General features: G+C 72.9%; 55 protein-coding genes (2 of these 55 only partly in view). 32 read left to right on the top strand and 23 right to left on the bottom strand.

What is annotated here, in order from left to right:
• A protein-coding gene (locus ACIBSW_RS10390; RefSeq protein WP_354721459.1) for a family 1 glycosylhydrolase crosses the window boundary here: on the top strand, positions 1 to 534 show its final stretch. It extends 696 nt beyond the left edge of the window; the window shows 534 of its 1,230 coding nt (coding positions 697-1,230); the start codon falls outside the window, past its left edge; its stop codon occupies positions 532 to 534.
• 341 nt (positions 535 to 875) lie between these two features.
• Complete coding sequence (locus tag ACIBSW_RS10385; RefSeq protein ID WP_354721461.1) at positions 876 to 2,000, top strand: hypothetical protein; 1,125 nt, start codon at positions 876 to 878, stop codon at positions 1,998 to 2,000.
• A 47-nt stretch (positions 2,001 to 2,047) separates the two neighbouring features.
• On the opposite strand, the gene ACIBSW_RS10380 is transcribed toward ACIBSW_RS10385, so the two are convergent.
• Positions 2,048 to 2,620 carry a helix-turn-helix domain-containing protein gene (locus ACIBSW_RS10380; protein WP_354721463.1) on the bottom strand — a complete coding sequence of 191 codons (573 nt, stop codon included), beginning with the start codon at positions 2,618 to 2,620 and terminating at the stop codon, positions 2,048 to 2,050.
• A gap of 138 nt (positions 2,621 to 2,758) precedes the next feature.
• Between ACIBSW_RS10380 and ACIBSW_RS10375 the strand changes: the two genes are divergently transcribed.
• The 3 genes from ACIBSW_RS10375 to ACIBSW_RS10365 all read left to right on the top strand — a co-directional run bounded on the left by ACIBSW_RS10375 (position 2,759) and on the right by ACIBSW_RS10365 (position 5,315).
• The gene (locus ACIBSW_RS10375; protein ID WP_354721555.1) at positions 2,759 to 4,300 is read left to right on the top strand and encodes an MDR family MFS transporter; all 1,542 of its coding nucleotides are present in this window, start codon (positions 2,759 to 2,761) and stop codon (positions 4,298 to 4,300) included.
• Positions 4,301 to 4,450: 150 nt separating this feature from the next.
• Positions 4,451 to 4,903, top strand: coding sequence for a hypothetical protein (locus tag ACIBSW_RS10370; RefSeq protein WP_354721465.1), 453 nt, complete (start codon positions 4,451 to 4,453; stop codon positions 4,901 to 4,903).
• A 19-nt stretch (positions 4,904 to 4,922) separates the two neighbouring features.
• Positions 4,923 to 5,315 (top strand): hypothetical protein, encoded by a 393-nt coding sequence (locus ACIBSW_RS10365; RefSeq protein WP_354721467.1) that lies wholly within the window; start codon positions 4,923 to 4,925, stop codon positions 5,313 to 5,315.
• Here the strand turns inward: ACIBSW_RS10365 and ACIBSW_RS10360 are convergent.
• Positions 5,312 to 6,484 (bottom strand): cytochrome P450, encoded by a 1,173-nt coding sequence (locus tag ACIBSW_RS10360; RefSeq protein WP_354721469.1) that lies wholly within the window; start codon positions 6,482 to 6,484, stop codon positions 5,312 to 5,314. The genes ACIBSW_RS10365 and ACIBSW_RS10360 overlap by 4 nt on opposite strands.
• 289 nt (positions 6,485 to 6,773) lie before the next feature.
• Here ACIBSW_RS10360 and ACIBSW_RS10355 point away from each other — a divergent pair, with 289 nt between their 5' ends.
• The 7 genes from ACIBSW_RS10355 to ACIBSW_RS10325 all read left to right on the top strand — a co-directional run bounded on the left by ACIBSW_RS10355 (position 6,774) and on the right by ACIBSW_RS10325 (position 15,716).
• Positions 6,774 to 8,324 carry an ABC transporter ATP-binding protein gene (locus ACIBSW_RS10355; RefSeq protein WP_354721556.1) on the top strand — a complete coding sequence of 517 codons (1,551 nt, stop codon included), beginning with the start codon at positions 6,774 to 6,776 and terminating at the stop codon, positions 8,322 to 8,324.
• Positions 8,321 to 10,033: an ABC transporter ATP-binding protein gene (locus ACIBSW_RS10350; protein ID WP_354721471.1), complete on the top strand. Its 1,713-nt coding sequence runs from the start codon at positions 8,321 to 8,323 to the stop codon at positions 10,031 to 10,033. Before ACIBSW_RS10355 ends, ACIBSW_RS10350 begins: the two co-directional genes overlap by 4 nt.
• Positions 10,034 to 10,088: 55 nt before the next feature.
• Positions 10,089 to 10,406, top strand: a complete 318-nt coding sequence (locus ACIBSW_RS10345) for a hypothetical protein (protein ID WP_354721473.1) — start codon at positions 10,089 to 10,091, stop codon at positions 10,404 to 10,406.
• Positions 10,407 to 10,416: 10 nt separating this feature from the next.
• Positions 10,417 to 11,568 carry a DUF6745 domain-containing protein gene (locus ACIBSW_RS10340; protein ID WP_354721475.1) on the top strand — a complete coding sequence of 384 codons (1,152 nt, stop codon included), beginning with the start codon at positions 10,417 to 10,419 and terminating at the stop codon, positions 11,566 to 11,568.
• A 490-nt stretch (positions 11,569 to 12,058) separates the two neighbouring features.
• Positions 12,059 to 14,437, top strand: a complete 2,379-nt coding sequence (locus ACIBSW_RS10335; RefSeq protein WP_354721477.1) for an NB-ARC domain-containing protein — start codon at positions 12,059 to 12,061, stop codon at positions 14,435 to 14,437.
• Between the two features lie 359 nt (positions 14,438 to 14,796).
• Positions 14,797 to 15,360, top strand: a complete 564-nt coding sequence (locus ACIBSW_RS10330) for an NUDIX hydrolase (protein ID WP_354721478.1) — start codon at positions 14,797 to 14,799, stop codon at positions 15,358 to 15,360.
• Positions 15,303 to 15,716, top strand: a complete 414-nt coding sequence (locus tag ACIBSW_RS10325) for a nitroreductase/quinone reductase family protein (RefSeq protein WP_354721480.1) — start codon at positions 15,303 to 15,305, stop codon at positions 15,714 to 15,716. The genes ACIBSW_RS10330 and ACIBSW_RS10325 overlap by 58 nt, the downstream gene beginning before the upstream one ends.
• A 36-nt stretch (positions 15,717 to 15,752) precedes the next feature.
• Here ACIBSW_RS10325 and ACIBSW_RS10320 read toward each other — a convergent pair whose 3' ends face one another.
• The 6 genes from ACIBSW_RS10320 to ACIBSW_RS10295 form a co-directional block, all read right to left on the bottom strand.
• A complete protein-coding gene (locus ACIBSW_RS10320) occupies positions 15,753 to 16,763 on the bottom strand; it encodes an STM4011 family radical SAM protein (protein WP_354721482.1) in 1,011 nt (336 codons plus the stop codon).
• Complete coding sequence (locus tag ACIBSW_RS10315; RefSeq protein WP_354721484.1) at positions 16,760 to 18,064, bottom strand: STM4012 family radical SAM protein; 1,305 nt, start codon at positions 18,062 to 18,064, stop codon at positions 16,760 to 16,762. Before ACIBSW_RS10315 ends, ACIBSW_RS10320 begins: the two co-directional genes overlap by 4 nt.
• Positions 18,061 to 18,858, bottom strand: coding sequence for an STM4013/SEN3800 family hydrolase (locus tag ACIBSW_RS10310; RefSeq protein WP_354721486.1), 798 nt, complete (start codon positions 18,856 to 18,858; stop codon positions 18,061 to 18,063). The genes ACIBSW_RS10315 and ACIBSW_RS10310 overlap by 4 nt, the downstream gene beginning before the upstream one ends.
• Complete coding sequence (locus ACIBSW_RS10305; protein ID WP_354721488.1) at positions 18,846 to 19,922, bottom strand: STM4014 family protein; 1,077 nt, start codon at positions 19,920 to 19,922, stop codon at positions 18,846 to 18,848. Before ACIBSW_RS10305 ends, ACIBSW_RS10310 begins: the two co-directional genes overlap by 13 nt.
• On the bottom strand, positions 19,922 to 20,842 hold the full coding sequence (locus ACIBSW_RS10300; protein WP_354721490.1) for an STM4015 family protein: 921 nt from the start codon (positions 20,840 to 20,842) through the stop codon (positions 19,922 to 19,924). The genes ACIBSW_RS10305 and ACIBSW_RS10300 overlap by 1 nt, the downstream gene beginning before the upstream one ends.
• An 86-nt stretch (positions 20,843 to 20,928) precedes the next feature.
• On the bottom strand, positions 20,929 to 23,229 hold the full coding sequence (locus tag ACIBSW_RS10295; RefSeq protein ID WP_354721492.1) for an isoamylase: 2,301 nt from the start codon (positions 23,227 to 23,229) through the stop codon (positions 20,929 to 20,931).
• Between the two features lie 225 nt (positions 23,230 to 23,454).
• Between ACIBSW_RS10295 and ACIBSW_RS10290 the strand changes: the two genes are divergently transcribed.
• The 3 genes from ACIBSW_RS10290 to ACIBSW_RS10280 all read left to right on the top strand — a co-directional run bounded on the left by ACIBSW_RS10290 (position 23,455) and on the right by ACIBSW_RS10280 (position 25,982).
• Positions 23,455 to 24,144: a Pr6Pr family membrane protein gene (locus tag ACIBSW_RS10290; protein WP_354721494.1), complete on the top strand. Its 690-nt coding sequence runs from the start codon at positions 23,455 to 23,457 to the stop codon at positions 24,142 to 24,144.
• A gap of 96 nt (positions 24,145 to 24,240) precedes the next feature.
• A complete protein-coding gene (locus ACIBSW_RS10285; RefSeq protein ID WP_354721496.1) occupies positions 24,241 to 24,615 on the top strand; it encodes a PadR family transcriptional regulator in 375 nt (124 codons plus the stop codon).
• Positions 24,612 to 25,982 carry a permease prefix domain 1-containing protein gene (locus ACIBSW_RS10280; protein ID WP_354721498.1) on the top strand — a complete coding sequence of 457 codons (1,371 nt, stop codon included), beginning with the start codon at positions 24,612 to 24,614 and terminating at the stop codon, positions 25,980 to 25,982. The genes ACIBSW_RS10285 and ACIBSW_RS10280 overlap by 4 nt, the downstream gene beginning before the upstream one ends.
• Here ACIBSW_RS10280 and ACIBSW_RS10275 read toward each other — a convergent pair.
• Positions 25,973 to 27,025, bottom strand: a complete 1,053-nt coding sequence (locus tag ACIBSW_RS10275) for a TerC/Alx family metal homeostasis membrane protein (RefSeq protein ID WP_354721500.1) — start codon at positions 27,023 to 27,025, stop codon at positions 25,973 to 25,975. The two genes, ACIBSW_RS10280 and ACIBSW_RS10275, sit on opposite strands and share 10 nt — an antisense overlap.
• 340 nt (positions 27,026 to 27,365) lie before the next feature.
• Here ACIBSW_RS10275 and ACIBSW_RS10270 point away from each other — a divergent pair, with 340 nt between their 5' ends.
• On the top strand, positions 27,366 to 28,061 hold the full coding sequence (locus ACIBSW_RS10270) for a phosphotransferase (RefSeq protein WP_354721502.1): 696 nt from the start codon (positions 27,366 to 27,368) through the stop codon (positions 28,059 to 28,061).
• Between the two features lie 7 nt (positions 28,062 to 28,068).
• On the opposite strand, the gene ACIBSW_RS10265 is transcribed toward ACIBSW_RS10270, so the two are convergent.
• Positions 28,069 to 28,878 (bottom strand): ABC transporter permease, encoded by an 810-nt coding sequence (locus ACIBSW_RS10265; RefSeq protein ID WP_354721504.1) that lies wholly within the window; start codon positions 28,876 to 28,878, stop codon positions 28,069 to 28,071.
• Positions 28,875 to 29,687, bottom strand: a complete 813-nt coding sequence (locus tag ACIBSW_RS10260) for an ATP-binding cassette domain-containing protein (RefSeq protein WP_354721506.1) — start codon at positions 29,685 to 29,687, stop codon at positions 28,875 to 28,877. Before ACIBSW_RS10260 ends, ACIBSW_RS10265 begins: the two co-directional genes overlap by 4 nt.
• 62 nt (positions 29,688 to 29,749) lie before the next feature.
• On the opposite strand from ACIBSW_RS10260, the gene ACIBSW_RS10255 reads away from it, so the two are divergent.
• Positions 29,750 to 30,526 carry a TetR/AcrR family transcriptional regulator gene (locus tag ACIBSW_RS10255; RefSeq protein WP_354721508.1) on the top strand — a complete coding sequence of 259 codons (777 nt, stop codon included), beginning with the start codon at positions 29,750 to 29,752 and terminating at the stop codon, positions 30,524 to 30,526.
• Between the two features lie 3 nt (positions 30,527 to 30,529).
• Here the strand turns inward: ACIBSW_RS10255 and ACIBSW_RS10250 are convergent, their stop codons facing one another.
• A complete protein-coding gene (locus ACIBSW_RS10250) occupies positions 30,530 to 30,964 on the bottom strand; it encodes a DUF6223 family protein (RefSeq protein ID WP_354721510.1) in 435 nt (144 codons plus the stop codon).
• Between the two features lie 193 nt (positions 30,965 to 31,157).
• Between ACIBSW_RS10250 and ACIBSW_RS10245 the strand changes: the two genes are divergently transcribed.
• The 8 genes from ACIBSW_RS10245 to ACIBSW_RS10210 all read left to right on the top strand — a co-directional run bounded on the left by ACIBSW_RS10245 (position 31,158) and on the right by ACIBSW_RS10210 (position 41,233).
• A complete protein-coding gene (locus tag ACIBSW_RS10245; protein ID WP_354721512.1) occupies positions 31,158 to 32,288 on the top strand; it encodes a sensor histidine kinase in 1,131 nt (376 codons plus the stop codon).
• Positions 32,285 to 32,950, top strand: coding sequence for a response regulator transcription factor (locus ACIBSW_RS10240; protein ID WP_354721514.1), 666 nt, complete (start codon positions 32,285 to 32,287; stop codon positions 32,948 to 32,950). Before ACIBSW_RS10245 ends, ACIBSW_RS10240 begins: the two co-directional genes overlap by 4 nt.
• A gap of 126 nt (positions 32,951 to 33,076) precedes the next feature.
• On the top strand, positions 33,077 to 33,541 hold the full coding sequence (locus ACIBSW_RS10235; protein ID WP_354721515.1) for a hypothetical protein: 465 nt from the start codon (positions 33,077 to 33,079) through the stop codon (positions 33,539 to 33,541).
• A 240-nt stretch (positions 33,542 to 33,781) separates the two neighbouring features.
• Positions 33,782 to 35,182 (top strand): cytochrome ubiquinol oxidase subunit I, encoded by a 1,401-nt coding sequence (locus tag ACIBSW_RS10230; RefSeq protein WP_354721517.1) that lies wholly within the window; start codon positions 33,782 to 33,784, stop codon positions 35,180 to 35,182.
• Positions 35,183 to 35,192: 10 nt separating this feature from the next.
• On the top strand, positions 35,193 to 36,215 hold the full coding sequence (cydB, locus tag ACIBSW_RS10225) for a cytochrome d ubiquinol oxidase subunit II (protein WP_354721519.1): 1,023 nt from the start codon (positions 35,193 to 35,195) through the stop codon (positions 36,213 to 36,215).
• A complete protein-coding gene (gene cydD, locus ACIBSW_RS10220) occupies positions 36,212 to 37,819 on the top strand; it encodes a thiol reductant ABC exporter subunit CydD (protein WP_354721521.1) in 1,608 nt (535 codons plus the stop codon). Before cydB ends, cydD begins: the two co-directional genes overlap by 4 nt.
• Positions 37,816 to 39,501 (top strand): thiol reductant ABC exporter subunit CydC, encoded by a 1,686-nt coding sequence (gene cydC / locus ACIBSW_RS10215; protein ID WP_354721523.1) that lies wholly within the window; start codon positions 37,816 to 37,818, stop codon positions 39,499 to 39,501. The genes cydD and cydC overlap by 4 nt, the downstream gene beginning before the upstream one ends.
• A gap of 139 nt (positions 39,502 to 39,640) precedes the next feature.
• Positions 39,641 to 41,233, top strand: a complete 1,593-nt coding sequence (locus ACIBSW_RS10210) for an LPXTG cell wall anchor domain-containing protein (RefSeq protein ID WP_354721525.1) — start codon at positions 39,641 to 39,643, stop codon at positions 41,231 to 41,233.
• Positions 41,234 to 41,298: 65 nt separating this feature from the next.
• Here ACIBSW_RS10210 and ACIBSW_RS10205 read toward each other — a convergent pair whose 3' ends face one another.
• Entirely contained in the window at positions 41,299 to 41,907 is a 609-nt protein-coding gene (locus ACIBSW_RS10205) for an alpha/beta hydrolase (protein WP_354721527.1), read from the bottom strand.
• Between the two features lie 40 nt (positions 41,908 to 41,947).
• On the opposite strand from ACIBSW_RS10205, the gene ACIBSW_RS10200 reads away from it, so the two are divergent.
• A complete protein-coding gene (locus ACIBSW_RS10200; RefSeq protein WP_354721529.1) occupies positions 41,948 to 42,781 on the top strand; it encodes an NAD(P)-dependent oxidoreductase in 834 nt (277 codons plus the stop codon).
• 182 nt (positions 42,782 to 42,963) lie between these two features.
• Complete coding sequence (locus tag ACIBSW_RS10195; RefSeq protein ID WP_354721531.1) at positions 42,964 to 43,980, top strand: nitronate monooxygenase; 1,017 nt, start codon at positions 42,964 to 42,966, stop codon at positions 43,978 to 43,980.
• On the opposite strand, the gene helR is transcribed toward ACIBSW_RS10195, so the two are convergent.
• The 5 genes from helR to ACIBSW_RS10170 all read right to left on the bottom strand — a co-directional run bounded on the left by helR (position 43,961) and on the right by ACIBSW_RS10170 (position 47,955).
• Positions 43,961 to 46,132 carry an RNA polymerase recycling motor ATPase HelR gene (helR, locus tag ACIBSW_RS10190; RefSeq protein WP_354721533.1) on the bottom strand — a complete coding sequence of 724 codons (2,172 nt, stop codon included), beginning with the start codon at positions 46,130 to 46,132 and terminating at the stop codon, positions 43,961 to 43,963. The genes ACIBSW_RS10195 and helR overlap by 20 nt on opposite strands.
• Before the next feature lie 104 nt (positions 46,133 to 46,236).
• Entirely contained in the window at positions 46,237 to 46,719 is a 483-nt protein-coding gene (gene bfr, locus ACIBSW_RS10185; protein ID WP_354721535.1) for a bacterioferritin, read from the bottom strand.
• Between the two features lie 28 nt (positions 46,720 to 46,747).
• Positions 46,748 to 46,939, bottom strand: coding sequence for a (2Fe-2S)-binding protein (locus ACIBSW_RS10180; protein ID WP_354721537.1), 192 nt, complete (start codon positions 46,937 to 46,939; stop codon positions 46,748 to 46,750).
• An 82-nt stretch (positions 46,940 to 47,021) separates the two neighbouring features.
• Entirely contained in the window at positions 47,022 to 47,582 is a 561-nt protein-coding gene (locus tag ACIBSW_RS10175; protein ID WP_354721539.1) for a hypothetical protein, read from the bottom strand.
• Positions 47,583 to 47,661: 79 nt separating this feature from the next.
• A complete protein-coding gene (locus tag ACIBSW_RS10170) occupies positions 47,662 to 47,955 on the bottom strand; it encodes a hypothetical protein (RefSeq protein ID WP_354721557.1) in 294 nt (97 codons plus the stop codon).
• Between the two features lie 182 nt (positions 47,956 to 48,137).
• Here ACIBSW_RS10170 and ACIBSW_RS10165 point away from each other — a divergent pair, with 182 nt between their 5' ends.
• The gene (locus ACIBSW_RS10165) at positions 48,138 to 48,788 is read left to right on the top strand and encodes a polysaccharide deacetylase family protein (RefSeq protein ID WP_354721541.1); all 651 of its coding nucleotides are present in this window, start codon (positions 48,138 to 48,140) and stop codon (positions 48,786 to 48,788) included.
• Here ACIBSW_RS10165 and ACIBSW_RS10160 read toward each other — a convergent pair.
• Complete coding sequence (locus ACIBSW_RS10160; protein ID WP_354721543.1) at positions 48,785 to 49,540, bottom strand: M15 family metallopeptidase; 756 nt, start codon at positions 49,538 to 49,540, stop codon at positions 48,785 to 48,787. The genes ACIBSW_RS10165 and ACIBSW_RS10160 overlap by 4 nt on opposite strands.
• 34 nt (positions 49,541 to 49,574) lie before the next feature.
• The gene (locus ACIBSW_RS10155; protein ID WP_354721545.1) at positions 49,575 to 50,381 is read right to left on the bottom strand and encodes a glycoside hydrolase family 16 protein; all 807 of its coding nucleotides are present in this window, start codon (positions 50,379 to 50,381) and stop codon (positions 49,575 to 49,577) included.
• A 56-nt stretch (positions 50,382 to 50,437) separates the two neighbouring features.
• Here ACIBSW_RS10155 and ACIBSW_RS10150 point away from each other — a divergent pair, with 56 nt between their 5' ends.
• On the top strand, positions 50,438 to 50,737 hold the full coding sequence (locus ACIBSW_RS10150; RefSeq protein ID WP_404799293.1) for a cyclic-phosphate processing receiver domain-containing protein: 300 nt from the start codon (positions 50,438 to 50,440) through the stop codon (positions 50,735 to 50,737).
• Here ACIBSW_RS10150 and ACIBSW_RS10145 read toward each other — a convergent pair.
• Positions 50,725 to 52,035: a cytochrome P450 gene (locus ACIBSW_RS10145; RefSeq protein WP_354721546.1), complete on the bottom strand. Its 1,311-nt coding sequence runs from the start codon at positions 52,033 to 52,035 to the stop codon at positions 50,725 to 50,727. The genes ACIBSW_RS10150 and ACIBSW_RS10145 overlap by 13 nt on opposite strands.
• Before the next feature lie 98 nt (positions 52,036 to 52,133).
• On the opposite strand from ACIBSW_RS10145, the gene ACIBSW_RS10140 reads away from it, so the two are divergent.
• Positions 52,134 to 52,766 (top strand): TetR/AcrR family transcriptional regulator, encoded by a 633-nt coding sequence (locus ACIBSW_RS10140; protein ID WP_354721547.1) that lies wholly within the window; start codon positions 52,134 to 52,136, stop codon positions 52,764 to 52,766.
• 92 nt (positions 52,767 to 52,858) lie between these two features.
• A complete protein-coding gene (locus ACIBSW_RS10135; RefSeq protein ID WP_354721548.1) occupies positions 52,859 to 53,452 on the top strand; it encodes a histidine phosphatase family protein in 594 nt (197 codons plus the stop codon).
• A 65-nt stretch (positions 53,453 to 53,517) separates the two neighbouring features.
• Here the strand turns inward: ACIBSW_RS10135 and ACIBSW_RS10130 are convergent, their stop codons facing one another.
• Positions 53,518 to 54,048, bottom strand: coding sequence for an EXLDI protein (locus tag ACIBSW_RS10130; RefSeq protein ID WP_354721549.1), 531 nt, complete (start codon positions 54,046 to 54,048; stop codon positions 53,518 to 53,520).
• 96 nt (positions 54,049 to 54,144) lie between these two features.
• On the opposite strand from ACIBSW_RS10130, the gene ACIBSW_RS10125 reads away from it, so the two are divergent.
• Positions 54,145 to 55,185, top strand: a complete 1,041-nt coding sequence (locus ACIBSW_RS10125) for a DUF2278 family protein (protein WP_354721550.1) — start codon at positions 54,145 to 54,147, stop codon at positions 55,183 to 55,185.
• A gap of 2 nt (positions 55,186 to 55,187) precedes the next feature.
• On the opposite strand, the gene ACIBSW_RS10120 is transcribed toward ACIBSW_RS10125, so the two are convergent.
• On the bottom strand, positions 55,188 to 55,521 hold the 3' portion of the coding sequence (locus ACIBSW_RS10120; RefSeq protein ID WP_354721551.1) for a helix-turn-helix domain-containing protein. The gene runs 638 nt beyond the window's last position; the window shows 334 of its 972 coding nt (coding positions 639-972); its start codon lies off the right edge, out of view; it ends in the stop codon at positions 55,188 to 55,190.

Genomic DNA, 55,521 nt, shown 5'->3' with positions numbered 1-55,521 from the left:
ACCGTCGCGGTGGTCGACGATCAGGCGGTCGGCGACGCCACGATCCGGGACACCAAGCGGTCCGAGGTGTACGGTCGCTGGCTGCGCCTGGCGCGCGACGACGACTTCGTCGGGGTGCAGAACTACGAGCGCGCCCGCTACGACGCCGACGGCCCGCTGCCGCCGCCGGCCGGCGCGACTCTGAACCAGATGGGCTCCGACATCTACCCGCCGGCGCTGGGCAACGCGGTCCGCTACGTGCACGGCGAGGCCGGCGTCCCGGTCTTCGTCACCGAGCACGGCGTCGCCACCGACGACGACGCGCACCGGGCGGCGTTCCTCGCGCCCGCCCTGTCCGGCCTGCGCGACGCGGTCGAGCAGGGCGTTCCGGTGCTCGGATACCTGCACTGGAGCCTGCTCGACAACTTCGAGTGGGTCTTCGCCTACGACGTGCGGCTGGGCCTGGTCGAGGTGGACCGGGAGACCTTCGCGCGTACGCCGAAGCCGAGCGCCGCCGAGTACGCCCGGATCGTACGGGCCGGCTATCTCAATTAATTGTCGTTGGTCGATGAAAAAGCGTTATATGGCGTCGTTCGACAGATCTGCGGGAAGTGAATCAGTGACGCTCTTGAATGTCCTGAAACATTCTGGCAATCTCCCGAATCAGGCGTCACCGCTGTCGCCGCACCCCTGTGACCCCAGCCCTTTCGGGGCTCGTCACCAAGGAGCGCCCCGACGGCAGGATTCGGTCATCGGCGCGGTCCTCGCCCTCACCGGAACAAGGAGGACACATGAAGCGCCGCTTTACCTTCGGGCGTCTCCGAACTGTCGCATCCCGGGATTCGGCGGCCACCCGCCGTGGTCGCCCGCGAGCGGTCGCGAGAGGCGTCCTCGCCTTGCTGGCGACGGCGGCCGGAATCGCCGCGCCGAGCCTGGCCGGCGTTGCCGGCGCGAGCGTCAACCCGGCCGCGGTCTCCGAGGTGGCCACCGGTTACGGACACACCTGCGCGGTCCGCGCCGACGGCACGTTGTGGTGCTGGGGCAGCAACTACCTCGGTGAGCTCGGCGACGGCACCACCACGGCCCGGACCTCCCCGGTGCGTGTCGGCACGGCCGCCACCTGGGCCGGTATCGACGCCGGCACCAGCTACACCTGTGCGGTCAGGACCGAGGGCACGTTGTGGTGCTGGGGCAACAACTTCCGGGGCCAGCTCGGCGACGGCACCACCACGGGCCGGACCTCCCCGGTACGCGTCGGCGACGCCACCGACTGGGCCAGTGTCAGTGCCGGCGACAGCCACACCTGTGCCACCCGGACCGACGGCACCCTGTGGTGCTGGGGCTTCAACCGCTTCGCGCAGTTGGGAATCGGTTCCGACGTCTACTACGCGACCGCTCCCGTGCGGGTCGGCACGGCCACCACCTGGGCGAGCGTCACGACGGGTTTCGCGCACACCTGCGCCGTCCGCGCCGAGGGCACCCTGTGGTGCTGGGGTGACAGCACGGACGGACAGCTCGGTCTCGGGGACCTGAGCTACCGGGCCGTTCCCGCGCAGGTCGGTACCGCGACCACGTGGACCGGCGTGACGGCCGGCTACGCCTTCACCTGCGCGGTACGCGCCGAGGGGACACTGTGGTGCTGGGGTGAGAACGGGTACGGACAACTGGGAGTCAGCGGAACCCACCGGACCACGCCGGTCCAGGTCGGTGCCGGCACCACCTGGACCGGGGTGAGGGCGAGTTTCGACACGGCATGCGGGGTCCGCACCGACGGCAGCCTGTGGTGCTGGGGCAACAACTCGACGGGGCAGCTCGGCGACGGGACCACGACCCACCGGTTCACGCCCGTCCGGATCGGCACGGCCACCACCTGGACGAGTGACTTCGCGGCCGGTTACCACATCTGCGGCTTCCGTACCGATGGCAGTCTCTGGTGCTGGGGCAACAACGCCAACGGACAGCTGGGCGACAACACCACCATTCAGCGCCCGGCTCCGGGTCAGGTGACCCTTCCCGCCTGACCCACTCATCGTGAATCGGCACGGGTGCATCACGGCCCCGGCCACCCTCAGCCGGGCGGGCGGCCGGCCTCGGCGCTGAGCAGGTGTGCGATCTCGCGGGCGGCGGCCTCGACCTGCTCGTCGGTGGCGTCGAGCCCCTGCGCGGCGAACATGGTCAGGTTGATGCTGAGCAGCGCGACCCGGGTGCGCAGGGCCTCATGCACCGTGGCGTCCGGGTCGGTGATGGCCTCGAACAGGGTGTTCAGCCGCTCGTGCACGTTCTCCTTGCCGGGGTGCAGGTCCCGGACGACGTGCTGGTTGGCGAGGGCGAACTGCATGGCCTGCCGGCCGTGCTCGACGCTCAGGCGCAGCATCCGGTCGATGACCTCGGTGCGCAGCCGAGGGCCGGGTGTCTGTGCCGAGGCCCACGCGATCAACTCGTCCAGGGCGGCCAGGTGGTCGCCGAACAGTGAGCGGACGATGTCTTCCTTGCTGCGGAAGTGGTAATAGAGTGCGGCCTTGGTCACACCGAGGCGCTCGGCTATCTCCCGCAGCGAGGTGGCCTCGTAGCCCTGCTCGGTGAACAACTCCATGGCCACCTGCCGGATCTCGGCCTTGGTGTCGCCTTGCCGTCCTGCCACGCCGGTCATCTCCCCGCGCCTCGTCGTTCTGCTCAGCCTAGCGACCTACTTGCCGACGGGTAAGGTGGTTACTTACCGGTCGACAAGTAGAAGCGAAGGCATCCTGTGACGACGACTGATGTAGCGGACACCACCGAGGTGGCACCACCCAGGTTCACCCACCGCGAGATCCTAGTGACGATGAGTGGCCTGGTCATCGCGATGTTGCTGGCCATGCTCGACAACATGATCGTGGCGCCCGCCCTGCCGACGATCGTGGGTGACCTGGGCGGCCTCAACCACCTGGCCTGGGTGACCACCGGCTACATCCTCGCCTCGACCGTGGCCACCCCGATCTGGGGCAAGCTCGGCGACCTGCTCGGGCGCCGCATCACCTTCATCTCGTCGATCGCGGTCTTCCTGATCGGCTCCGTGCTGTGCGGTCTGTCACAGGACATGGGCCAGCTGATCGGCTTCCGCGCCCTGCAGGGCCTCGGCGCCGGCGGCCTCATGGTCGGCGTCATGGCGGTGCTGGCCGAGATCGTGCCGCCCCGCGACCGGGGCAAATACCAGGGCGTGATGATGACCGTGATGCCGGTCGCCATGATCGGTGGCCCGCTCGTCGGCGGCTTCATCACCGACAACCTCAGCTGGCGCTGGGCCTTCTACGTCAACCTGCCGCTCGGCGTCGTCGCCCTCGCGGTGTGCTGGTTCACCCTGGCCAAGCTGCCCCGCGGCGCCGGCAAGGTCCGCATCGACTGGACCGGCTCGGCCCTGCTCACCACCTGGATCACCGCCCTGGTCCTGATCACCAGCTGGGGTGGCACCGAGTACGACTGGGCCTCCCCGCAGATCATCGGCCTCGCCGTGGTGACCGTGCTGGCCTTCGTGGCGTTCGTGATCGTCGAGCGCCGTGCAGCCGAGCCGATCATGCCGCTCTCGGTCTTCCGCAACCGCAACTTCACCCTCGCCGGCGCGCTCAGCTTCATCGTCGGCTTCGCGATGTTCGGTGGAATGACCTTCCTGCCGCAGTTCCAGCAGTTCGTGCAGGGCGCGTCGGCCACCAACAGCGGGCTGCTGCTGATGCCGATGATGATCTCCATGATGGTGACCTCGCTCGCCGGCGGCGCCCTGATCAGCAAGACCGGCCACTACCGGGCCCTGCCGATCGTCGGCACCGTCCTGATGGCGGCCGGGCTGGCGCTGTTCGCCACCATGGGCACCGACACCTCGAAGACGCTCACGTCCCTCTACATGGTCGTGCTCGGCCTGGGCATGGGCTGCCTCATGCAGACCACCATGCTGATCGCCCAGAACAGCGCGCCGCTGCGCGACGTCGGCGCCGCCACCGGCGCGGCGACCTTCCTGCGCAACATGGGCGGCTCGCTCGGCGTCTCCATCCTCGGCTCGGTGTACGCGAACACCCTCACCGACTCCATCACCGCGGACGGCGGCTCCGGCGCCGCCTCGGGCTCGGCGGCGCGGATGACGCCCGAACTGCTCCGCGGCCTGCCCGACGCCGCCCGGCACCTGTTCCAGCAGGCCGTCACCGACGGCGTCGGCGCCGTCTTCACCTGGGCCGCCGTCATCGCCGCGACGGGCCTGCTGATCGCCCTGGCCATCCGCCACGTGCCGCTGCGCGGCTTCGCCGACGCCAAGGAGCAGCCCGCGGCCGCCGAGGAGGAGCTCGCCGCCGTCTGACGACGAATTTCCCGCGAACCCGGGGCCGGTCCACAAGGACCGGCCCCGGTTCGTGCTCTGGGGCCCACTCGGGTAATCCCGCGTGCCCCTTAGTCCCCGTGGAGTGGCGGCGTGATCCGAAACACAGCCGTTGCTCTAGGTTCTGCAGTGGTGACGGTTGAACACCTCGAGACCCTGGCGGACAAGCTGGAGTTCCTCTTCGACCGGGTACGCCCGGAGGCGGACCGCAGGTACACCACCAAGGAGATCGCCAACAAGATCAATGACCGGGCCCGGCGGGACGGCACCGGGGTCACGATCAGCGCCGCGTACGTCGGCGAGATGCGCCGTGGCATCACCACCGATCCGCGCACCTCGCACGTCAAGGCGCTGGCGCAGGCGTTCGGGGTCGACCCGGCCTTCTTCGTGGACAGTAAGATCACCAGTCGCGTCCAGGAACAGATCGATCTGCTCACCGAACTCCAGCAGATGAAGCTCCAGCAGGTGGCGCTGCGCCGGGTGCTGCGCCAGCAGGGCCTCTCGGCCGACAGCACCCGCCTCATCGAGCAGGTCGTCGACCGCTGCCGGAAGCTGGAAGGACTGGACGAGGACGGCCAGGACTGACGGAGCTGGGGGTGGCAGGGTGAGCGAGGCCCGACGGCACATCGAGGCGCTGGCGGCGGCGCTGCCGGACGCACAGCGCAGCGCGCACGCCTATGCGCGCAGCATCGACCTGTTCTCCGGCGCCGACGACCTGGCGGCGGCGCACCCGGCCGGCCGGGCGTACGTCGCGGCGACCAGGATGGCCCTGCTGCAGAGCGAGGTCAGCGAGGCGCTGCAGGAGATCCGCAGCCGGTCGCTGGATCTCGATCCGGCCGCGCGGCGACCGGACGACGCGCTGAGCCTGGAGCTGGCCGACATCCTGATCCGGACCCTGGAGCTGTCCGAGTACCTGGGTGTCGACCTGGGCGCCGCGCTGGTGGCCAAGACCACCGAGACGCTGGGCGGCTACCGGCACGGCGGGGTCCGCTTCTAGCCCAGTTTCACCGGCAGGGCGACCAGCCCGCGGGTGCGGTACGACGGCCGCCAGCGGACCTCGTCGGCCGGCACGGCCAGCCGCAGCCCGGGGAAGCGGCGCCCCACCGTGCCGATGGCCACCTCCAGCTCGATGCGGGCCAGCGGGGCCGCCAGGCAGTAGTGGACGCCGTGGCCGAACGTGAGGTGCGCGCCCGGGCGGCCCGGCCGCACCTCGCCGGGCGCGGGGAACGCGCCGGGGTCGCGGTTGGCCGCGCCGACGATCAGGAGCACGGTCTCGCCCCGGGGCACCACCACGCCGGCGACCTCGATGTCCTCGGTCGCGAAGCGCCGCAGCGCCACGGGAGCCGGCGCCTCGTGCCGCAGCAGCTCCTCGATGGTCGACTCCAGCCCGGCCGGGTCGGCCGGGAACGCCGACGTGCGCAGCAGCGTGAACAGCGAGGTGCCGATGGCGTGCACGGTGTTCTCGTAGCCGGCGAACAGCAGCAGGAACGCCAGGGACGTCAGCTCGTCCTCGGTGAGGCGGTCACCGTCGTCCCGTGCGGCGATCAACGCGGAGAGCAGGTCGTCGGCCGGCTCGGCGCGCTTGGCCGCGAGCAGCTTCTCGAGGTACGCGTGGATGGCGCCGACGGCCCGCGCCGCCTCGCGCCGGTCCTGCCGCGGCGGGCTGACCATCGCGTCCGTCCAGGACCGGAACTGTTCGCGGTCCGGTACCGGCACGCCCAGCAGGTCGGAGATGACCGCGACGGGCAGCGGGCCGGCGTAGTCGCGGACGAGATCGGCCTCGCCCCGCCCGGCGACCGCGTCCAGCAGGGCGTCGGCGGTCTCCTGGATGCGCGGGCGCAGGTTCTCCACCCGGCGTGGGGTGAACGCCTGCGACACCAGCCGGCGGATCCGGGTGTGGTCGGGCGGATCCATGTTCAGCAGGTTGGCGTCCAGCGCCGGCGGCAGCGAGAAGCCCCGCCAGCTGCCGTCGCCGTTGCTCTTGTCCACCGACAGCCGGGGGTCGGCGAGCAGCGCGCGGACCTCCGCGTAGCGGGTCACCAGCCAGGCCGGCGCCCCGTCGGGCAGCTCCGCGCGGCAGACCGGCGACGCGTCCCGGAGCCGGTCGTAAAACGGATAGGGGTCGTCGAGGAACTCCTCGGTGGTCGGCAGTGACACCGTGGCCATCGCGGGAAACCCTCCGTCCGACTCCCGATCACGAGGAAGGCCGGGCATCCACGGGGGAAGATGCCCGGCCTTCGATCCAGATGCAATCACACCCGGCGCCGGTTCGCCACCCGAGGGGTCCGGATCGGATAGATATTGCGTTTCCGTGCGCGCCGGGCGTCCGGGCAGCATGGTGCCCGTGAATATTCGGGGACCCGCGCGATTTCTCTGGTGGCTTGTCACGATCCTGAAAGGACGGGTCCTGCTCGGCGCGACGTTCGGCACGCTCTGGTTCACCACCCTGGCCCTGATGCCCTACCTGCTGTCACAGGCCATCGACCGCGGCCTGCGCCCGGGGCGGCCGGCGGCGCTGCTCGCCTGGTCGGCCGTGGTGCTGCTGGTCGGCCTGACCAGCGCGGGGCTGGGCATCATGCGGCACCGCTCGATGACCCGGCTGCGGCTGGGCGCCGCGCTGCAGACCGCCGACCTGGTGATGACGCACGCCACCCGGCTCGGCGCCGCCCTGCCCCGCCGGGTCACCTCCGGCGAGGTGGTCACCATCGGCATCGCCGACGTGTGGACCATCGGAAGGGCGATGAACGTCGCCGGCGTCGGGGTGTCCAGCGTGCTCGCGTACGCGGTGATCGCCGTTCTGCTGTTCCGCACCTCGCCGCTGCTGGCCGTGGTGGTGCTGGCCGGCGTTCCGGTCCTCGCGCTGGTGGTCGGCCCGCTGCTGGCCCGCGTGCAGGCCGTCGGCGCCCGGTACCGCCGGCGCCAGGGCGCCCTGGCCGCCGAGCTCGTCGACGTGGTCACCGGCCTGCGCATCCTCAACGGCCTCGGCGGCAAGGACGGCCACCTGGCGCGGTACCGGGCCAGCTCCACCGAGCTGCGCGACCTCGGCTACCGGGTGGGCCGGGTGAGCAGCTGGGTCGGCGCGCTGGGCCGGGGCCTGCCCGGCGTCTTCCTCGCGGTGGTGATCTGGCTGGCGGCACGGGAGGCGGCGGCCGGCGAACTCACGCCCGGCGAGCTGGTCGCCGTGTACGGCTACACGGCCGTGCTGGTCGTCCCGGTCGACGTCATGATCTTCTGTGGCTTCGACATCACCCGCGGCCTGGTCGCCGCCCGGCACGTGATCGCCTTCCTCGGCCTGCCACTCGACGAGACCGCGGGCGCGCCGGCGCCGGCCGGACCCGCCGTCCTGCACGATCCGGCGTCCGGGGTGTCGGCCGAGCCGGGCCGGCTGACCGCGCTCGCCGGCGCCCGGCCCGCGGACGCGGCCGCGGTGCTCGAACGGCTCGGCCGGTACGGCCCGACGGACGCGACCTGGGGCGGCATCCGGCTCGACAGCATCGCCCGCGACGAGGTGCGCGCGCGGATCCTGGTCGCCGAGCACGAGGCCGACCTGTTCGCCGACCCGCTGCGCGAGGTGGTCGCCGGCCGCGACACCCCGCAGGACGAGCGGTACCGCGAGGCGATCGGTTCCGCGGTGGCGCACGACGTCGGCGAGCCGGACCACCCCGTCGAGTGGGGCGGGCGGAACCTCTCCGGCGGGCAGCGCCAGCGGGTCCGGCTGGCCCGGGCGCTCTACCAGCGGCCGGAGATGCTGCTGGCCGCCGAGCCGACCTCGGCGGTGGACGCGCACACCGAGGCGGCGATCGCTGGACGGCTCATGGCGGCCCGGCACGGCCGCGGCACGGTGCTGGCCACCACCTCGCCGGCGCTGCTCGACCGCGCCGACGTCGTGCACTACCTGGTCGACGGGCGGGTCGCGGCCACCGGATCACACCGGGAGCTGCTCGGCACGGTACCGGGCTACGCGGGCCTGGTCGCCCGCGTGTTCGGCGAGGACGAGGACCGGTGAGCGCCGCGCTGCCGATCGCGGATCAGCGACTGGTCGCCCGCGCCGCCCGGCGGCTGCTGGCCGCCGACCGCGGCACCGTCACGCTGATGCTGCTGCTCAACGCCCTGGCCGCGATCGCCGCCCTGGGCGGCCCGTGGCTGCTCGGCCGGATCATCGACGCCGTCACGGACGGGCGCGGCGCCGGCCAGGTGGACCGGCTCGCGGTCGCCGTGCTGGCCTGCGCCGTCGCGCAGACCCTGTTCACCCGGTACGCCCTGATGGTCGGCTTCCGCTTCGGCGAACGCACCGCCGCCCGGGTCCGCGAGGGCTTCCTGCGCGAGTCGCTGTCCCTGCCCGCCGCGGTGGTCGAGCGGGTGCCGACCGGCGACCTGACCGCCCGCGGCACGACCGATGTGGACGCCATCGCGACGACCCTGCGCGACGTGCTGCCGGACCTGCTCATCGCCGCCGTGCAGGTGCTGCTGATCGTGTGCGCGGTGGTGGTGCTGAGCCCTCCGCTCGGCGTGGCGGGCCTACTCGGGTTCACCGGCATCTGGTTCATCACCCGGTGGTACCTGCGCCGGGCCCGGGACGCGTACCTGCGCGAGGGCGCGGCCAACTCGGTGATGGCCGACGAGCTGGCGGCGACGACGGCGGGCGCCCGCACGATCGAGGCCTTCGACCTGCGCGCGCGCCGGCTGGCCAAGGGGCACGCGGCGATCGCGGAGACCCGGCGCACCCGGCTGGCCACGCTCGCCCTGCGCTCGGTCTTCTTCCCGGCGGTGGAGGCCTCGTACGTGCTGCCCGTCGTGCTGGTGCTCCTGATCGGCGGCCTGCTCCACTTCAACGGGTACGTCACGCTCGGCACGGTCGCCGCGGCCGTGCTGTACCTGCGGCAGCTGCTCGGGCCGCTCGACACCATCATGCTCTGGATCGAGCAGCTGCAGAGCAGCGGCGCCTCGTTCGCCCGCGTCGAGGGGCTGGCCTCCATACCGGCGGACCGGGCCGCCGCGACGTCCCCGCCCGACGGCGACCGGATCGAGGTGCGCGGCGTGCGGTACGCGTACGAGTCCGGGCAGGACGTCCTGCACGACGTCCAGCTGACCGTGCGGCCCGGCGAGCGGCTCGCCGTCGTCGGGCTCTCCGGCGCCGGCAAGTCGACCCTCGCCCGGCTGATCGCCGGGGTCGACCGGCCGGACCGCGGATCGGTGACCGTCGGCGGCGTGCCCATCGCCGACCTGCCCCCGCACGAGCTGCGCCGGCAGGTGGTGCTGGTGACGCAGGAACACCACGTCTTCCGCGAGTCGCTGCGGGAGAACCTGATGGTGGCGGCGCCGGACGACGTGCTGCGCCGGGCGCTGAAGACCGTCGGCGCCGACTGGGCCGACGACCTCGACGCGGACCTCGGCGAGAACCCGCTGGACGGCGGCCAGGCGCAGCAGCTCGCCCTGGCGCGGGTGATGCTCGCCGACCCGCACACCGTCATCCTGGACGAGGCCACCGCGCTGCTGGATCCCACGGCCGCCCGCAGCGCGGAACGCGCACTCGCCGCGGTGCTGCACGACCGCACGGTCATCGCGATCGCGCACCGGCTGCAGACCTCGCACGACGCCGACCGGGTCGCGGTCATGGACGGCGGCCGGATCATCGAGCTGGGCAGCCACGACGAGCTGCTCCGCGCGGACGGCCCCTACGCGGCCCTGTGGCGCACCTGGCACGGCGCCGAATAACGTCGTACCCCGCCGATAGCGTGCCCCCACAGCGTTTGAACTCCTGGGAGGTCCGATGTATCGGCAGGGCGACGTGCTGTTCATCCCGGTGGAGCCGGCCGCGGTGCCCGCCTGCGGCCCGGTTCCCCGCGACCGGCGCGGCCGGATGGTCGTGGCGCGCGGCGAGGCGACCGGCCACGCACACGTGGTCGGCGGCCCCGGGCTGCGGCTGCTCGCCGACCTCGACGACCCGGAGCGGATGTTCGTCGAGGTGCCGGCGCACGGCCGGATCACGCATGAGGAGCACGGCCCGATCTCGCTGCCCGCCGGCCACTACCGGGTGGTCCGACAACGGGAATACATCCCGGGCGCGTTCCGGCCGGTCGCGGACTGAGGGGGCGGCGATGAGGCTGACACCCGCCGACGAGGCGATCGCGGCGGCCATCGAGGAGCAGTGGCTGGCCGCCGCCGCACAGACGGGCCCGGCCGCGCGCGCGGCGGCCGAGGCGGGGGTGCGCGAGGCCTACCGCCGGTCCGGCGCCCCCGAGCCCGACCGGATCTACTGGTTCGGCTCCCCGCGCGCCGGCGCGGCGGCCGTCGCGCTGCTCGCCGGCGCGCCGCCCAGCGCCGGCCCGGCCTGGTTCACCGCGGTCCACGCCGGACTGCTCGACCAGGGCTGGACACCGGGGGAGACCGCCGGGGCGTCGCTGCGCCGCCGGGTGCGGACCGAGCCGTGGGCGGCGTCGCGCAAGGCGGCCGTCGCGGCGCTCGGCCCCGACGGCTGGGCGCAGCTCAGCGCCGCGGCCGGGCGCCGCTCCTGGGGCCTGATGATGGACCTGGTGGCGGGCCGGCTGCGGCTGCGCCTGGGCGAGGACCTGGCCGCCGACTTCCCGGGCGACGCCGGCCGGGCGGTGCGGACGCCGGTGCTCGACGCGATCTACGGCCAGCACGACGGCGCCTGGCTGAGCACCTTCGAGGCGGCCGACCGGCTGTGCCCCGACGCACACCTGATGACGGGGCTGACCGGCCTCGCCCAGGTGGCCCGGCACTGCGGCTGGTGGTGGGCCAACGAGCGGGTCGCGGTGCTGACCGAGCGGCCGGCGACGCTGGCCCGGGACAACGTCGGCCGGCTGCACCGCGGCGAGGGCGCCGCCATGGAGTTCCCCGACGGCTACGGGCTGTGGGCCTGGCGCGGCATGCCGATCCCGGCGGACCTGGCGGCCGAGCTGCCGACATTGGACGTGGACCGCATCCGGCGCGAGGAGAACGCGGAGATCCGGCGGGTGATGCTCGAGCACTTCGGCTACGAGCGCTACCTGCGTGAGTCCGGCGCCCGCAGGTCCGGCTCCGACGAGACCGGCACCCTCTGGTACCTCGACCTGCCCGGCGACGAGCCCCTGGTCATGGTCGAGGTGGTCAACTCGACGCCGGAGCCGGACGGCACCAGCCGCGTCTACTGGCTGCGCGTGCCGCCCCGGACCCGGACCGCCCGCGAGGGCGTCGCCTGGACGTTCGGCCTGACCCCGGAGGAGTACCGCCCGCTGCTACAGACCTGACCACGCCACCCCGCGAACGGCCTCGCCCGGGACGCATCGCGCGGGTCCGCCTGCCACCTCGCGGCCGGTCGTGCTCGGTGGGTTGTGCGGGCCGCCTTGAGGTAGGCGAGGTGTACGTCGTAGCGGTCGCCCGCACGCCACGCCGGAGGTCACGTCTCAGGCTGCTGTGCCGTCCACCTCGCCCCAACCTGGCCGCGTGAGCGGATTGCGGCTGCTCGCCGCGACTGGGTGGACGTGACCCCGCCCGGGCGGTCAGCCGCCTGCGCACCGCCCACTCCTGTTCCACGCGCGCGCCTGCCCTGTCCGGTCGCCGGTCGTGAGGTTCTCCGGGTGCCGGAGCGCGTCCGGGTCGCCGACCGCCGGCCAGCCGGTCCTGTTCGGACGCGTCGGGCAGGTCCGCGCGGTCCCGCATGCGCGTCCGCCTTTCGGGGATGGTTCTGTGTCTTGGTGACCGTCCCCGGTCGTGGTCGTCGATCGATAGCGTTGGCGGGTGGGACGTGGGTCGGTGATCACATTGACCGCGGTGGCGTCCGCCCTGCTGTCGGTGCTGCTCGCGGTCGCGGTCAACGTCGCGACCGGTGGCACCCTGCCGGGGTCGCTGAACGCGGTGTCCTGGCTGGCCTGGCCGGCGGTCGGGGTGCTCGCCGTGATCACGATCGGGCTGGCGGTGTGGCAGCAGCGCCTCGCCGAGCCGGAAGGGCGCCGGGCGGACGGGACGCCCCAGCCGGGACCGCCCGCCGAACTGCCCGCCGCGCCGGCCGTCCTCGCCGGGCGGGCCGACGACACGGCCGCCGTCGACCGTCTGCTCGCGGCCGGCGACCGGGTGCTCGTCCTGGTCGGCCCGCCGGGCGTGGGGAAGTCCGCGCTCGCGCTCCGGATCGCGTACGGCCGGCTGGGCGACTACCCCGACGGGCAGCTCTTCGCGGCGCTGCGCGGGGCCGGCTCCGACCCGGTGCCGGTCGAGGCGGTGCTGACCAGGTTCCTCGGCGCCCTCGGCGTGCCCGAGGACGAGCGGCGCGGCGGCGTCGACGACCTCGCGGCCCGGCTGCGGTCCACGCTGGCCGGGCGAAGGGTCCTGATGCTGCTCGACGACGCGCGCGACGCCGGGCAGGTGGCGCCGCTGCTGCCCGCGGATCCGGCCTGCCTGGTCCTGGTCACCAGCCGCTGGATGCTCGCCGACCTGCCCGACGCCGGGCGGCACCAGCTCGGCGGCCTCGCCCCGGACGACGGCCGGGCGCTGCTCGCCGGCGCGATCGGCGAGGACCGGGCCGCGGCCGATCCGGGCGGGACCGCGGCCGTCGTCGAGTCGTGCGGCCGGCTGCCGCTCGCGATCCGCATCGCGGGCGCCCGGCTGCGTGCCCGCCCGGCGTGGACCCCGGCCGGACTCGCCGCGCGGCTGGCCGACGAGCGCCGCCGCCTCGACGAGCTTCAGGTCGGTGACCTGGCGGTCCGGTCGAGCTTCCAGGCGTCCCACCTCGAGCTGTCCCCTGTGGACGCGCACATCTTCCGGCGCGCCGGGTCGCACCCCGGCCAGGTGTTCGGCGTCGGCGCCGCGGCCGCCCTCGCCGACCTCGACGAGCACGTCGTCGCCGCCGGCCTGGAACGGCTGGTCGACGCCCATCTGGTCGAGTCGCCCCTGCCGGACCGGTACCGGCTGCACGATCTGCTGCGCCTGTTCGCCGGTGAGCGGCTCGCCGCGGAGGAGTCACCGGAGGATCGGAACGCGTGCCTGGCCCGGCTGCTCGACTGGCTCACCAGCACCGCGCGTGCCGGCCGGTGGCTGGCGCAGGAACGCGAGAACGCGCTGGCGGCGGTGCGGCGCGGGCTGGCCGAGGGCGCGTACGAACGCACCTGGGCGCTCGTCGGCGCCCTGCACGCGCTGCCGATCGACAACCCGGAGCGTCTGACGCTGTGGCGCGCCGGCGTGGACGCCGCGGCCGCGCTCGGCGACGACCGGCGCCGGGTACACGCGCTCTGCCTGGTCTCCAGCTGCCACCTCAACGCGGGTGACGTGACACGCATGCTGACGACCGCCGAGGAGGCGGTCGCCCTCGCCGAGCGACTCGGCGACCGCGCCGCGCTGGCCGAGGCGCTGCACGCATACGGCGAGGCGTACCGCGACCAGTACCACTTCGCGGCCGCCGAGTTCGGCCTGTCCCGCGCGCTGGAACTCTTCGTCGAGCTCGGCGACGACCACCACGAGCTCGAGCTGCGCATCGCGCTCGCCACGCTCTACAACGCGTTCCGCCGGCCGGACCTGGCCATGCCGATGGCGCAGCTCGCCGTGGCGCTGCTGCCCGCCCGCGAGGGTTACAGCCACGGCTGGGCGCTGCTGCAACTGAGCATCGCGCACAAGCTCGCCGGTCACCCCGACGAGGCGGAGCGGCTCAACACCCGGGTCATCGCCGTCGCCCGCCGCATCGACGACGAGTACGTCCTCGCGTACGCGCTGCGGGAACGCGGCTGGCGGGCACACGAGGAGGGCCACGCCGACCGGGCGGTCGACGACATGCGCCAGATGCTCGCGGTGTGCCGCCGCATCCACCACGGCAGCGGAGTCGGCAGCGCCTACGAGGCGATCGGAGCGATCGCCGCCTCGGACGGCCGCTACGACGAGGCCGTCGCGGCCTTCGACTCGGCCATCGCCCAGTTCGACCGCCTCCACGACCGCGTGCGCGCGGGCCAGAGCCGGCTGCACCGGGCCGACGCGCTCGCCGGAGCCGGCCGCGTCGCCGAGGCCCGCGCGGAGTGGGCGACCGCCGAGGAACTCATCGGCACCCTCAGCCTGCCCGACGCCCCGGGCCTGCGCGAGCGCCTCGGCGAGCGGCTCGGCGACCAACCACGGCAACAGCCCACCGCGGAATACTGACCACCCGATCACGGGAAGGCGCGAGCGGCGGGATCGGTTGCGGGACGACGGCCGAGAAGGTGGGATCCGGCTGGTCGTTGCCGCGGTCGATCAAGGCGAAGGTCCTTGGATCGCCTACAGGCTGGATTCTGTTGGCGCCTCCATCCGCCGTGCAGGCGCTTGTAGTCCAACGCAGGAGGCCTGGAGTGACCCTCCGAACGTGACACCTAGTCGCGGCTTCGTGGTCTGCCTCCTTGGATGGCGGGTTCCACCCTGGTGGACAGTGAGCGATCCTTCGAGTCGGCCGACCGGATGCGCGGCGTTGAGATGATCACTTGATGGAACGAGTCGGCAGTCGCGTGGTGTATTCCAATCCCTGGATGACCGTCAGGGAGGACGAGGTCAGGCGTCCGGACGGTAGTCCCGGCATCTTCGGGGTAGTCGAGAAGCCGGATTTCGCGTTGGTCCTGCCGCGCAGCCGCGAGGGGTTCTGGATGGTGGAGCAGTTCCGCTATCCGGTGGGGCGGCGGGCATGGGAGTTCCCGCAGGGCAGTTGGGGCCGGAACGCCGTCGGCGATCAGACGGCCCTCGCGCGCCGGGAACTGGCCGAGGAGACCGGCCTGCGCGCCGGGTCGATGACGCACCTGGGGCACCTGTTCGAGGCCTACGGCTTCTCGACGCAGGGTTTCGACGTCTACCTCGCCACGGACCTCGAGGAGGGCGCACCCGAGCGGGAGGAGAGCGAGCAGGACATGATTCATCGCGCGTTCAGCGATGCGGAGATCTCCGAGATGATTCGCTCCGGGCAGATCGTGGACGCGCCATCGCTGGCCGCCCTGACTCTCTATCGCCTCGGTGCCGCGACGGCCGTGGTAGAACCGGTGCAATGCGTTCGCGGAAGTACCGGATCGTCACGACGGCCGAGCGGATCAACAACCGCCTGACCCGCTTCGCCCTGCGCAAGGGCATCGCACCCCGCGCGTTCGCCCTGCTCGAGACGACCGGCCGGCGCACCGGACTCCCGCGGCACACACCCGTCGGCAACGGCTGCGTCGGCGACACGTTCTGGCTGGTCGCCGCGCACGGCACCCAGTCGGACTACGTGCGCAACCTGCAGGTCCAGCCGGCGGTCCGGGTGAAGATCGGAAACCGGTGGCGCGCCGGAACGGCCGTGGTGCTCCCCGACGACGACGCGCTCGCCCGCTCGCGGACCCTGCCACACCAGTGGGACGCCGCACTGGGCAGGCTGATGGCGTCGAGCCCTCTGACCATCCGCATCGACCTCGAACCGACCGACTGAGCCGACGATTCCGGGTCGCGGGTCGCGGGTCGCCGATCAGCCGTGCCGAGGCGCGTCGCGTTGGTCTGGGCTTCCGGAATGGGTCGAGTCGCAGTCGGCGGGCACGCCCGACGACTGGGCATCAACCGGGACCGATCGTGAGGTCGGTGTGCCGGTGGTGGCGTGCGGTGTGGGCTCCTCGGGGCGGGTGGGGGTCGGGGGCCAGGCTGCGGGGATGCGTTCGAGGAGGCCGTCCGCGTACACGTCGCGGAGGCGTAGGGGCTTGAGGTGCACGTAGCCGATGTGGCAGTCGCAGAGCGAGTTGGTGCAGGGGCGCGGCCGCAGGCCGGCGCGCCACGTCCCGTCGTAGAGGTTGCCGATCGGCGCCGGGATGAAGTGGCAGCGGCGTACCGTGCCGTCGCCCAGTACCGAGATGGCCGTCTCGCCGGCGTGGCAGGGCGCGCCGAGGGACGCGTGCGGGCGGACGCTGTCGCCGAACCGCGGATCGAGGGCGGTCCACCGGTGTTCCTCCTCGGCGGTGTATGTGTGGCCCTCGGCGGCGTTGACCCACAGGTAGACCGTGGGCGGCAGCGCGGCCCGCAGGGCGACGGCCTCGTCGTGGTGTTCGGGCAGGCCGACGACGCCGACCGAGTAGCGGACGCCGAGGGTGTCGAGTTCCCGGCAGCGGCTCAGGAAGCGGTCCCTGCTCACCTGGCCGGGATGGTAGGTGGTCCACAGTGCCGCGACCTCCGGGTTCGCCGCGGCGAGCCAGCCGGTGCGGGTGGCCAGGTTGGTCTGGATCGCGACGCGGGCCACGTGCGGCAGGTGGGACAGGCGCACGATGGCGTCGCGGTACCAGGAGCGGGTCAGGCCCTCGCCCCACGGGGTGAACAGCACCGACAGCCGCCGGTCGGTGGTCGCCTCCACCCAGCCGGTGAACCGCAGCAGGTCGGCGCGGTCGGCGCGGAGCAGGTCCGGCGGGTCGACCCGCTTGGCGAACGGGCAGTACGGGCAGTCGTAGTTGCAGCTGGCCAGGGGGCCGCGGTAGAGGACGTAGAGGTCGTTCATCGCGGGACGTAGGCCATCATCGCGTCGCGGACCGGGCCGGAGACCAGCCACGGGCCGACGGCGTCGGAGTGTGCCAGCCCTTCCGGGGTCAGGGTGGTCCGCGCCGGGTCCAGCCAGCCGCGGTCGACCAGCTCGCCGAGCTGCGGGAAGTCGGCGTCGTGTGCGGTGCCGAACCGGGCCCGGTATGCGCCCGGGTCGACACCCTCGGCGCGCAGCAGCGACTTGAGCAGCCAGCGGCGCCGCTGCTCGACCGCGTCGAGGCGGAAGCCGATCTCGGCGTAGCGGAAGTCGTCGGCGGGGCGGCTCAGGTAGTCGTCGAGGACCGCGCGGACCTCGGAGACGGCGACCGCGTAGTCGAACGAGTAGTGCAGGTCCGTGGTGTAGGAGCGGGCGCCGCAGCCCAGGCCGACCATGCCGTCGTCCTGGCAGCAGTAGTCCGGCCCGGGCGGCACGGGTGCGTCGGCGCGGCGGAACTGCCGCATCGAGTGCCGCACGTAGCCGGCGCCGGTGAGCACGTCGACGGCCTGCCGGTAGAGCTGTTGGCGCTGCCGGTCCCAGTCGGCGCGGGCGTGCGCGCGCCGGCCCAGGCCGGTCAGCGGCCGCACGTAGAGCGGGTAGAGGTACAGCTCCTCGGGGCGCCAGCGCAGCGCCTCGTCGAGGGAGTGCTGCCAGGTCTGCGCGGTCTGCCCGTCGATGCCGTAGATGAGGTCGACGTTGAGCACCGGGATCCGGGCGTCGCGGATTTCTGCGAGCGCGGCGTGCACCTCGGGCAGGCGCTGCGGGCGGCCAGCGGCCCGCGCCTCGGCGTCCAGGAAGCTCTGCACGCCGATGCTGACCCGGGTGGTGCCGTGCGCGGCGAGCACGGCGAGGCGGTCGGGGGTGGCGGTCGCCGGGGAGGTCTCCACCGACAGCGGGACCGCGGCGGCGCCGAACGCGTCGCCGACGATCGCGAACAGCTCCTCCAGCTCGGGCGCCGTCAGGTAGGTCGGGGTGCCGCCGCCGATCGCGAGCTGGGCGAACGAGGCGCCGGGCGAGAGGCTGTCCCGGACCGCGGCGGCCTGCCGGCGCAGCTGCGCCAGGTACGCGGTGACCTGCTCGGCCGGCGGGTTGGCCCGGGTGAACAGGTTGCAGAAGCCGCACCGCATCTCGCAGAACGGCAGATGCACGTACCCGAAGAGGGCGTCCTGCCGCTCGCCCGCCCACACCTCGCGCAGCGGCGGCCGGGGCTCCAGCCTGGAGTACGCGGTCTTGTGCGGGTACGCGTATAGGTAGCCCTGGTAGGGGGAGTCGTCGAGGGTCACGACGGCTCCAGGACGAAGTCGGCGTAGGGCACGGTCCAGACGGCCTCGTGTGCGAGCCGGTGTCCGACGTGTCCGTCCTCGCCGTACAGCGTGCCGTGGTCCGAGCAGATGATCACCTGGCAGGGGCGTCCCCGGCCGGCGGCCAGGGCGAACAGGCGCCCGAGCCGGCCGTCCACGTATTCCAGGGCGGCGGCGTGTGTCGCGGGGCCGTCCTCGGCGGCGCCCGGGACGTAGTGCCGGTTCGGCTGGTGCAGGGCCGCCACGTTGATGAACGTGAACAGCGGCCGCGCGGGCGGCAGCGCGCCGATCACCGCCTCGAGGCGGTCGAGCTGCGCACCGAAGCAGTCCGGGGCGGTCACCCCGAAGGCCCGCTCCCAGTGCGCCTCGGCGAACATCCCGGGCAGCACCCGGCCCAGGGGAGCGCCCGGGTTGAAGAAGCCGACGCCGCCGAGGCAGAGCGTGTGGTAGCCGGCGGCGGCGAGCCCGGCCGGCAGGTCCGCGGCGTCGAAGACGTAGGTGCCGGGGCCGCTGGACTCGCTGCCGGCGAAGCGGGCCGCGAACAGCCGCTCGTGCGGGCCGGGCGTCACCGGGGTCGGCAGGAACCCGGCGAAGAACGCGTGATGCGCCGCGTAGGTGAAGCTGGCCGGGGTGTGCCGCCGCTCCCAGGCGCCGCCGGGCAGCACCTCGGCCAGCGCCGGGGTGCGCCCGCTCGCCAGGCACTCGACGGCGACGTCGTAGCGCAGCGTGTCGAGGGTGACGAAGAGCAGGTCGTGGCTGCCGATCAGGTCGCGCACGGCACACCCGCCCAGCCGCCCAGGACGGCGGCGACCTGCGCGCCGTAGGTGTCGAGCCGGTCCGCGAGCACGCCCGGCAGCAGGTCGCCGAACGCGTTCACCTCCGCCACCGCGTGATCGCTCCACCGCGCCCGGAACATCAGGTCGACGCCGGCGTGCAGGGTGCCCGGGAAGCACCCGGCCGCGCGCACGCACGTCCGCATCGCGGCCGCCCAGGCCTGTTCGCCGGCCGCGGCCCGCACGGCGGCCACGTCGCCGCGGGCGTTGCCGAGGTGCAGGTTGGTCATCGGCGACCGGCTGGTCCGCACCACCACGTGCCGCGGCCGCCCGGCGATCACGACCACCCGCAGGTCGAGCACCCGGCCGCCGAGGGCGGCCTTCGGATACCACCGCTCGACGTGCAGCCCGTCCGGGGCCAGCCGGTCCACGATCGCCGCGATCGAGGCCTCGTCGTCGTAGCGGCGCACCCGCAGGTTGTTGAAGATCCGTCCCGCGCTCAGCTCGACCGAGGTGACCGCGGTGACGCGGCGCCCGCCGGCGGCCAGCGCCAGCACGCCCGAGGCCGACGAGCCGTACGCGGGCTTCACGAAGACCCGGCTCCAGCCGGCCGCCGCCATCGCCGCGCGCAGCGAGTCGTAGCCGTGCACCGGCGGCAGGGCCGGCGGCACCGCGACGCCGGCCGCGGCCAGCAGGGCGTGGCAGCGCGGCTTCGCCGTCATGGCGAGGAGGTCGGCGGGCCGGTTGAGCAGCTCGCCGCCGCCCGCCGCGACCCGGCCGAGCGCCGCCCGCAGCCCCGCGAACGCCGCCGCGCTACCGAGGATCTCCCCGTGCCCGGCGGCCACGGCGGGCCGCCCGCTGCCCAGCTCGCGGAGCAGTCGGTCCACCTCGGAGTCCTCGCCCGGTGAGTCGATGCGCACGAGCTCGCCCGGCCCCGGCACCCGCCCGGCGAGCAACACGTCGCGCCACGGGTAGACGCGGGGCGCGGGCAGCCCGGCCCGCGCCACGGCCGCGGCGAACAGGGCGACCCGGCGGTTGCCCGGGTTACCGACGACGGCGAGCCGCACTATTCGGCCACCGCCGTGAACCGGCCCCACCGCTCCTCCGACTGCCGGTCCGAGACGTCGACCGCGACGCCCGGCAGCTCGTCGACCAGCCGCTGGGCGATCTCCGGCGACATGAAGTGGTGGCTCAGGTCGAGCGACTTGAGGTGGGTGAGCGGCTGGCCGGTCAGCAGCGACTCGGCGCCGGCGTCGCCGAGCACGCCGAGCGACAGGTCCAGGCCGGTGAGCCGGGCGACCACCGGCGCGGCGGCGACGGCCGCGGCGACCTCGTCGGCGATCTCCGCGTTGCGCAGGCCGAGGTGGGTGAGCGCGGGCAGCGACCGTCCGGCCAGGATCGCCGCGAGGTCGTCGCCGCGCGCGTCGCCGCCGTACTGCTCGACGCCGAGCCACAGCTCCAGGTGGGTCAGGTTCGGCAGGTCGCAGGCGCCGACGGCGCGGACCACCGTGGCCGGCAGGCCGCCGGACTGCAACACCAGCTCGCGCAGGCCCGCGTGCCGCATCGGCGTCAGCTCGAGCCCCTCCGCGCCGCGCACCCACAGGTGCTCCAGCGCCGGAAACGCCTCCAGCAGCGGGGTGATGTCACCCTGCTGGATCCACGAGACCTCGCACTGCTCGGAGCTCATCTCGCCGATGAACAGCGCCCGCAGCGCGCCGAGCCGCGCGGCGTTGCGGACCAGCAGGTCGACCGGGAAGGCCCGCTCGTAGGCCGAACCCCACTCACCGATGATCAGCGCCGTCGGCCCGGCCGGCGCGGTGCGCTCCAGCAACCGCTCGAACTCCGCCTCGAACTCGGCCGGGTCGGCCTCGAAGTCCTCCATCTCCAGCCGCCAGGCCACGGCGGCCGGGTCGGCCGGGCTCTGCTCCTCCTGTGCTCCGAGGACCGGCAGGCCCGCGAACGTCGTCAGGTAGTGGTTGATGGTCACGGGACTCCCTCGGCCGATGTCACACCTTCCGGAACAGTGCCGAGACGGTAGCAAGCCGCCCCGACACTTCCGCGGCCGTCGGGTACCTATTTGGCGATCAGCAGGAGCAGGCCGCGGGCGCGCAGCGCGTACGCGGTGGAGGCGCCGCCGATGAGCGTCTCGCCGCCCGGCACGGCGACCTGGTTCGGTCCCTCGGCCCAGGTGGAGGTGTCGGTCACCCGGTACCACTGCCGGCCGGACGGCGGCGCGGGCAGGGTGAAGGTGACGTCCCCGGACCAGCCGTTGTACGCGACGTAGATCGCCGGCGCGGAGTCACCGAACTCGCTGCCGTCGATGCGCCAGGCCAGCGCGTGGTTGTTCGCGTCGCCCCAGTACGCGGCGTCCGGCGTGGTGCCCGCCGGGGTGAACCAGGTCAACTGGCCGAGGCCGTTGGAGTTGGTGTCCGAGGCGGTGTAGAAGTTCGCCGGTCGCAGCGCGGGGTGCGCCTTGCGGAACGCGAGCAGCCGGCCGGTGAAGGTGGCGAAGTTCGACTGGTTGGTGTCCGGCGCCCAGCCGAGCCAGTTCGCGCTGGAGTCGACGTTGTACGGGTTGTTGTTGCAGTTGACGCCGCGCAGGTACTCGTCGCCGCCGGTCATCATCGGCGTGCCGGCCGAGAGGGTGAGCAGCGCCTGGCCGTTGCGGGCGGCCTTGCGCTGGTCGGCGGCGACCCCGCCCTGGTTCCAGGAGATGTTGTCGTCCGAGCCGCCGTCGGACGGCCCGTACGGCCAGGGCTGGTCGTTGTTCTTGGCCGCGCAGGAGTAGAGGTCCTTGAGGGTGAAGCCGTCGTGCGCGACGACGAAGTTGACCGAGTTCCACGGGCGGCGGCCGTCGTCGCCGTACAGGTCGGACGAGCCGGCGAAGCGGTTGGCGAGGTCGCCCGGGGTGACCGCGTCGACGCCCAGCTTGTTCTGGTCGCGGCGCACGGTGTCGCGGTAGATGCCGTTCCACTCCGACCAGCCGGCCGGGAAGTTGCCGACCTGGTAGCTGTTGCCGCCGATGGCCCACGGCTCGGCGATCCAGTCGACGCCGGCGCCGCCGCCGGCCGGCCGGGCCGGCATCTCGGCGACGAGGCGGTTGAGCGCGGTGCCGGTCGCGGTGCGGTTGTAGTTGAAGCAGCCGTGCTGGCAGGTGTTGCCGAGCACGGACGCCAGGTCGAACCGGAACCCGTCGACGCCGAGCGTGTTCTTCCAGTAGGCGACGGAGTCGACGATGAGGTTCTGCGCGACCGGGTTGGCGGTGTTGTAGTTGCCGCCGACGCCGGTGTTGTCCCACGGCGCCTGCCGGTCGGTGGTCAGCGAGTAGTAGGTGGGGTTGTCCAGGCCGCGCCACGAGAACAGGTTGTAGGTGTTCTTGTCGCCCTGCGGGCCCTCCTCGCCGGTGTGGTTGTAGACCACGTCGATGAGGACCTTGATCCCGGCGTCGTGGTACGCCTTCACCATGGCCTGGAACTCCGCGGTCGGCCCGCCGGGTGACTTGTCGTAGGAGTATCGGCGGTCGGGCGCGAAGTAGTTGAGGGTCATGTAGCCCCAGTAGTTGTCGCCGGCGGTGCTGGTCGGCTCGACGTCGTGGGTGTCGTTCTGGGTCTCCTGTACCGGCAGGAACTCCACCGCGGTCACGCCCAGCGACGCGAGGTAGGCGGCCTTGAGCCCGGCGCCGCGGTAGGTGCCCCGGTACGCCGCCGCGATCGAGGTGTCGTTCTTGGTGAGGCCGCGCGGGTGCACCTCGTACACGATGTCGTCCTTGAAGGCCCGGGTGGGTTTGCTGCCGAATCCGCCGGCGGCCGGGGTCAGGACGATGCCCTTGGGCGCGAACGTGCCGGTGTCGACGGCGCGGTTGGCGCCGGAGCGGTACCCGCTCGCGTCGGTCCGGCTCGGCGTGCGCGGGTCGTGGCTGATCTCCCTCGCGTACGGGTCGATGAGGAGCTTGTTGGGGTTGAACCGGTTGCCGGCGGAGTCGACGTCGGAGCTGAACCCGGCGGTCGAGCCCTTCGTCCAGGCGCTGTTGTACGGCCAGTTCGGGCCCCACGCGCGGTATCCGTAGTAGACGGTGCCGGTGACGCCGCGGGCGGCGAGGTCGGCGACGGTGACCGTCGCGGAGAAGACGTCGTTGTTCTCGGTCAGGACGTAGCTGACCTTCTCCTGGGCGCCGGTGGCGGCGCTGTACACGTAGGCCGCGATCCGGGTGGCCGTCGCCGAGTGGACCCGGAACGTGATGGTGCCGGCGGCGGTGTCGCGGCGCGCGCCGAGGCTCTGCGCGTCGATCGCGGCGCCGGCCGGCGGCACGGTGATGACGCCGGCGGACAGGACGGCGGTGGCGGTGACCAGCAGCAGGCGCAAGCGGGGATGCATTGCGAAGACCTCCTCGTGGGACGGGGGTGATACGAGGAAAAGCCGGGGATGATCTGTGCAAGACCTTGCAATGTTTCCGAGAAGCTACCATCAGAAGTCATCGATGTTAACGGCCGACTCGACGAACGGTCGCTGACCTGCGCTGATGTGCTGCAACACCTTGCAGATGTTGCGAAGTGCCGCCGATCTGGCCGGATGTAGGGCCGCGCTGTACGGTTCCTGCCCATGGCGAAGGTCTGGCTCCGGCCGCAGCTGTGGCTGCGGGTTCTCATCGTCGGCTCGGGCCTGGTCGGGCTCCTTGCCGGCGAGTACCGCATCGCGTACTACACGACGCAGAGCAACCTGATCACGCTGGGCTATTTCGGCGGGGTCCTGTACTGGATGGTCCGGCGGAACACCGTCGAGCTGGCGGCGCCCCGGCTGCGCGGCGCGGTCACCCTCTGGATCCTCATCACCGGACTGATCTCGCACTTCATGCTGGAGGGCGGCGCCAACCCGCTGCCCGGGCTGGTGGCCGGCGACCCGGCGGAGCAGGCGATCAACTGGTCGCGCTTCCTGGTGCACTACGCCGTGCCGGCGCTGGTGGTGATCGACTGGATCGCGTTCGGGCCGCGCCGCGTCTCGCCGTGGCGCGACCTCGGGCTGTGGATCCTGTACCCGCTCGGCTACGGCGTGACCTCGGTGCTGCGCGCGGTCACGATCCCGACGGTCTCCGACCGCTATCCCTACTTCTTCCTGAACCCCACCGCGCACGGGTACGGGTGGGTGGCGGGTCAGTTCGTCCGGCTCGCCGTGATTTTCGCCGGGCTCGGCGCGATCCTGCTGCTGATCGATCGCCTGCGGGGGCGCCGCCCGGCGACCGCCGCGCCGCCGGCCGCCGAGGAGGCGGCCGAGCTCTCGGTGCCTTCCCGCTAGCACCCGTCCGCCGTTGTCGAAACCTGGGCGTTGCCCGGCCCTAATACCTTCCAGTATTATGCATTTCAGTTCTAGGGTATTGGGCGGGGTGAATCGATGAAGGTCGCGAAGGATCTGGTGGCCGCTTCAGCGGTGCCGATGGTGCTGGGCATCCTGGCGGAGGAGCCGAGCTACGGATACGCCATCCTCAAACGGATCAACGAGCTGTCCGGCGGCGAGCTGGACTGGACCGAGGGGCTGCTCTACCCGCTGCTGCACCGGCTGGAGCGCCTCGGGCACGTGGAGTCGAGCTGGCAGACGGTCACCGGCGAGCGGCGCCGCAAGTACTACCGCATCACCGACCAGGGCCTGGCCGAGTTCGCCGAGCAGCGCCGCCAGTGGGACACCGTGGTGGACGCGCTCAAGGGCATCTGGCACGGCATCGGCGAGCTCGGCCCGATGCCGGGACTGACATGTGAGGCCCGGGCATGACCGCGCAGCACAATCAGGACGAGCTCGAGGCGCAGTTCGCACAGTGGCGCGAATACGTGGAACGCCGCCGGGAGCTGCGGAGCTCAGACGCCGACGAGCTCGAGGACCACCTGCGCGGCTCCGTCGACGGGTTGGTCGCCGCCGGCCTGAGTGCGGACGAGGCGTTCCTGGTCGCGGTCAAGCGGATGGGCAGCCTCGACGAGCTGTCCCGCGAGTTCGCCCGGGAACACTCCGAGCGGCTGTGGAAGCAGTTGGTGCTGACCGGCGCGGACCAGGGCCCGGCCGGTGCGGGGTCGCGCCGCGACCTGTGGGTCCTGGTCGCCTGCGCGGCCGGGGCCGCGCTCTCCCTCAAGCTGCCGCTGCTGTTCGGCATCGGCTTCGACGATGACGCGGCGTTCTACGCCCGCAACTTCAGCCTGTTCGCGCTGCCCTGGCTGGCGGGCTTCCTCGCCTGGCGCCGGCAGGCCGGCCGCACGCTGATCGCCGCGGTGGCCGCCCTGTTCGTGCTCGGCGCCGTCGCGGCCAACGTCTACCCGCTCGGCGACGAGTCGCAGTCGCTGGTGATCACCAGCATCCACCTGCCCATCGCGCTCTGGCTGGTGGTGGGGCTCGCCTACGTCGCCGAGGAGTGGCGCTCGTCGCGAAGACGGATGGACTTCATCCGCTTCACCGGCGAATGGTTCGTCTACTTCGTCCTCATCGCCCTCGGCGGCGGCGTCCTGACCGCCTTCACGGCCGGCACCTTCAACGCGATCGGCATGGACCCCGAGGTGTTCATCTCGGAGTGGCTGCTGCCCTGCGGCGCGGTCGCCGCGGTCGTGGTGGCCGGCTGGCTCGTCGAGGCCAAGCAGGGCGTGGTGGAGAACATCGCCCCGGTGCTCACCCGCCTGTTCACGCCGCTGTTCACGGCCGTCCTGCTCGCCTTCCTCGCCGCGGTCCTGGTGACCAGCAGCGGCATCGACGTCGAGCGCGAGGCGCTGATCCTGTTCAACCTGCTGCTGGTCGTCGTGCTGGGCCTGATGCTCTACACGATGTCCGCCCGCGACCCGCTGGCCCCGCCCGGCGTCTTCGACCGGCTGCAGCTCGCGCTCGTGGCGAGCGCGCTCGCCGTCGACGTGCTGGTGCTGCTGGAGATCATCGGGCGGATCTCCGAGTACGGCACCACGCCCAACAAGACGGCGGCGCTCGGGGAGAACATCATCCTGCTGGTCAACCTGGCCGGCTCGGCCTGGCTGCTGCTCAAGCTGCTGCGCCGGCGTACGCCGTTCGAGGCGCTCGAGCGCTGGCAGACCGGCTACCTGCCGGTGTTCGCCGCGTGGGCCTGGGCCGTGGTCCTGGTCTTCCCGCCGCTGTTCGACTACGCCTGATCCCGCCGGGCCGCGCCGAGCAGTGCGTCCTCGTCGGCTTCGACCGGAGCCGACGGGGCGCGCCGCTCCCGGCGATCGGCCACCAGGCTGGTGGCCGTCACCGCCACCAGGGTCGCGAGGATGACGCCCAGCGATAGCGGGGTCGGCACGTCGGGTACCGCGGGCCAGACGCCGTGCGCCCAGTGCAGGACCAGCTTGGCGCCGATGAAGCCCAGGATGACGGCGAGGCCGTAGTTGAGGTGGCGCAGCCGGCCGAGGACGTCGCGCAGCACGAAGTACAGGGCCCGGAGGCCGAGCAGGGCGAACGCGTTGGTGGCGAAGACCAGGTAGGGGTCGTCGGTCACGCCGTACACGGCGGGCACCGAGTCGACCGCGAACACCACGTCGGTCATGAACACCGCGACGACCACCAGGGCCATCGGCGTCAGCGCCCGCCGGCCGTGCTTGCGCACGGTCAGGCGGGCGCCGTGGTACGCGCCCTCGACCGGCATGATCCGGCGCAGCAGGCGTACGCCGAGCATCCGGTCGATGTCGACCCGGGGCTGCTCGCCGTGCCGGGCGTCGCGCAGCACCTTGACCGCCGTGCCGAACAGGACCGCGCCGAACAGCAGGAACGCCCAGGTGCCGGTCTGCAGCACGGCCGCGCCGGCCGCGATGAACACCGCGCGCAGCACCAGGGCGCCGACGATGCCGTACAGCAGGACCCGCTGCGACAGCGCCGACGGCACCGCGAAGGCGGCGAGCAGCAGCATGAACACGAACAGGTTGTCCACCGACAGCGACTTCTCCACGACGTAGCCGGTGTAGAAGGAGACCGCCGGCGCGCCGCCGTACACCCACCAGAGGACCAGGCCGAAGACGGCCGGCAGCGCCAGGTAGAAGACGGACCAGGCGACCGCCTCGCGGATCAGCACGTCGTGCGGGCGCCGGGTGATGACGAAGTCGAAGCAGAGCAGGACCAGCAGGGCCGCGATCGTGATGGCCCAGAGCCGGGGCGACGCCACCGACGGCAGCGGGTTGGCGACGAACAATCCGGGATACAAGAGCGCTCCTCGGGCCGATGGAATCGTCCGAGGTCTCCCTCACCCGCCGTCCTTCGGCGGGCGAGCGCACGAAGGCAACTTGGGGTGCCCGTGATGACCGCGACGCTCCCGCCCGGGAGGTACTCCCCTCACCGGCAGACTAGGCCTCCCCGGCGGGTCCCGGCCAGCGGCACTGGACATCCGATCGAAACCGGTTGACGCGGCCGGACACGCAGCGTGACCATGGAGCGGAGGGGAGGCCCCGCCATGCTGGTCGAACTCGTGCTCGGCACGCTGCTGATACTCAGTCTGTTGATCGCCATGGCCGCCCTGACGCCCCCGTACTACCGGCACAAGCCGGGTGACGGGGTCCGTTGAGCGGGCGCTGCGGGCCGCCCGGCTCGCGGCCCGGCCCGTGCGCCTGGGCGACACCATGCGGCGACCGCGGCACGCCCGTTCCGCGTACGTGGACGAGCTGCTCCGGCAGCTCGCCGGCGCCGGATTCGGCGGCGTGCCGCGTCCGCTGGGCTACGACGACCGCGGACGGCAGATCCTGACGTTCATCGCCGGCGAGGTACCCGCCGGCGAGGGCCCGCACCGGCTCGGCGACGCCCGGATCCGCAGCGCGACCGAGCTGATCCGTGCCTTCCACGACGCGACGGCCGGCACACCGCTGCGCGAGGACCAGGAGGTCGTCTGCCACGGCGACCTGGGCCCGCACAACACCGTGTTCGACGGCGACCGGGCGATCGCCATCATCGACTTCGAGGACGACGTCGGCCCGGGCCGCCGGGTGGACGACTTCGCGCAGGCGGTGTGGGGCTTCGCGGACCTGACCGACGCCGGCGTCGCGGTGGCCGACCAGGCACGCCGGACCCGCCTGATGTGCGAAACCTACGGCGGCGTCACACCGGCCGCGGTCGTCGAGGCACTGACCGCGCGCTTCCACCGGGCCCGCGACCACCACCGCGTCGCGGGCCTGCGCGGCGCCGAACAGGTCTTCGACGACCTCCTGACCTGGATGTCCCGCTTCGGCACCCGGATCGCCCGCGGCTGAGGTCGCCTCAGCGGCTCAGGGCGCGGTACTGGCGGGCGGCGAGCGGTAGGAAGATCGCCGTGAGCAGGGCGGGCCAGATCAGGGCGAGGGCCACCGCGTGCTCGGTGGGCCAGTCGTGTGCGTTCCAGTCGGGGTTGCCGAACAGCTGCCGGATCGCCGTCGCGGTGGCGGACAGCGGGTTCCACGCGGCGATGGTGCCGAGCCAGCCGGGCATCGTCTCGGGCGAGACGAAGGCGCTGGAGAGGAAGCCGACCGGCCACACCAGGATCTGCACGGAGACGGCGGACTCCGGGGTCTTGAGCAGCAGTCCGAGGTAGATGCCGACCCAGGTGAACGCGAACCGCAGCCAGACCAGCAGCCCGAGCGCGGCCAGGGCCAGCGGCAGGCCGCGGTGCGCCGACCAGCCGACCAGCAGTCCGGTCAGGACCATGACGGCCAGGCCGACGACCGCGTTGAGCAGGTCGGCGGCGCTGCGGCCGGCGAGGATCGCCGTGGTGGTGACCGGCATGGCCCGGATGCGTTCGGTGACGCCCTTGGCGGTGTCGGTGGTGACGGCGATGACCATGGCCTCCAGGCCGAACAGCATGGTCATCGCCAGCATGCCGGGGATGAGGAAGTCCAGGTAGTCGCCGTCCGGCACGGCCATGGCGCCGCCGAAGAGGTAGCCGAACATGAGCACCATCAGCACCGGGAACAGCAGGCCGATCAGGATCGAGAACGGCCTGCGCTGCCAGTGCCGCAGCACCCGGCCGGCCAGGGTCGCGGTGTCGCGCAGGCTGCCGGCGCGGCGGGGGATCGTCGGGGTGAGCGTGGTCATGATGCCGGCTCCGGGTTCTGCTCGGTGGTCCTGGTGGCGGGGTGGCCGGTGAGCTGGAGGAAGACCTCGTCGAGGGTCGGCTTGCGGGTGACGGTCTCGACCCGGTCGGGGCCGACCCTCGCCTTGAGCTCGTCGGGGGAGCCCTCGGCCACCACCCGGCCGGCGTCGATGAGGACGATCTGGTCGGCGAGCTGGTCGGCCTCCTCCAGGTACTGGGTGGTGAGCAGGACCGTGGTGCCGGAGCCGACGAGCGAGCGGATCGCGGCCCAGACGTCGATGCGGGCCCGCGGGTCCAGGCCGGTGGTCGGCTCGTCCAGGAACAGCACCGGCGGGGCCAGCAGCAGGCTGATGGCCAGGTCGAGCCGGCGGCGCATCCCGCCGGAGTACTCGGCGACGGAGGTGTCGGCGGCCTCGGTCAGCTCGAAGCGTTCGAGCAGCTCGTCGGCGCGACGGCGGGCCCGCGCCGTGGGCAGGTGGTAGAGCTTGGCGAACATGACGAGGTTCTGCCGGCCGCTGAGGATCTCGTCGACCGACGCGTTCTGGCCGACCAGGCCGATCCGGTAGCGCACCGTGCGCGGGTCGGCGAGGGCGTCGCGACCGTCGACGTACGCCCGGCCGGCGTCCGGGCGCAGCAGGGTGGTCAGGATCCGCACCGCCGTGGTCTTGCCGGCGCCGTTCGGCCCGAGCAGGCCGCACACCGTGCCCGGTCGCACGCTCAGGTCGAACCCGTCCAGCGCCGTCCGGTCCCCGTATCGCTTGCGCAGGCCGATCGCCTGTATCGCCCAGTCGAGTGTTTCTCCGTATGCCATACGGAGAAGGGTAACACGAGACTTCGTATGCCGTACGGAGAGAATTTTGTAGGATGAGATCCATGGCGGAGACAGAGCCCACCGGCGGTGGCGATCCGGCGCGCACGATCGCCACGCTGTGGGGCAGGCGGCCGATGCCGCGGCGCGGGCCGAAGCACACCCTGACCACGCCGCAGGTAGTGGCCGCCGCGGTCGAGCTCGCCGACGGCGACCAGGATCTCGCCACCCTGTCCATGCGCCGGGTCGCCGAGTCGCTCGGCGTCGGCACGATGTCGCTGTACACCTACATCGCCTCGCGGGAGGAGCTGGTCGAGGTCATGCTCGACCACGTCTACGCCGAGGCGGTGGAGCGGCTCGGCCCGGCCGGCGGCCGGGACTGGGCGGACGGCCTGCGCCGGGTCGCGGAGGTGAGCTGGGAGCTCTACCTGCGCCATCCGTGGGTGCTGCAGGTGTTCACCGGCCGCCCGCCGCTCGGCCCGCACGCGATCGCCAAGTACGAGCGGGAGCTCGCCGTCATCGACGGCATCGGACTCACCGACGTCGAGATGGACGCCGTGATCACCCTGGTGCACACCCACGTCGAGGGCGTCGCCCGTCGCCGGATCGAGGCCGACCGGGTCGTGCGCCGCACCGGCATCAGCGACGAGCAGTGGTGGGAGCGGGTGCAACCGCTGGTCGAGGAGGTCTTCGATGCCGCCCGGTTCCCGGTCGCGGCGCGGGTCGGCGAGGCGGCCGGGCAGGCGCACCAGGCCGCGCACAACCCCGAGCACGCGTACGCCTTCGGGCTCGACCGGCTGCTCGAGGGCGTCGCCGCGCTCATCGGTACCAGGGCGACCTGAGGCTCAGCCGGCGCGGCGGGAGCGGGCCAGGGCCAGCCCGCCGAGCGCCACGGCGATCAGCCCGACCACCAGCGCCACGATCGCGCCGCCGAGCCCGTTCCCGGTGCCGACACCCCCGTCGGCCGTGGCCACCACCACCGCGCCCAGCGCCATGCCGGCGAGCCCCGCCGCCAGCGCCACGATCACGCCGAGGCGCCCGGACGCGGTGCCGAACCGGCCGTCCGGGCGGGCCAGGGCCAGCCCGCCGAGGACCGCGCCGGTCAGGCCGAGCACGGCGGCCGCGACGGCGCCGAGCCGCCCCGCGCTCAGGTCGGTGACGCCGGCGGCGGCCGGCTGCGCGGCGGCGGCCGGCGTGGCGAACAGCGCCAGGCCGGACAGGGCCGCCCCGGCGACGGCGAGCAACCGCCGGACCGGCTTCGATGCGCGTGATGGGCTCATGTCGTCTCCATTTGAGAGTGAGGCGGGATAGGACTCGAGCATCGCGCCGGACGGGCCGCCGGTCGTCGTGCGGTGGGAGGCACTTCGGGCTGCCGCGTGCGCCGCAGGAAATCGGGGGATACCGCGGGCGCGGTAGTCACGGCTGCCACGTCGGCGGGATTCGGTCGCGGCGCGATCCGGCTAGGGTGCGCGCATGGGCGAGCCAATCACCGGCTCAGGCCGGGCCGTCGCCGTCGACTGGGCGATCGCCGTCGGCGTCGCCGCGACGCTGCTGTTCACCGGGGTGTCCGGCGGCGACTCCGGCACGGGCGCCGGCCCGCTCGGCTACGCGCTCCTGCCGGCCGGCGGGCTGGCGCTGGCCGCGCGCCGCCGCGCCCCGGTCGCCGTGCTGGTCGTCACCGGGCTGTGCGCGGTCGGCTATCAGGCCGCGGGCTTCGACGTGCCCGCCGTCGCGTACCTGTTCGCGGTCTACGCCGCGGTTCGGGCGGGGCACCGCGCCGTCACGGTGGCGGTGAGCGTGGCCATGCTGGCCGCGCTCCCGCTCGCGGCCCTGGTCTCGGGCCTGCACGACACGGGCGAGGCGTTCGCGCGGGCCCGCGGCGCCCTCGAGCTGGCCTGGCTGATCGCGGCGGGCGCCGCGGGGGAGGCGCTGCGGCAGGCCGAGCGGCGGGCGGAGGAGGCCGAGCGGACCCGGGAGGAGACCGCGCGGCGCCGCGCCGACGAGGAGCGGCTGCGGATCGCGCGGGAGCTGCACGACTCGCTCACCCACCAGATCTCGATCGTCCGGCTGCAGGCCGACGTCGCCGTGCATGTGGCGCGCCGGCGCGGCGAGCCGGTGCCGGACGCCCTGCTGGCGATCCAGCGGGCCGGGCGGGAGGCGACCCGGGAGCTGCGCGCGACCCTCGAGGCGCTGCGCGACGACGACACGACCCCGCCGCGCGGGCTCGACCAGGTGCCGGAGCTGGTGGAGCGGGCACGCACCATCGGCCTGGACGCGACGCTGACCATCGAGGGGCAGCGGCCCGACGTGCCGGCCGCGGTGGACCGGACCGTCTACCGGATCGTCCAGGAGTCGCTCACCAACGTCGCCCGCCACGCGGGCGCCGCGACCGCGTCGGTCCGGATCGACTTCCGGCCCGGCGCCCTCGCCGTACGGGTCGACGACGACGGCCGGGCCACGCCGGACGCCGCGCCGGTGCCGGGCGTCGGGCTGCTCGGGATGCGCGAGCGGGTCACCGCCCTCGGCGGACGCCTGCGGACGGAGCCGCGCGGCGGTGGCGGCTTCACCGTCGAGGCCGAGCTGCCGGTGGACCGGACGTCGTGATCCGCGTCCTGCTCGTCGACGACCAGCCGCTGATCCGCAGCGGATTCCGCGCGCTGCTCGACCTGGAGGACGACATCGAGGTGGTGGCCGAGGCCGCCGACGGGGGACAGGGTGTCGCCCTGGCCCGGGAGCACCGGCCCGACATCGCCCTGATCGACATCCAGATGCCGGTGGTCGACGGCATCGAGGCGACCCGGCGCATCGCCGCCGACCCGGACCTGGCCGGCGTGCACGTCGTCATCCTGACCAACTACGGCATGGACGAGTACGTCTTCGACGCGCTGCGCGCCGGCGCCGCCGGATTCCTGGTCAAGGACATCGTGCCGGAGGACCTGCTGCACGCCGTGCGGGTCGCGGCGCGCGGCGACGCGCTGCTCGCGCCGTCGATCACCCGCAAGCTGATCGACCGGTTCGTCAGCCGGCCGCTGCGGGCCGGTTCCGGCGCGGGCCTTGCGGTGCTGACCGCGCGCGAACGCGAGTCCGTCGCCCTGGTCGCGCAGGGTCTGTCCAACGACGAGATCGCGGCCCGGATGGTGATCAGTCCGATGACCGCGAAGACTCACGTGAACCGGGCCATGGCCAAGCTCCGCGCCCGCGACCGGGCCCAGCTGGTCGTCTTCGCCTACGAGTCCGGCCTGGTGACACCGAGCAATCCCGGATGAACCGCCCGCGCGTACCGCGGGTGAAGTAGTCGCGGCTGCTGCGTCGGCGGGATTCGGCGGCGGCGGCATCCGGTTTAGGGTGCGCGCACGGGCGATCGCCGCTCGGCAGCCATCGGAGGGATCATCATGAGCAACGAGTCGGGCCGGGCCGAGACCATGGCCCTGCAGGGCGTGGCGAACCGGTTCGTCCGGGGGTTGCTGCGCGTGCCGTTCCTGTCGCGGCTGGTCGGGCGGCGGCTGATCACGCTCTACGTGGTGGGGCGCAAGTCCGGCCGGCGCTACACCGTGCCGGTCGCGTACACGCCGCACGAGGGGGCACTGCTGATCGGGTCGCCGTTCGCCTGGGGGCGGAACCTGCGGACGGGTGAGCCGGTGGAGGTCCGCTTCAAGGGTGGGCGGCGGCTGGCGGACGTCGTGGTCCTGGCGGACGAGGCGGCGGTGGTCGAGAACTACGCCGTCATCGCGCGGGACAACCACAACTTCGCCAAGTTCAACAAGCTCGGATTCGACTCCGACGGCAACCCGGAGCCGGCCGATCTGCGCGCTGCGTGGGCCGCCGGGGCCCGGGTCTTCCGGCTGCACCTGCGCTGAGCCGGTCATCCGGGCGTGTGGAAGTGGCCGAAGGCCCGGCCCTGACCTGCGGAGATCGTGCACAGTAGGCGCTGCACCGCATCGAGCCCCCGGTCGATGAAGCCTTGCCACGAAGCTTCCGGGCCAGGTTCCTAGGACGCCGTACGCGGGTCCACGGTCCTCGCGGGCCGGGACCTTCGGCCCTGAACCGTCGCGCCGGTGCTCCGCAGACTCGAGCACATTCGTGGAAAGGACCTCTCCGTGGACGCGCTCGACCTCGCCCGATGGCAGTTCGGCATCATCACCGTCTACCACTTCATCTTCGTGCCGATCACCATCGGGATGTCGGTGCTGGTGGCCGGGCTGCAGACCGCCTGGGTGCGCACCGGCAAGGAGCACTACCTGCGGGCGACCAAGTTCTGGGGCAAGCTCTTTCTGATCAACTTCGCGATGGGCGTGGTCACCGGCATCGTGCAGGAGTTCCAGTTCGGCATGAACTGGAGTGACTACTCGCGCTTCGTCGGCGACATCTTCGGCGCGCCGCTGGCGATCGAGGGCCTGCTGGCGTTCTTCCTGGAGTCGACGTTCCTCGGACTGTGGATCTTCGGCTGGGACCGCCTGCCGAAGCGGCTGCACCTCGCCACGATCTGGATCGCGGCGATCGGCACCATGCTGTCCGCCTACTTCATCCTGGCGGCCAACTCGTGGATGCAGCACCCGGTCGGCTACGAGATCAACACCGAGACCGGGCGCGCCGAGCTGAACAGCATCGGCGCGGTCCTGACCAACTCCACCACGCTGGTGACGTTCCCGCACACGATCACCGCCTGCTTCCTCACCGCCGGCGCGGTGGTGCTCGCCGTCAGCGCGTGGCACCTGCGCAAGCGCAACCAGGAGGACGTCTTCCGGCCCAGCCTCAAGCTCGGCGCCTGGGTGGTGCTGGTCGCCGGCGTCGGCGTGATGATCACCGGAGACCTGCAGGCCCGGATCATGACCGAGCAGCAGCCGATGAAGATGGCCGCGGCGGAGGCGCTCTACGAGACCTCCGAGCCGGCCGGCTTCTCCCTGTTCACCATCGGCTCGCTCGACGGGCGCGAGGAGGTGGCCAGCGTCCGGATCCCGGGGGTGCTCTCCTTCATGGCCACCGGCAGCCCCTCCGGCACGGTCGAGGGGATCAACAACCTCCAGCAGGAGTACGCCGAGAGGTTCGGCCCGGGCGACTACGTGCCGTACGTGCCGGTCACCTACTGGTCGTTCCGCCTGATGATCGGTTTCGGCCTGCTCGCCATGCTGGTCGCGGCGGCGGCGCTCTGGGCCGTGCGCGGCGGCCGGACACCGACGACCCGTTGGCTGTGGTACCCGGCCGTGGCCACCGTCTTCATGCCGCTGCTGGCCAACTCGTTCGGCTGGATCTTCACGGAGATGGGCCGCCAGCCGTGGACGGTCTTCGGCGTCTTCAAGACCGCCGAGAGCGGCTCGCCGTCGGTCAGCGCGGGGGAGGCGGCCACCTCGCTGATCGTCCTGACCCTGCTCTACGGCGTCCTCGCGGTCGTCGAGGTCGGCCTCTTCCTCAAGTACGCGGGCGCCGGCGCGCCGGAGCTGCCGCCTCCACCGGACGAGGACGAAGAGGACGCCGACCGCCCGCTAGCCTTCGCCTACTGAGGGGCCTGACATGGGACTGACCACCGTCTGGTTCGGCCTGATCGCCGTGCTCTGGGCCGGCTACTTCCTGCTCGAGGGCTTCGACTTCGGCGTCGGCATCCTGCTGCCGGTGCTGGGCCGCGACGACCGCGAGCGCCGCCTGCTGATCAACACCATCGGCCCGGTCTGGGACGGCAACGAGGTCTGGCTGCTGGTCGCCGGCGGCGCCACCTTCGCCGCGTTCCCGGAGTGGTACGCCACCCTGTTCTCCGGCTTCTACCTGCCGCTGCTGATCATCCTGGTGGCGCTGATCGTGCGCGGGGTCGCGTTCGAGTACCGCGGCAAGCGCGACCACGCGGCCTGGAAGCGCCGCTGGGACTACTGCATCATCGTCGGCAGCGTGGTGCCGGCGCTGCTCTGGGGCGTCGCGTTCGGCAACATCGTGCGCGGCGTGCGACTGGACGCCAACCACGAGTACGTCGGCGGCTTCTTCGACCTGCTCAACCCGTACGCGTTGGTCGGCGGGCTGACCACCCTCAGCCTCTTCACGCTGCACGGCGGGGTGTTCCTCGCCCTCAAGACCGGCGGCGAGATGCGTGAGCGGGCCGGCCGGCTCGCCGCCGCGCTCGCCGTGCCTACCGTCGTGGTCGCGGGCGGCTTCCTGCTGTGGACGGCGATCGCCCACCCGGACACCGGGGGCTGGATCCTGTCCGGCGTCGCCGCGCTGGCCCTGGTCGGCGCGGTCTTCGCCACCCGTGCGCGCCGGGAGGGCTGGGCGTTCGTGGCCAGCGGCGCGACCATCGTGCTCGCCACGTTCGCGCTGTTCGTCACGCTCTTCCCCGACGTCATGCCGTCGACGATCGACCCGGCGTACAGCCTCACCACCACGAACGCGGCGTCCACGCCGTACACGCTCGGGGTGATGACCTGGGTGGCGGTGGCGTTCACGCCCATCGTGCTGGTCTATCAGGGCTGGACGTACTGGGTGTTCCGCAAGCGGCTGACCGTCGAGCACATTCCGGTCGCGCCGGCGCTCGCGGGCGAGACCGGGTGAGGCCGCTCGACCCGCGGCTGCTGCGGCACGCCCGCTCGGCCCGGGCGTACCTGGCCGTCACCGTCGCCCTCGGTGTCGCCCTGGCCGCCCTGATCGTGGCGCAGGCGACGCTGCTCGCGTACGGGATGACGGCGGTCTTCCTGCACGGCGCGGACGTGGCCGCACTCGGCCCGGTGCTCGGGTGGCTGGCCGTCGTGGTCGCCGGGCGCTGCCTGGTGGCGTGGGCGCAGGAGGTTGCCGCCGCGCGCTGCGCGGCCGGGGCGAAGTCCGAGCTGCGGCGGCTGGTGCTGGCCCGGCTGGCCGCGCTGGGCGCCGACCGGCCGGCCTCCACCGGCGCGGCGGTGACGCTGGTGACCCGCGGGCTCGACGCGCTCGACGCGTACTTCGCGCGGTATCTGCCGCAGCTGGTGCTGGCGGCGCTCGTACCGGTGATCGTTCTGGCCCGGCTGGTGCCGGCCGACCTGATCGCGGCCGCGACCATCGCGCTGACCCTGCCGCTGATTCCGGTCTTCATGGTCCTGATCGGCCTGCACACGCAGGCGGCGAACCGCCGTCAGTTCCGGCTGCTGGCCCGGCTCTCGCACCACTTCCTCGACGTCGTCGCGGGCCTGCCGACGCTGAAGCTGTTCGGCCGGGCCCGCGCGCAGGCCGGCGCGATCCGCCGGATCAGCGCCGACCAGCGGCGCCTGACCATGCGCACCCTGCGCACGGCGTTCCTCTCCTCGCTGGTGCTGGAGCTGCTCGCCACCCTGTCGGTGGCGCTGGTCGCGGTCGGCGTCGGGCTGCGGCTGGTGAACGGGCAGCTGGACCTGACCACCGCGCTGCTCGTGCTGATCCTCGCGCCGGAGGCGTACCTGCCGCTGCGCCAGGTCGGCGCGAACTATCACGCCAGCGCCGAGGGGCTGGCGGCGGCCGCGGAGGCGTTCGAGCTGCTGGAGACGCCGGTGCCGGCCGCCGGCACCGCCGCGCCGGGCGACGGCGCCCTCGTCTTCGAGGACGTCGTCGTGCGCTACCCGGGCCGCGACGGCGACGCGCTGCGGCTCTCGGCGCGCATCGAGCCGGGCGAGGTCGTCGCGCTCGCCGGTCCCAGCGGCTGCGGCAAGTCCACCGCGCTGGCCGCCCTGCTCGGGCTCGTCGCGCCGGCCTCGGGCCGGATCACCGTCGGGGGCGTGCCGCTGACCACTGTGGAGCCCGGCGCGTGGCGCGCCCGGATCGCCTGGGTGCCGCAGCGGCCGCACCTGTTCGCGGGCACGGTCGACGAGAACATCGCGCTCGGCGGCGCGGGCGACGTGGCCGCCGCGGCCCGGCTCGCCGGGGTGTACGGCTTCACCGACGGCGACGCGATGCTCGGCGACGACGGCGCCGGACTCTCCGCCGGGCAGCGGCAGCGGGTCGCGCTGGCCCGGGCGTTCCTGCGCGACGCGCCGATCGTGCTGCTGGACGAGCCGACCGCCAACCTCGACGCCGGCACCGCCGCGGAGGTCATGGACGCGGTGCGGCGGCTCGCGCGTGGCCGTACCGTCGTCATCGCGGCGCACCGCCCGGAGCTGATCGCCCTGGCCGACCGCGTGATCAGCCTGGCGCCGGCGGCGATGGCGGCATGAACGTCCTCGCCGTCCTGCGGCCCGGCGCGGGCCGGCTGCTGCTCGCGGTGCTCGCCGGCACCGGCGCGGCGGGCGCGGGCGTCGCACTGATGGCCACGTCCGCGTGGCTGATCTCGCGCGCCGCGCTGCACCCGCCGGTGCTGCACCTGATGGTCGCGATCGTCGTCGTCCGCGCCTGCGGCATCGGCCGCGGCGTCCTGCGCTACCTCGAACGCCTCGTCGGCCACGACGCGGCGCTGCGGATCCTCGGCGGGCTGCGGGCGCGGGTGTTCACCCGGCTGGAGCGGCTCGCGCCGGCCGGGCTGGCCGACTTCCGCCGCGCCGACCTGGCGCAGCGTCTGGTCGCCGACGTCGACGCCGTGCTGGACCTGGTCACCCGGGTGCTGCTGCCGTACGCGGTGGCCGCGCTGGTCGGCGCCGGCGCGGTGGCCCTGGCCGGCACGCTGCTGCCGGCCGCCGGACTGACCCTGGCCGCGGCCCTGGTGCTGGTCGGGGTGGTGGTGCCGCTGCTGCAGTCCGCCGCGGCGCGCCGCGCCGACGGCCGGCTCGCACCGCTGCGCGGCGAGCTGGCCACGAACACCGTCGACCTGCTGCACGGATTGCCCGATCTGACCGCGTACGGGGCGGTCGCGCGCCAGCTGGGCCGGCTGGACGAGGTCGACCGCCGGCTGCGCCGCGCCGAGGAGCGCTCGGCCGCCGCCACCGGCCTGTCCGCGGCGGTTACCGCGCTCGGCACCGGCGTGTGCCTGATCGCCGGGCTCGCCGCCGGCGCCGTCGCGGTCCGCGCCGGTGAGCTCTCCGGCGAGCTGCTCGCCGTCGTCGTGCTCACGCCGCTCGCCGTGTTCGAGACCGCGGGCGCGCTGCCGCCGGCCGCGCAGCGCTGGGCCGGCGCGCGGGCGGCGCTGGGCCGGCTGTCGGAGGTGTTCGCGGCACCCGACCCGGTGACCACCGCGCCCGGACCGGGCGAGGTGCCGGCCGGGCCGTACACGCTGCGACTGGAGGACGTGACCGCGGGCTGGGCGCCGGGGCGGACCGCGCTGCGCGGCGTCGACCTGACGCTCGCGCCGGGGCGCCGGGTCGCGCTGGTCGGGCCGAGCGGGTCGGGCAAGTCGACGGTCGCGGCCCTGCTGGTCCGCTTCCTCGACCCCGGATCGGGCCGGGTCACCCTGAACGGGATCGACCTGCGCACGCTGGCGCCCGAGCGGGTCCGGCGGATCGTCGGCTATCTCAGCGAGGACGCGTACCTGTTCGACACGACGATCGGGGAGAACCTGCGCATCGGCCGCGTCGACGCCGCCCCGGACGAGCTGCGCGCCGCGCTGGGCTCGGCCCGGCTGCTGGACTGGGTGGACTCCCTGCCGTACGGGATCGACACGCTGGTCGGCGAGCACGGCCTGGCCCTGTCCGGCGGGCAGCGGCGGCGGCTCGCGCTGGCCCGGGCGCTGCTGGCCGGCACGCCGGTGCTGATCCTGGACGAGCCGACCGAGCACCTCGACGACGAGACGGCGGTGGCGCTGACCCGCGACCTGCTCGCGGCCGCGGGCGACCGCACCGTTCTGCTGATCACCCACCGCACCGACGACCTGGCGGCGGTCGACGAGGTGGTCACCCTGGCCGGCACCCGCGAACCCGTGGTGCCGGCGGCGCGATCGTTTCGCAACGTTGGGGCCGGTCTCCGTTAGTGGTCGAACACTGACCGTGATGATTGTGATCTTTACCGGTCGACGGTGGATCGGTTCTGTCCGAAAGGCGGGGGCGACGAATGATCCTTTCCCGTTTAGGCTCACGCGGCTTTGTTCTTAACGGGGAGGAAGAATCACCATGCGCCGCGCCCTGCACCGCCTGCTGAGCGGATCGGCGGTCGCCCTGCTGGCGGCCGCGGTCGTCTCGGCACCCGGAACCCCGGCGCTCGCCGCGGATCCCGCCGTCCGCCTGCACTTCCCCGACATCTCGGTGGTCGGCGAGGACCCCAAGACCAGCGCGCTCTTCGCCTGGATCGACGTGCCGGGCACCGCGCCGGCCGCGATCGGCAAGCTGACCGTGAGCGTGGACACGGCCGGCGTCGACGGCATCGCGACGGTTGAGGCGTTCGCCGAGTTCAAGGACATCGGCGGCGAGTACTGCGACCAGGCCGGCACGGTGATCACGTGCGACCTCGACGGCCCGATCGAGCTCGAGGGCGGCACCAACCTGCTGCCCCTGCTCCCGCTGTCGGTGACCGCGAAGCCCGGCGCCGCCCAGGACGCCGAGGGCAAGCTGGCCTTCACGGCGCGCATCGACGGCGGTCCGGCGGTCACCGCCGAGTCGACGGTCACCATCGGCGAGGGCGTCGACCTGGCCGGCGTCATCGCCAAGCCGGTCACCGTCGCGCCCGGCTCGCGTGCCGTGGCCGACGTGCGGGTGGCCAACGTCGGCACCCGGCCCGTCAAGGGCGTGGTGCTGGTGCTGCTCGGCTGGGACCGGAGCCTGACCAAGGACGGCGGCTTCAGCAACTGCACGTACGGCCTGCTCACGGTCTGCACCTTCGACGACGAGCTGGCGACCGGCACCAGCTACGAGCTGTCCACGCCGATGGCCCTGGAGATTCCGGCCGACGCCGCCGCGGGCAGCACCGCCAGCACGATCGGTGCCTGGTACACCCCCAGCGACTTCAAGGAGCTGATCGACCTCGGGCCCGAGCTCGACGGCGACATCCTCGGCCCGAAGGGCACCGGCGCCCCGGCCGCGCTGCGCGCCGTGAAGGCCAAGAAGTCCGCGATGGGTAACCAGGTCGACACCAACCTCGACAACAACCTGCTGCTGAGCGAGTTCGTCGTCGGCGGCAGCCGCCACCCGGACATGGCCGCGGTCGGTGCGACCGTCACCGGTACGCCGGGCGACAAGGTGCGCACCAAGGTCGGCTTCGTGAACAACGGGCCGGGCACGCTGTACCACCTCACCTTCGACAACGTCGACCCGTCGACGCACATCACCGTCCCGGCCGGGCTGCGGGCCGACAAGGTCGACGAGCGGTGCGTGCCGTTCGCGTTCGACGAGGGCACGGAGTTCCCCGAGGGCCCGGAGGCGGACTTCGCCGGCGCCTCGGAGTACGTCTGCTTCGTCGAGGACGGGAAGACCGCCGCGAAGGAGTCCGCCCTCTTCGACTTCACCTTCGAGGTGCTCGAGAACGCGTCCACCACGGCCGGCCAGGTCCGGATCAACGAGGACTTCTTCGCCCTCGAGGAGCCGATCGACCGTGACGACAGCAACGACACGGCGAAGATCACCGTGCAGGCCTCCGGCGGCAGCGGCGGCGGCCTCCCGGTCACCGGCGCGAACGCCGGCCTGATCGGCGCGGCCGGCGGCGTGCTGCTGCTCGCCGGCGCGCTGGGCCTGCTGCTGGTGCGCCGCCGCCGCGTGCGGTTCACCGCCTGACGGTCGGGCAAGGACACCCGGCGGGGGTCATCGGAGAGGCTTCCGGTGGCCCCCGCCGCCGCATGTCAGGTGAGCGTCGCCACGAACTCGTCCATGGCCACGGTCGCCCGCCGGAGGATCTCCGCCGAGTTCGCCGGGTCGTCGTCGGTCTCCATGCCGTGGTCGGCGTCCGGCGCCTCGTAGAACGGCCGGCCCAGGCTCCGGGCCACGGCGGCGTCCCAGGCCGGGTCGGCGGCGCCGCCGGCCAGCAGGTACGGCGCGGCGCCGCGGCGCAGGGCGTCCACCGTCTTCGCGTCGCGCAACAGCGGCGTCAGCCAGACGGCGGGCAGGCCCCGGTCGGCGGCGAGCGGTGCGGTGAGCGTGCCCAACGACTTGCCGACCAGCAGGATCCGCGGCGCCGTCTCGGCGTCGATCATCCGGCTCACGTGCGCGCACGCGAAGTCGCGCAGCCGATCGAACCAGGGCTCCAGGTCGTCGCCCTCGCGCTGCGGCGTGCGCTCGGGCCACCAGACCTCCTGGGTGGTCCAGCCGTGCCGCATCAGCACCGCGCGGGCGAAGTGCAGCAGCGGCCGCGCGGCGGAGTACTCGTTGCCGGGAATCAGCAGCGCGACCCGGCCCGGATCGCCCGCCACCCGGTCCGACAGCGACGGGTGCGGCCAATAGGTCTCGGTCATCCCGCGATGGTAAGCGGCTGAGTCAGAATGATCTGTGCACATGCGACGGCAGGCGGCGGTGACGGGTACCTCGGGACGCGTCGGCGCGGCGACAGCGGCGGCCCTCGATGCCGCCGGCTGGGTGGTTCGCGGGGTCGACCGCGTGGCCGGGCAGTGGACGGGTGTCGTCGGCGATCTGCGGGATCCGGGGGTACGCCGGGCGGCGCTGCAAGGATGCGACCTCGTGATCCACGCCGCCGCCCTGCACGCCCCGCACGTCGGCCGGGTGGACGACCGGGAGTTCCGCGCCGTGAACGTCGAGGCCACCGAGGCGCTGCTGGAGGAGGCCGGGCGCGCCGGGATCGGCCGCGTCGTCTACATCAGCAGCACCAGCGTGTACGGACACGCCTTGGTGCCCACCGACCGGGCGGTGTGGGTGGACGAGGGTCTCCCGCCGCGACCCCGCGACATCTACGACGAGACGAAGCTGGCCGCCGAGCGGCTCGTCGCGTCGAGCGCCCTGACCCCGGTCGTCCTGCGCATCGCCCGCTGCTTCCCGGAGCCGACGCCGGCGCTGGCCGTACACCTGCTGCATCGGGCCGTGGGACTGTCCGATGTCGCGGCGGCCGCCGTGCGCGTCGCGGAGCACGACACCGTAACCGGCACCTTCAACATCGCCGGGCCGTACCCGTTCACCCGCGCGGACTGCCTGCCGCTGCACCGGGACGCGGCCGGCGTGATCGCCGAGCGGATGCCCGGGATCGCCGCGGCGTTCCGCGACCGGAACTGGCCGCTGCCGCGGACGCTCGACCGGATCTACGACTCCGGCGCCGCCGCGGCGGCCTTCGCATACCGCCCGGTCCACGGCATTCGTCAGCTGCTCGGCGTGCCGTGATCCCGGCCCGGCACGCCGTCGAGGCGCAGGAGCGGTGAACGCGGCCATCCGGACCGACTCCGGATCCCGCCCCTGTTCGAACAGGGCGTCCAGGTCGGAATCGTCGATCGGTCGCAGTGCCACCTCGGCCACAGTGATCCCCATCCTGCCGCGCCGAACCTATCAGCGGGCAGACTGGGACGATGGTGCTTGATTCCGTACCTCCGATCATGGTGGCTCCGATGGCCGGCGGGCCGACGACGACCCGGCTGGTGGCGGCGGCCGGGTCCGCCGGCGCGGTGGGGTTCCTGGCGGCCGGGTACAAGGCGCCGGAGGCGGTGGCGCGCGAGGTCGCGGAGCTGCGCGAGAGCGGCCTGCCGTACGGGCTGAACATCTTCGTGCCGTCGCCGCCCCCGGCCGACGTCGCCCCGCTGGAGGAGTACCGGCGGGTGCTGGAGGCCGAGGCGCGGCGCTACGCCGTCACGCTCCCGCCGCTGCGGCTCGACGACGACGACCACTTCGCGGCCAAAGTGGAGCTCGCGGTCGCCGCCGCCGTGCCGATGGTCAGCTTCACGTTCGGGGTACCCGATCCGGCGGTCGTCGCGGCGCTGCGCGGCGCGGGGTCGACGGTGCTGGTGACGGTCACCGACGTCGGCGAGGCGCGGCTTGCCGCCGCCGCGGGACCGGACGCGCTGATCGTCCAGGCCGGCGCGGCCGGCGGCCACTCCGCCACCACGGCGCCGTCGGGGTACGACGGCTCCTCGACCGCGCCGGAGCTGGTCCGCGCCGTCGCGGCGGCGGTCGGCCTGCCGGTCGTCGCGGCGGGCGGCACCGGCACCGCGGCGGACGTCCGGCGCCTGCTGGCGGCGGGCGCGGTCGCGGTGCAGGCCGGCACGGTGTTCCTGCTGGCACAGGAGGCCGGCACCCGGCCGGCGCAGCGCGAGGCGATGCTCTCCGGGCGGTTCCGGGACACGGTGGTGACCCGGGCGTTCACCGGGCAGCCCGCCCGGGCGCTGCGGAACAGGTTCACCGACGCCTACTCGGCGTGTGCGCCGGTCGGGTATCCCGCGGTGCACCACCTGACCGCGCCGATCCGGGCCGCGGCCGCGGAGCGGGGCGACCCCGAGGCGCTCAACCTGTGGGCGGGCACCGCGCACGCGCAGGCCCGGACCGGCCCGATCGCCGAGATCCTGTACCGGCTCAGCGCCGGGAGCTCGTGAGGATGGCGAGCTGCCCCGTCGCCCGGGTCATCGCGACGTAGCGGTCGACCGCGCCCTCGATGCCGTCGCCGAACCGGTCCGGGTCGACGAGCACGACCAGGTCGAACTCGAGCCCCTTGGACAGCTCCGGGGTCAGCGACCGGACGCGGGCCGTCTCCTGGAACGCCGGATCGCCGATGACGCAGGCGACGCCCTCGGCGTGCGCGGCGAGCCAGGCGTCGAGGATCGCGCCCAGCTCCGCGGCCGCCGCGTGTAGGACGGGCAGGCCGCCGCCGCGGATGGAGACCGGCACGTTGGCGTCCGGCAGCACGGCCCGGATGACCGGCTCGGCCTGCGCCATGACCTCGGCCGGCGTCCGGTAGTTGATGCTCAGCGAGGCCAGGTCGATCCGGTCCAGCCCGATCCGCGTCAGCCGTTCCCGCCACGACTCGGTGAACCCGTGCCGGGCCTGCGCGCGGTCGCCGACGATGGTGAAGCTGCGCGACGGGCAGCGCAGCAGCAGCATCTGCCACTCCGCGTCGGTCAGCTCCTGCGCCTCGTCCACGACGATGTGCGCGAACGGCCCGGCCAGCCGGTCCTGCTCGGCGTCGTCGGCCACCGTCTCGTCCACCAGGATGTACTGCAGGTCCTGGTGGCGCAGCATCGTCACCAGGCCGAGGCCGTCGTCGTCGGCGGCGATCAGGTCGTCGACGACCCGGTCCATCTGCTCGCTCTTGGTGGCGACCGCCGCGTGGAAGCGGCGCCGGCGCCGCGACGCCTCCGGGTCGCCGAGCCGCTGCCGCGCCGCGTCCAGCAGCGGCAGGTCCGACACCGTCCAGGCCCGGGCGTCGGCGCGCTGCAACGCCCGCACCTCGTCGCGGTCCAGCCAGGGCGCGCACCTGCGCAGGTACGCGGGCACCGACCACAGGTCGCCGACGAGGTCCGCCGGGTCCAGCAGCGGCCAGGCCCGGTTGACCGCCGAGCGCAGTTCCCGGTTGCGCGACAGCGCGCGGCGCAGCCGCTCCTCCGACTCGTCGCCGTCGTACTTCGCCACCAGCAGGGTGAGCAGCTCCTCCCAGATCTCGTCGCGGGCCTCGTTGTGCGGGGTGCCGGCGGCCGCCCGGAACGCCTGCGCCCAGTCGTCGGCGGTCAGCGGCAGGTCGGCGTCGTCGGTGGTGACCGTCATGCCGGTGTCCGGCGGCTCCTCGTAGAAGCGGACCGCGGCCTCGACCGCCCGCACCACGCCCGCCGACGACTTCAGCCGGGCCACCTCCGGGTCGGCCTCGACCGCCGCGCCCGCGCCCTCGGGCACGAGGTCCCGCACGGTGCAGATCTGCACGTCCTCCTCGCCGAGGCTGGGCAGGACGTCGGCGACGTAGGCCAGGTAGGGCTGGTGCGGCCCGACGAACAGCACGCCGCCCCGGCGGTGGCCGAGGCGGGGATCGGAGTAGAGCAGGTAGGCGGTGCGGTGCAGGGCGACGACCGTCTTTCCGGTACCCGGACCGCCGTCGACGACCAGCGCGCCGCGCGATCCGGCCCGGATGATGGCGTCCTGGTCGGCCTGGATGGTGCCGAGCACGTCGCGCATCCGGGGCGAGCGGCTCGCGCCCAGGCTGGCGATGAACGCCGACTGGTCGTCGAGCGCGGCGCGGTCCTCGAGCCCGTCCGGGGTGAACACCTCGTCCCAGTAGTCGCCGATCCGGCCGCGGGTCCAGCGGTAGCGGCGGCGGCTCGCCAGGCCCATCGGGTTGGCGTGGGTCGCGCCGAAGAACGGCTCGGCCACCGGCGAGCGCCAGTCGACCAGCAGCCGGCGGCCGCCGCTGTCGGTGAGGCCGCGCCGCCCCACGTACACGGGCTCGGTGTCGCCGGTGCCGACCATGCGGCCCAGGCACAGGTCGACGCCGAAGCGCCGCAGGTCCCGCAGGCGGGCGGTCAGCCGCAGGATCTCCTGGTCCCGGTCCAGCGCCCGCTGGCCGGAGCCGCCGGGCGAGCGGCGCTCGGCGGCGAGTCGGTCGGACAGCTCGGCGGTCAGCTGATCGAGGCGCTCCGCGATGGCCGCGAAGTGTTGCTCGTCGCGGGCGATCAGCGCCGGTTCGGCCTTGGCGGACAGTCGTTCGGGCAGGTCGAACATGCTGGTGCTCAGGCGGCGGTTCACGGCGTCAACCTCTTCCATTTCCGCAGGTTGTGGCCTTGGCCAGCGATTCTGCGGTATGACCCGGGTCTTGCCGCAAGCCCCCGGGTCCGCTATACGTTAGAAGTGGAAGAGAGCGTTCTTCCCTATTCCGCGGTCGGGTGCTCGGTCACGTTCTGCAGGTACAGCGCCTCGCCGAGGGTCTCGATCAGCTGGAGCTGGGTCTCGATGTAGTCGACGTGGTGCTCCTCGTCGGCCAGGATCTCCTCGAACAGCTTGGCCGACGTGATGTCGCCGATCGACCGCATGTACGCGGCGCCCTTGCGCAGCCGGTCGACCGCCTCCACCTCGATCGCCATGTCGGCGCGAAGCTGCTCCGGCACCGTCTCGCCGATGCGCAGCGGGGAGAGCCGCTGGTAGTTCGGCAGGCCCTCGAGGAAGAGGATGCGGTCGGTGAGCACCTCGGCGTGGCGCATCTCGTCGATCGACTCGGCGCGGCTGTGCGCGGCGAGCTTGGTGTAGCCCCAGTTGTCCTGCATCTTGGCGTGCAGGAAGTACTGGTTGATCGCGGTCAGCTCCGCGGTGAGCTGCGCGTTGAGGAACTCGATGACCTGCTTGTCGCCCTGCATGGCTGTACTTTACGTAGTTTGTCCGTATTCATCGTGCTGCGCCGACCGGCGTGTTCGCGCCCGCCTCGGCGTCGATGATCTCGGCGATCCGCGGGTGGCAGCTGCCGCACCCGGTGCCCGCGCCGCAGGCCTCGCCGACCGTGTCCTCGCAGCGGGCTCCGCCGCGGACGGCCGCGCGTACCTCGCATTCGCGGACGCGGGCGCAGATGCACACGTACATGTTGCCGCCTGCCTGATCTCGGGGGTTACCAAGGGCAGGCTATCCTTATCTGGCGGCGGCGTCGACAGGTTGCGCGTTCTCATCACCCCTCGGGTCGGGGTGCCCGCTCCTTGCGCTGCTTCATGCAGAAGCCGAGGTCGTGGTCCCGCACGCACCGGTACATCGCGGCCAGGCGCACCAGGGCCGGCCCGAGTGCGCTCAGGCACGCCAGCGAACCGAGTGCGAGCAGCAGGCCGGGAACGGTGACGGTAGTGGCCAGCAGTTTCGCCGCGCACTGCGGGGTGTTGACGGCGGCGGTCAGCAGCGAGAGACAGCGCTGAGCGCCCGCCGCGGTGCCGAGGTTGGGGCACAGGCCGCGCACCAGCCCGGTCAGCCTGTCGGGGTCGGCGGCGCCCGGCAGCGCCTGCTTGTCGGCGGCGGCGCGCTTCTCGGCGGCGGCGCGTTTCTCCGCCGCGGCGCGTTTCTCGGCGGCGGCGCGACGGGCGCGCTGCGGGCCCCCGTCGGCGGTCTCCGTGGCGGCGACCGTGACGGCCGACCGGTCACCGCGGCCGTCCCGCAGCGCCACGCGGGCGACCGTGCCCAGGACGAAGACGACCGCGAGCGCGGTCGCAACGGCCAGCAGACGCCTCCGTAATCGAGCCATGGCAGGAAGCCTAGGCTCGATATGTGGCAAACACGGGTGTTCTTCATGTTCGCCCCGGCTCGCGCGAAGTCCGACGTCTTCAGCGTCCCGAGGTGAGCAGTTTCTCGACCGCGTCGGCGAGTTCGGCCACGGGACGGCGGCCGTCGAGCTCCAGCGTGGCGCCGCGGCGCAGCAGGGGTTCCACCTCGGCCAGGTGACGCTCGATCTCGGCCCGCTGCCCGGCCGTCTTCCCGTACGGGTTGCGCGCCTCGTCCCAGGTGCCGTCCGGCGAGGTCCAGCCGTCGTAGTCGGTGTCGACGGTCCGGTGGCCGCGGCGCGACAGCTCGTCGAGCAGCGTGGTCTTGCCCGCCCCCGACATGCCGGTCACCAGCATCTTCGTCACTCACCGAGAGTACGTGGCGGTCGCTACTCACTGTGAAGATCCCGTCGGCTTTTCTGCCGCTATGGTCGGCCGAACGGCTACAGGTATCACTCTGAGCTATGGGCGGGGAGATTCATTACGTAGCGTCGCCGCGAGCGCGGTGTCCGGGCCCGCTCGGAGAGCAAGGAGCAGGGATGCGCCGCTTCGCCGTCTTGTTGAGCACGATCGCGCTGGCGTGCGGAGCCGCGTTGACCGCCTCGCCCGCACAGGCCGCGTCGGCGCAGGCCACCCGGGTCGTCTACCTGACCTTCGACGACGGGCCCTCCGGCACGTGGACGCCCCGGTATCTCGACGTGCTCGACCAGTACGGCGCCAAGGCCACGTTCTTCACCACCGGCCAGAACGCCAAGGCGCACCCCAAGCTCACCGCCCGCATCCACCGCGAGGGGCACCTGCTGGCCAACCACACCTGGAGCCACCCGAACCTGACCAAGCTCGGCAAGGCTAAGGTGAAGAGCCAGCTCACCCGCACGCAGAGCGCCCTCGGCCGCTACCGCAGCAAGTGCATGCGCCCGCCGTACGGCGCCACCAACTCCTCGGTGCGGCGCTGGACCAAGGAGGTCGGGCTCAGGACGGTGCTGTGGGACGTCGACACCCGCGACTGGGAGAACTCGCAGACCTCGACCGGCATCTACAACCGGGTGATGCGCAACGTCCACAACGGCTCGGTCGTGCTGATGCACGACGGCGGGGACTCCCAGCGCGACTCCCTGGCCGCGCTCAAGCGGATCCTGCCGAAGCTGAAGGCCAAGGGGTACACGTTCAGGATCCTGCCCGGCTGTTAGGCGACCGGGAAGTCGAAATAGCTCGACGGGTACGGCTCGCCGTCGAGCGTGTAGTGCCACCACTCGTGCGAGTAGTTGCTGAATCCGGCCGCGGTCATGGCGCCGCGCAGGAGCAGCCGGTTGGCGCGGCGCACGCCGGTCACCCGCGGGTCGAGGGTGGCGGCGAGCGGGTCGAAGCAGTCGTAGCCCGTACCCATGTCGATGGAATTGTCGCGGAAGCGACGGCCGTGGGGTGCGTAGCAGGGCACCAGGGGCTGGCCCGGCACGTACCGGGGCTGCGTGGCGGCCGGCAGCCGGACGAGCGTCAGGTCGACCGTGCTGCCGCGGCTGTGTCCCGACCGGTGCGCCAGGTAGCCGTCGGCGAACAGCGTGGACTTGGCCACCCGCGGGTAGAACTCGCGCTTCATCCGGTTGTCGGCGGCGTCGCGGGCCCAGGCGGCGAAGTCGTTCACGGCGCGCTGCGGGCGGTAGCAGTCGTAGACCTTCAGGGTGTAGCCGCGGGGGCGCAGCGCGGTCTGCGCCGTCCGGAGCGCCGACGCGGCCCTGCGGGTCAGCAGGCATCGCGGCCTGGTGTAGCCGTCGATGCGGCGGCCGACGAAGTTGTGCGTCTGCCCGTACCGGATGTCGTGCAGGATGGTCGGGTCGACGGCGGCGAGGTCGACGAAGGTGCTCGGCGCCGCCGCGGCGGCGGGCGCCGGCGCGGCGATCAGCGAGGTGAGCAGCAGGGTCAGGGCGAGGGCGCGACGTACCACGGCGCAAGAATATGGGACTTTTGCCGATTAATGGTCAGTATCGGGTGTATCTGACCCAGTCGTAGCGGGCGGTCAGCGGCGTGCCGGGGTAGGAGAACGCGCCCAGCCAGCCGTCGGCGTCGATGCCCGGCCAGAGGCTCATCATGATCCGCTGCGGGTGACTCGGCAGCGCGCCGCGCGAGCCGTCCTCCTCGTGGACGAGCCGGCCGTCGACGAACCACCTGATCGCATCGCGCCGCCAGTCGATGGCGTAGACGTGGTACCCGGCCGCGGCGTCGAAGCCCAGGTCGACGATGGTCTCGTGGTCGCCGTCGCCGTCGGTGAAGTAGTTGACCTGCATCTGGTTGGTGTTCTTCCCGAGGATCTCGACATCGATCTCGTCCCAGGGCTGGTCGTCGGTCGCTCCGGTGTAGGTGAAGAACGCGGTCACCACGCCGGACTGCTTGACGGCCTTCATCCGCGCCTCGAAGCGCCCGTAGGAGTACAGCTCGTTGGTGCGGTACTCGCCGGAGGCGTAGGGCTTGCCCGAGCAGCCGCCCGGGCAGGTCGCGGCGCTGAGGTGGATGCTCGTGACGCCCTCCCGGAACCGGACGTGGTCGGCGCGCCAGCCGGCGTTGAACATGCCGCCGTTGCTCCAGCCGTCGGCCTGGTGCCAGCGGACGGCGTCGGCCCGGTCGAGGTGGCCGATGAAGCTGCCACCGGTGGTGGCCTCGGGCGGCCCGCTGTCGGCCGCGGCCACCACGGTGGTCACGATGCCGATCGCGGCGAGCGCCAGTCTTTCCACGGTGCGTGATCGCGCTCTGAACACGTCCACCTCACTCTCCGTCAGGGAGTCTGTCATGATCTTGAGGCTGTGGAGTGTTTTGTCGCACCGGTGTGGTGAGCTTGCCGTCATGGGTGTCCACTGTTGGTTCCGGCGGTGAACGGCGAGCCGGCGTGCTGCTGCTCGACCGATACCGGCACCGGCGGCTGGAGCAGCTCTGGCTCGACCACGACCTCGGCGGGGACGACACGATCTGGCCGGTGGTGGAGGTCCTGGAGCGGGCCGCGTTCGAGGGCCGGCCGTTCGACATCGGCGCCGTCAACGTCCACTCTGCCAATCCGGCCGGAGCCGCGAAGGTGGTGCAGGCCCTGCGGCACTGGGGTCACGACGTCCGGGTCGCCTCGGGCTCCGGGGAGGTCGGCTATCCGGGGTGACGGTCGCGGCGGCGGATGACCGCGCGGCCGCCGCGGGCCGGGCCGTTGGTGATGCCGCGCGAGTGCCAGCGCTCGTCGGGCTCGTCGGTCGGCAGCAGGACGAGGTCGCGCAGCATGGTCCGCAGAACGACGTCGATCTCCATGTTCGCGAACGCGGCGCCGAGGCAGCGCCGGCTGCCGCCGCCGAACGGGATCCAGCGGTACAGGTCCGGCCGGGTGCCGTGGAACCGGCCGGGGTCGAAGGCCAGCGGGTTCGGGAACACCGACTCGTCCTCGTGCAGCAGCGCGATGCTGACCAGGATCGTGTAACCCTTCGGCACGATCCACCGGCCGAGCGGCAGCACGTCGGCCTTCACCTGCCGCCCCACGAAGTCGATCACCGGCCGCGAGCGTTCCACCTCGAGGATCGTCGCCTCGCGCAGGGCGCTTGCGCCCGCGTCCGCCTCGTCGACGAGCGCGTCCAGGATCGCCGGATGGCGGCGCAGCCGCTCGACCGCCCAGGCCAGCGTGGTCGCCGTCGTCTCGTGCCCGGCGGCGAGCAGCGTGAGCAGCTGGTCGGCGATGTCGCGGTGGCTCATGGCGGTGCCGTCGTCATAGCGGCTGAGCAGCATCAGTGCGAGGATGTCGTGGTGCTCCTCGAGGGCGGGATCCCGCTCGGCCTTGCTGATCAGCCGTGCCACGATGTCGTCGTACTCGCGGCGCGCGGCCGCGAACCGGCCCCAGGGACCCCACCGTCCGAGGTCGACCCGCGGCTCGGGCAGCACCGCCAGCCACCCGCCGAGCTTGATCATCCGTGGCAGCAGCTCGCGCAGCGCGGCGAACTCGGCACCCTCGGCGCCGAACACCGCGCGCAGGATGATGTTGAGCGTGATCCGGGTCATCGAGGGGAGCGTGGCGAAACCGCGTCCCTCCGGCCAGGACGCCATCTCCCGCACCGTCTCGTCTTCGACGATCTTCTCGTACGCGCTCAGCCGCCGGCCGTTGAACGGCGGCACCAGCAGCTTGCGCCGCCGGTGGTGCTCCTCGCCGCCGAGCGCGAACAGCGAGCCGGGGCCGAGCACCTTGCCGAGATTGCGGACCGGATTGTCGGCGGCCTCGGAGCCCGCCATGAACAGCTGCCTGATCTCGTCCGGACCGCTGATCACCAGGGCCGGACCGTAGGGCGGAAGGTTCACGGTGAACGTGTCGCCGTAGCGGTCCCGCATCCGGTCCATCCCGCGCCGGTTGACGGTCAGCGCGTAGGCGGTCTGCACCAGCGGGGGAACCGTCGGGCCGGGAGGGAGGGTGACGACGGTCATGTGACGAGACCTCCGGTGCCTGGTACACGGGCGTACCGGGCAAAGATACACTTATGCACCATTTCGGACAAGTCTGTCGCCCGGATTGGGGGTATGGCGTGATCACCGTGCCGGACCGGGCCGCCGAGGCCACACCGGACGACGCGGGCGACTACCGCCGCCGGCTGCTCGACGGCCTGGCCGGGTCGATCGTGGACGTCGGCTACCGGAACACCACGGTCGCCGACATCGTGCGCCGGGCGCGCACCTCCCGGCGTACCTTCTATGCGCACTTCCCGGACCGGGACACCTGCTACGCCGCGCTGCTGTCCGCCGAGAACCGGCAGATGATCGACCGGATCGCCGCCGCCGTCGACCCGGCCGCGCCGTGGGCCACCCAGGTGCGGCAGGCCGTCGAGGCCTGGATCGCCTGCGCCGAGTCCCGTCCCGAGATCACCCTGAGCTGGATCCGCGACCTGCCGTCGCTCGGCGCGGCGGCCCGCGACCTGCAACGCGACCGCCAGGAAGCGTTCGTCACCATGATCCAGACGCTCTGTGCCACCGAGGCCTGGAGCGCGGTCCGCGCGGGCCCGGTCTCCCGCCAACTCGCGATCATGCTGCTCGGTGGCCTCCGCGAGCTGACGGCCACGACCGTGGAGGACGGCGGACGGCTGAGCGACAACACGGAACTCGCCATCCGCGCCTGCACCGCCCTACTCGGCCCGGACCTGTCCTCCCCGCCGGATCACTGAGCCCGCCGGCGGCGGATCGTCCCTTGCCGCGCTGTGGCAGCCTCGCCCACACCGCAGCGATCATGACAGTGCTGCTGACGAACGGAGGCACCGTGGCCAACCGGCTGCTGTACCTGGCTCGACACGGCGAAGCCGTCGACGACGGCGACCTCAGTGACCGCGGCCGACAGCAGGCTCACCTGCTCGGCCGACGCCTGGCCGCCGTACCTCTGACGGCCATCCACCACGGCCCGCTGCCACGCGCCACGCAGACCGCCGACGTGATCAGTCGGCATCTTCCCGGCGTCCCGCTGCGCTGCTCGCCCGCCGTCGGTGACTACGTCCCGCCCGTGCCGGACCCCCAGGCTCTGCCCGAGGTCCACGCCCGCTTCCTGGACGGCGTCACCGCCGACGAATACGCGGTTGGAGCCGCATTGGCCGCTGCCGCCATCGAAGAGCACGCGGCGCCCACCACCACGGACACCCACGAACTGATCATCACGCACAGCTTCCTGATCGCCTGGTTCGTGCGCCATGCCCTCGACGCCCCCGACGCCCGCTGGCTCGGCCTCAACGCCGCCAACTGCGCCCTGACCGTCATCCTCTACCGCCCGCACCGCCCACCGACCCTGATGCTCTTCAACGACACCAGCCATCTGCTACCAGAGCTGCGCTGGACGGGCTTCCCACCTGAACTGCACATCTGAAACCTCGGCGTGGCCTGGCCCGGCTGGCTTGTGGGCGGGTGGGGCGAGGCGCGCAGCGGCGAACGTCAGAGGTCGAGGTCTTCGATGGCGGGCTGGTCGACGATGTCGGTGACCAGGTTGTAGAGCTCGGTGGGCAGCAGGTCGCGCAGTTCCTCGAGGGACTCGGCGACGTGCAGGGTGGACTCGGCGGGCGTGTACGTCCAGGTCTGGTTGGCGCTCCAGTCGCCGACCCAGGCGCGCCATCCCGTGTTCCACTTCTCCGCGTCGGGGCCGACGTTCGTGTGTGCCTCGGAGCGCTCGACGTGGACCACGAACTTCTCGCCGCGCGAGCGGTAGACGTGGAAGGTCTCGGTCCGCTCGTTGGTGGAGCGTTCCCACTGTGCCAGGAGCACTCCGGAGAACCGCTGCTTGCGGCCCAGGCCCTGGCCGACGCGCACGATGATCTCGTCGAAGCCCTGCTTGCGGCCCTCCTCGATCTCGACGAAGCGGCGCAGCGCCGACGTGATGGCCGCCGAGAGCGTGCCCCCGGCCAGTTCCTGTGCCCGCTGGTACAGCGGCAGGTCGTCATCGGAAACGTAGATCGTCTTGTTCGGCATGACCTGACTATACGCATACGTGTACGTACACGCAATCGGGTGACCGACGTATCTGGTCCGGCGGCGTGGTCTCTGCATGGGTGGGAGGTGTCAGAGATGACAAGTGGCTACGGGGTGCTGCGCGCGGACCTGGACCGCTGGGTACGCGAGGACGACCAGTCGACGCCGCACCTGCAGATCAGGGCCCTGGACCGCACCGGGCAGCCCTGGCGGATCGCGGTGAACGTGCAGTCCGACACCGGCTCGGAGGTCGTCTACTGGCTGGTCGACCCGCTGCTCGGCCACCCCGTCTCGGCCGGGCTCGCGGCCCGGCCCACCGGCTTCAGCGCGGCGGCACCCACGCCGGCGGAGGCGCTGGACTACGTGCGCGCCCCGCTGTTCGACTGGCGGGCCGGCACCGCCCTGCCGGCCAGCGGCAGCGCCTCCGCCGACGACCTGCAGGACCTGCTGGTCCTGCACCTGCAGCAGTGCAAGAACGCGGGCGGCGAGCTGTTCGCGTTCGGCACCAGGTTCGACCGCAACCTGCACAAGCCGATCGACGCGCAGTTCGGCAACCTCGACGGCCTGCACGGCATACACAACATCCACCTCAACCAGGGGAACACCGGCCGGCACGCCGGCGACAACGGCGTCCTGCACGACGGCGGACTGATCCTCGCCCACCCGGACCGCCACGTCGGCCTCTTCCTCGCGTTCCAGTCGCAGGCTGTGCCGACCGACGACGCGGGAAAGCCGGCGGCGCAGTCGCGGCTCATCGCGGAACTGATCGGCGGCGGTCCGGCGCCGACCCGGCCCCCGGCGGCCACCGGAGACGTCTACCTGGAGCGGGCGCTGCTCAACCCGGCGGGCGACGACGTCGGCAAGGAGGCCGTGGTGATCGGCAACCTGGCGAACGCCACCGGAAAGCTCGACGGCTGGCGGCTGGTCGACAAGTCGGGCCGGGTCACCCCGCTCGACGGCGTCACCCTGGTGCCCGGCGGGTCGGCGCTGGTCGTGCTCGACGGCACCGGTGTGCAGCTGAGCAACGCCGGCGGCAACCTCGTGCTCCTCGACCACACCGGACGCCAGGTCGACGCGGTCGTCTTCACCGCCGCGGACACCGCGGCCGGCGACCGCTTCGTGCGCTTCAGGCGCTAGGGCTAGGCGGCCAGGCTCTCGCCGCGCTCGGTGCGGGCGTACAGGACCGAGCGGCCGGTCCGGGTCCGGGCGACCAGGCCGGCGCGGTGCAGCACGGCGAGGTGGTCGCCGACCCCGCCGAGGCTCATGCCGAGCTGGGCGGCGAGCTGGCTGGTCGTGGCGGGACCGGCCAGGGCGCGCAGGATCGCCGCCCGGCCCGCACCGATCAGCGGCCCGAGGCCGTCGCCGTGCGGGCGTGCGGCCGGCGGGCCCATGATGTCCGCGACGCCGCGGGCCCGGTAGGCCACGGTGAACGGCCGGGCCGGGTCGGTGCTGATGGCCAGGTTGGTGAAGATC

This window comes from Actinoplanes sp. NPDC049668 (assembly GCF_044465445.1).
In the GTDB taxonomy this organism is placed as follows: Bacteria; Actinomycetota; Actinomycetes; order Mycobacteriales; family Micromonosporaceae; genus Actinoplanes.
Note: the sequence above shows the minus strand (reverse complement) of the source record. Positions and strands in the feature narration are given on the sequence as shown.

Bases quoted from the DNA above. Each gene is read 5' to 3' on its own strand.
- ACIBSW_RS10145 (WP_354721546.1), bottom strand. From the start codon at position 52,035: ATGACCGTCGTCACCCTCCCTCCCGGCCCGACGGTTCCCCCGCTGGTG.
- ACIBSW_RS10260 (WP_354721506.1), bottom strand. From the start codon at position 29,687: ATGGCATACGGAGAAACACTCGACTGGGCGATACAGGCGATCGGCCTG.
- cydB (WP_354721519.1), top strand. From the start codon at position 35,193: ATGGGACTGACCACCGTCTGGTTCGGCCTGATCGCCGTGCTCTGGGCC.
- ACIBSW_RS10200 (WP_354721529.1), top strand. From the start codon at position 41,948: ATGCGACGGCAGGCGGCGGTGACGGGTACCTCGGGACGCGTCGGCGCG.
- ACIBSW_RS10330 (WP_354721478.1), top strand. From the start codon at position 14,797: ATGACCGTCAGGGAGGACGAGGTCAGGCGTCCGGACGGTAGTCCCGGC.
- cydC (WP_354721523.1), top strand. From the start codon at position 37,816: ATGAACGTCCTCGCCGTCCTGCGGCCCGGCGCGGGCCGGCTGCTGCTC.
- ACIBSW_RS10170 (WP_354721557.1), bottom strand. From the start codon at position 47,955: ATGCTGGTGACCGGCATGTCGGGGGCGGGCAAGACCACGCTGCTCGAC.
- bfr (WP_354721535.1), bottom strand. From the start codon at position 46,719: ATGCAGGGCGACAAGCAGGTCATCGAGTTCCTCAACGCGCAGCTCACC.
- ACIBSW_RS10255 (WP_354721508.1), top strand. From the start codon at position 29,750: ATGGCGGAGACAGAGCCCACCGGCGGTGGCGATCCGGCGCGCACGATC.
- ACIBSW_RS10320 (WP_354721482.1), bottom strand. From the start codon at position 16,763: ATGAACGACCTCTACGTCCTCTACCGCGGCCCCCTGGCCAGCTGCAAC.
- ACIBSW_RS10180 (WP_354721537.1), bottom strand. From the start codon at position 46,939: ATGTACGTGTGCATCTGCGCCCGCGTCCGCGAATGCGAGGTACGCGCG.
- helR (WP_354721533.1), bottom strand. From the start codon at position 46,132: ATGGAAGAGGTTGACGCCGTGAACCGCCGCCTGAGCACCAGCATGTTC.
- ACIBSW_RS10130 (WP_354721549.1), bottom strand. From the start codon at position 54,048: ATGCCGAACAAGACGATCTACGTTTCCGATGACGACCTGCCGCTGTAC.
- ACIBSW_RS10340 (WP_354721475.1), top strand. From the start codon at position 10,417: ATGAGGCTGACACCCGCCGACGAGGCGATCGCGGCGGCCATCGAGGAG.
- ACIBSW_RS10295 (WP_354721492.1), bottom strand. From the start codon at position 23,229: ATGCATCCCCGCTTGCGCCTGCTGCTGGTCACCGCCACCGCCGTCCTG.
- ACIBSW_RS10360 (WP_354721469.1), bottom strand. From the start codon at position 6,484: ATGGCCACGGTGTCACTGCCGACCACCGAGGAGTTCCTCGACGACCCC.
- ACIBSW_RS10290 (WP_354721494.1), top strand. From the start codon at position 23,455: ATGGCGAAGGTCTGGCTCCGGCCGCAGCTGTGGCTGCGGGTTCTCATC.
- ACIBSW_RS10245 (WP_354721512.1), top strand. From the start codon at position 31,158: ATGGGCGAGCCAATCACCGGCTCAGGCCGGGCCGTCGCCGTCGACTGG.
- ACIBSW_RS10345 (WP_354721473.1), top strand. From the start codon at position 10,089: ATGTATCGGCAGGGCGACGTGCTGTTCATCCCGGTGGAGCCGGCCGCG.
- ACIBSW_RS10250 (WP_354721510.1), bottom strand. From the start codon at position 30,964: ATGAGCCCATCACGCGCATCGAAGCCGGTCCGGCGGTTGCTCGCCGTC.
- ACIBSW_RS10210 (WP_354721525.1), top strand. From the start codon at position 39,641: ATGCGCCGCGCCCTGCACCGCCTGCTGAGCGGATCGGCGGTCGCCCTG.
- ACIBSW_RS10205 (WP_354721527.1), bottom strand. From the start codon at position 41,907: ATGACCGAGACCTATTGGCCGCACCCGTCGCTGTCGGACCGGGTGGCG.
- ACIBSW_RS10265 (WP_354721504.1), bottom strand. From the start codon at position 28,878: ATGACCACGCTCACCCCGACGATCCCCCGCCGCGCCGGCAGCCTGCGC.
- ACIBSW_RS10325 (WP_354721480.1), top strand. From the start codon at position 15,303: ATGCGTTCGCGGAAGTACCGGATCGTCACGACGGCCGAGCGGATCAAC.
- ACIBSW_RS10285 (WP_354721496.1), top strand. From the start codon at position 24,241: ATGAAGGTCGCGAAGGATCTGGTGGCCGCTTCAGCGGTGCCGATGGTG.
- ACIBSW_RS10355 (WP_354721556.1), top strand. From the start codon at position 6,774: ATGCCCTACCTGCTGTCACAGGCCATCGACCGCGGCCTGCGCCCGGGG.
- ACIBSW_RS10125 (WP_354721550.1), top strand. From the start codon at position 54,145: ATGACAAGTGGCTACGGGGTGCTGCGCGCGGACCTGGACCGCTGGGTA.
- ACIBSW_RS10235 (WP_354721515.1), top strand. From the start codon at position 33,077: ATGAGCAACGAGTCGGGCCGGGCCGAGACCATGGCCCTGCAGGGCGTG.
- ACIBSW_RS10165 (WP_354721541.1), top strand. From the start codon at position 48,138: ATGCGCCGCTTCGCCGTCTTGTTGAGCACGATCGCGCTGGCGTGCGGA.
- ACIBSW_RS10195 (WP_354721531.1), top strand. From the start codon at position 42,964: ATGGTGCTTGATTCCGTACCTCCGATCATGGTGGCTCCGATGGCCGGC.
- ACIBSW_RS10280 (WP_354721498.1), top strand. From the start codon at position 24,612: ATGACCGCGCAGCACAATCAGGACGAGCTCGAGGCGCAGTTCGCACAG.
- ACIBSW_RS10155 (WP_354721545.1), bottom strand. From the start codon at position 50,381: ATGACAGACTCCCTGACGGAGAGTGAGGTGGACGTGTTCAGAGCGCGA.
- ACIBSW_RS10175 (WP_354721539.1), bottom strand. From the start codon at position 47,582: ATGGCTCGATTACGGAGGCGTCTGCTGGCCGTTGCGACCGCGCTCGCG.